We start from the raw sequence: 57005 nt of genomic DNA, 5'->3' as shown, positions 1-57005 counted from the left end.
GCTGCATGAGCTGGCCGCGCCGCTGGTGTGCGCGCATGCGGTGACGTTGGGGGTGGGGCGGGCGCCGAGGCGGGTGTGGGCCGCGTGGGGTTGTGCCGTGGCGGCCGCCGGGGTCGCCCTGCTGCCGTTACTGCTGGTGTCACGGGCACAGGCCGGGCAGGTGGGGTGGCTGCCGGTGCCGGGGTGGGGCAGTGCGGAACGGCTGCTGCGGGAGTTCGCCGCCGTGCCCACGGGTGTGGTGTTCGGGGTGTGCGTCCTGCTGATGGTGGCGGGGCTGGGGGCGGGCCGGGTCGCCGGGGTCGCGTTGCCATTGCTGGTGGTGCCGCCCGGGCTCCTCATCGCCGTGTCGCAGGTTCGGCCCCTGTACGACGACCGGTACGTGCTGTACGCGCTCGCGGGGGCGCCGTTGCTCGTGGCCGCGGGGGCGGACCGGCTGACCGACCTCGTGCACCGCGTGCGGCCTGGCGGCGAACGCCCTTCCCGCAACCCCAAGCCCGACGGCGACCCTCACCTCGACCAAGGGCCCCGCCTCGACCAAGGGCCCTACGACGGCCGGCCCGTCGCCGGCCGACCCCCGCACCGCCCCCTGGCGCCCCTCGCCGGCACCCTCGCCATCACCCTGGTCTTCCTCCACCACCTCCCCCTCCACCGCCAGGACCGCTCCCCGGCCCACCGCCCCGACAACCTCGCCCTCACCTCCGCCTACGCCGCCCGGCATCTGCGCCCCGGCGACCCGGTGCTGTTCGTGCCGTCCATCGGGCGGCGGGCGGTGCTCGCGTATCCGAAGGGGTTCCGACGGGCGTGGGACATCGCGCTGCGGCAGTCCGGGCCGCGGTCGGGGACGCTCTACGGCCGTGAGGTCGGGGCCGGCGAACTGCGGCGCAGGCTTGCCTCGGTCGACCGGGTCTGGGTCGTCGCCGAGCCGTACGCGCTGAACTCCCCCTGGTATCCGAGCAACCCCACCGAGCGCGTCAAGCTCGCCGTCGTGGGCGAGGAGTTCCGGCCGCTGTCCGAGGGGCCGCCCGACGGTCCGCTGCGGCTGTACGTCCGCCGCCCGGCCGCCGAACGCACGGCGCACCTGGCCACGGAACGCACCCCGCGGTCGCCTAACCGGTAGCCCCCTCGACCGCCGCCGCGTCCAGCGCCGAGGTGAGCTGGTCCAGCCGTGCCCGCAGCTCGCGGATCTCGTCGACGTCGAAGCCCGTCGCCGCGGCGATCCGGCGCGGCACCTGGAGGGCCTGCTCGCGCAGCGCGGCGCCCTCCTCGGTCAGCCGCACCTCCACCGAGCGCTCGTCGCGGGCGCTGCGCTCCCGGCGTACCAGGCCGGCCGCCTCCAGCCGCTTGAGCAGCGGCGACAGGGTGCCGGAGTCGAGGCGCAGGTGTTCGCCGAGCTTCTTCACGGGCAGGTCGCCCTGCTCCCACAGCACCAGCATCACCAGGTACTGGGGATAGGTGAGCCCCAGGTCCTTCAGGACCACGCGGTAGACGCCGCCGAAGGCGCGCGACGCGGCGTTCAGGGAGAAGCAGATCTGCTGGTCGAGGCGGAGCCAGTCCGCCGTGGGCGTGCTCGTCATGACTCCAGGGTAGCTCGTGCCCGTCACTGAGTTGTGCGCAATTGAATTGTGTGCTCTACTTGTCGTCGTCGGCGGCCGCCAAGAGAGCCGCCGGACGTGACTTGAGAGGGATGGTTTCCATGGACGCGCTCTACACCGCTGTCGCCACCGCCACCCACGGCCGCGAGGGTCGCGCCGTCAGCAACGACGGCAAGATCGACCTGCAGCTGGCCGCGCCGGTGGAGCTGGGCGGCAACGGCCAGGGCACGAACCCGGAGCAGCTGTTCGCCGCCGGTTACGCCGCCTGCTTCGGCAGCGCCCTCGGCCTCGTCGGCCGTCAGGCGAAGGTCGACGTCACCGACGCCGCCGTCACCGCCGAGGTCGGCATCGGCAAGCAGGGCGAGGGCTTCGGCCTGAAGGTGACGCTGCGCGTGGAGCTGCCCGACACCCTCGACGAGGCGACCGGCCGCAAGCTGGTCGAGCAGGCCCACCAGGTCTGCCCCTACTCCAACGCCACCCGCGGCAACATCGACGTCGACCTCGTCATCGAGTAACCGACCCGGCAGCGGCGGTCACCCGATCCGCGCCAACACCTCCCCCGTCTCACGGCTCCACGCCACCACCACCGCCTCCTCCGGCACCCGCTTCCACCGCGTCAGCAGCAGCCAGCGCGCGTGGTAGCGCCGGGCGACGGTCGTGCGCTCGGCGCGGGTGGACGCGGGGGAGAGGTAGGCGCGGACATCGGCGAGCCGGCGTTCGCGCTCCCGCTCGTCCAGGGCGGGGTCGGGCCAGATCGGCGCAGCCAGGTTCGGTCCGTACCCGGGGATGGAGCGAGGGGCGTAGTGCCCGTCGGAGATCACCACCTCGCCCTTCCCGACATGCCGTGCCACCCAGGCGTACGTCGGCCACAGCGAGGGCTGTTCGAGCCCGATCGGATCCAGGGCCCGCGGCATCACCGCCCCGCCCTGCACGGTCAGGAACCCGACACAGGCCCCGGCGACCGCGGCCCCGCCCAGCGCCCGGCGCGCCCTGCCCCAGGGCCGGGGCGCCGCCAGCTCCACGGCCAGGGCGAACTGCAGCGGCACCAGGGTGAGCCCGAGAATCCTGCCGTAGGTGTAGTGGCCGCTGGCCCAGCCGTACGCCACGAGCAGGCATTCGAGGGCGAAGAGCAGCACCAGCGGATCCCGCCAGGAGCCGCGCCGCCACCGCAGCCACAGCGCCGGCAGCCCCAGCAGCGCCAGCCAGAACTGCCCGCCGAGCTGCTCGTACAGCCGCTGGTGCATCCAGTCCACGCTGTCGTCCCCGGCCAGCGCGAACACGTCGAAGTACGGCCAGGACCAGGCGAGCAGCACCGCCGTGCCCGTCATCACCCCCCATCGCACGGCCAGGGCGCCCCGCTGCCCCCGAAGCCACCCCTGCTGCCACCCCGCCACGAACGCCACCGCGCCCAGCGCCGCCGCCACCGCGGTGATCGGATGGATCAGCAGGATCAGTCCGTACAGCACCCCGATCCCTGCGTACCCGGCGAGCCCCGGCAGCCCGCTCGGTCCGACGTACCGGACGAGCCCCTGCCGTCGGTCCTCCCCCTGTTCCTGTCCCTGGCCCCGTGCCCGCGTCCCCGTCAACGCCCAGGCCCAGAAGGTGAGGCCGATGGCGAAGGCCGAGGGGTAGCCGAGGTTCCCCGTCATCGACATCAGGCTCAGATAGCCGCTCCACCAGGCCCGCTCGGTCCCCCACAGCAGCGTCATCGCTCCCAGTGCGAGCACCGGCGCCCAAGGTCTCGGCGTCAGCACCCGCACCAGACGGCCGATGCCGGTCAGCAGCACGAGCAGGTTCAGCGCGCCGGCCAGCCGCAGCGTCTCCCAGCCGCCCAGCCCCGTCAGTCGGGCGAACACGCCTTGCGCGACCGCGTACGGCGAGTAGTACGGGCTGCCCGCGCCCGGCAGGTCCGCCATCGGGTGGCGCGGGTGGAGCAGGTCCGCCTTCAGGCGTTCGACGACCGCCGCGTGCTGGCCCGCGTCGCAGCACAGCGGCACGGCCCAGTACGCCAGCAGCATCACCAGGTAGAACAGGAAGCCGTAGACCTGGTACGGGGTTGGACGCCAACTGCGTCCGCCGCGCAGGGCACTCGCGCCTCGAACGGTCCTCCGGACGAGGACACCGACAGCGGCGCCCGCGGCTTTGGCCGTGGAGGTTGTGCTGGTTTGAGGCATTTGCCGTATGTTCCCGGCAAGGTCAACACCTCTACCTCACGTCACCTCATCGAGTGAGCCGCTTCAGCGGGCGTCCATGAGCGACGACCTCGCCGCCGCCGGCGCAGGCACCCGCTCGACGCCGTCCTGACGCTCCGGCATCAGCTCACCCAGCATCACCGTCCGCACCACCCGCTCCGCGGCCAGCCCGTCGTCGAACTCGCAGAACCGCTCCCGGAACCCTGCCCGCAACCGCGCCGACTCCCCGTCCTGCCAGGTCCCGGACGCGAACAGCCACGCCAACTCCCGGTACGAGCGCGACACATGGCCCGGAGCGTCGGCCGTGATGTCGAAGTAGGCGCCCCGGCTCGCCGCGTACGCCCCCCAGTCGTCGGCGTGGATCACGATCGGCCGGTCCAGGTTGGCGTAGTCGAACATCAGGGCGGAGTAGTCGGTGACCAGCACGTCGGCGGCGAGCAGCACGTCCTCGACATGCGGTTCGTCGGTCGCGTCGATCAGCACGCCCCGCCGGTGCAGATCGGCCAGGCCCATCCCACGGGCCGTGCCCTTGGCGAGCGACGGATGCAGCCGTACGACGAGGGTGTGGCCGGTGCCCAGATCCCGGGCGAACCTGGCCAGGTCGATCCGGTCCACGTGGCCGCCCCGGCGGTACTCGCGGCGGGTCGGCGCGTACAGCACGACGGTGTCGCCGGCGGGGACGCCGAGCCGTGCCCGCACCGCCTCGCCCGCCTCGGAGCCCGCGTTCACCAGCACGTCGTTGCGCGGGCTCCCCGTCCTGAGCGACGTGAAGTGGCACGGATACGCCCGCTCCCACGCCAGCTCCGAGTGCCGGTTGGCCACCAGGCTGTAGTCCCAGCGGTCGGCCCGCCACAGCATCTTCGGCACGTCGAAGCCGTGCCGGGCGCCCGGCTTGGTCAGCAGGTCGGCCGCCATGTACTTGAGCGGGGTGCCCTGGTGGGTGTGGAGGTGGACGCTGCCGGGGCGCTTGGCCAGGGTGCCGGGCCAGTTGACGTTGTTCACCCAGTACGTGGCCCGCGCCATGACCTCGTGGTAGCGCCGCGAGCCGGGCGTCACGAAGTCGATGCCGGGCGGCAGCGCGTCCACCGCGTCGTCCTGGACCACCCACACGCCCCTGATGTGCGGGGCGACCTCGCGGGCCTTGGCGTGGATCGCCGCCGGATCACCCAGCACTCCGCCATGGGAGAACGCCGAGTAGACGGCCAGGTGCGGATCGAGCGGGAGCTTCGACCGAGCGGCGTACCAGGCGCGTTGGGCCCGGTTCGACACCGCGCGTGTCACGCGCCGCTTGCCGTGGCCCGCCGCCCTGCGCACATCGCGCAGGCCCCGTGCGACGGCGTACGACGGGTAGGACGCCGTCGCCAGCAGCCGCATCTCCTGGCCGCGCCGGCCGTCGGGCGGTGTGAAGCCCTCGGGGAGGTGGCGGGCGTGGAAGGAGCGGATCTCGCGGTAGAAGTCCGGCCGGTCCGCGGGCCGCACCCGGTCCTCGCGCGCGAGCACGAACAGCATGTGATCCAGGGCCCGTTCGAACAGCGGCGGGCGCGCCCACGCCAGCTCCGGGCGCTGTGCGAGAAACGCGAACAGGCCCTCGTACTGCGGAAAGATGTCGAAGTGCCGCCGCCCCGGCGTCCTGGTGATCGCGCCCTGCCGCCGCTGCCGGTACTCGACCCCGATCCGCTCCAGACCGGCGATGCGGTCGGCCAGCACCATCGAGCGGTACGTGACGGGCGCGTCCTCGTACAGACCCGCCGCGTAGCGCAGCTCGTGCTTCAGGAAGAAGTCCCGCCGGTACGCCTTGTTCCAGGCGACCAGGAACAGATGCAGATACTCCGGGTTCTCGCGGACGTTGAAGGTGCCCGTCCCGGCCGCGGCCAGCAGGTCGGCCGCCGTGCTGCGGCCGCCGCGGCCCCACCAGTGGGTGCGGACGTGGTCGAAGACCAGGATGTCCGGCTCGTCGGCCGCCTCCAGGCGTGCGGCGACGGCCGCCAGCAGGCCCGGCGTGTACTGGTCGTCGCTGTCGAGGAAGAGGACGTAGTCGCCGCTCGCCTGCTCCAGACCGGCGTTGCGGGCCCGGCCGAGGCCGACGTTCTCCGGCAGGTGCAGCACGCGCACGCGGGCGTCGCGGTCGGCATACGCGTCGAGGATGGCGGGGCAGCCGTCGGGGGAGCGGTCGTCGACGGCGATCACCTCGAAGTCGGTGTACGACTGCCCGAGCACCGAGTCCAGGCACTCCCGCAGGAAGCCCTGCACCTTGAAGACGGGGACGATGATGCTGAAGCGGGGCACGTCGGTACCTCAGTTCCTTACGAGGGTCGTCGCGGCGGGGGCGGGGATGCGCTCGGTGAGGGGGATCACCGGCGGGATCGCCTCGGGCGGCTCGCCCAGCAGCACCCGGCGTACGACGCGCTCGGCGGCGCGCCCGTCGTCGAACTGGCAGAACCGCTCCCGGAAGGCGGCGCGCAGGGCGGTGGCCTCGTCGTCCGCCCACGAGCCGTCGCGCAGGACGGCCGCCAGCTCGCCCGGTGTCCGCGTCACCCGGCCCGGCGGGGCCTCCATCAGGTCGAAGTAGACCCCCCGCACCTCCCGGTAGACGTCCCAGTCGTCGGCGTACACGACGATCGGCCGGTCCAGGTTGGCGTAGTCGAACATGATCGACGAGTAGTCGGTGATCAGCGCGTCGGCGGCCAGGCACACGTCCTCGGAGGAGCGGTGCGCGGTGACGTCGATGATCCGGCCGGTGCCCCGCCCGGCGCCCCGGTCGTAGAAATAGTGGGCGCGCAGCAGCACGACGTACTCGTCGCCGATCTCCTCGCACAGCGCCTCCAGGTCGAGGCCCGACTCGAAGCCGGTGGCGTGGTCGCGGTGCGTGGGCGCGTACAGGAGGGCCTTCTTGCCCTCGGGGATGCCGAGTTCGCGGCGGATGCGGGTCACGTCGGCGGCGGTCGCCGTGTAGTAGGCGTCGTTGCGCGGATAGCCGTACTCGAGGGTCTCGTGCGCTGCGGGGTAGGCGCTCTCCCACATCTGGGTCGAGTGCCGGTTGGAGGTGAGGTTGTAGTCCCAGCGGTCGACGCGGGCCAGCAGCCTGGCGAAGCTGCCGGTCGCCGCGGCCACCACGGGGTACGTCGCCTGGTCGGCGCCCATCTTCTTCAGCGGGGTGCCGTGCTGGGTCGACAGATGCACGCTGCCGCTGCGCTTGACGACGGCGTCCGCGAAGTTGGCGTTGTTGATCAGGTACTTGGCCCGGGCGAGCACGTCCCAGTACCTGCGGCTGCCGATGACCGCGTACTCCACGTCCTTCGGCACGGTGTGCGCCTGCTCGGCCTCGACCAGGAACACCGAGCGCAGATGCGGGGCGAGTTCCCGCGCCTTGGCGTGGATGGCGGCCGGGTTGCAGACGTAGCCGCGGCCCCAGTACGCGCAGTACACGGCGAGGTTCCGGTCCAGACGGCGGCGCAGCTGCCACCGGTACCGCAGCCGGGTGCGCAGCCCGTGCGGCCGCGGCACCCCCGAAGCCGCCCGGGTCGCCGCCCGGTTGGCGCCGCGCAGCGCCCGGAACGCCGCGTACGCCCCCCTCGCCAGCAGCCGGTGCTGCACACCGAGGCTCCCGCCCGGCACCCGGAACCCGGCTGGCCGGTACCGCCGGTAGAGGCCGCTCGCCCGGCGGAAGAAGGCCCGGCGCCTACGCGGCAGCCGTCGCGGATGGGCGGCGGTCTTCAGTACGGCGGCGAAGAGCTGCTCGAACAACGGCCCGAGCCTGCTCTCCCCCAGCCCCTGCTCGACGGCCCGCGCCAGCACCAGCTCGGCCTGGTCGAGCAGCTCGAAGTGGTGCTCCCCGGGCAGGTTCAGCCGGTTGCCCTGCCGCCGCAGCAGATGCCGTACGACGACCTGGCGCAGCACCGCCATGCGCTCGGCGCCCAGCACGACCAGCCCACCGAAGCCGACATCCGTGAAGTGGCCCTCGGGGAAAGGCAGTTGTTGTGCAGCGAGGAAAGCCCGGCGGTAGGTCGCACTCCACGCCGGGAGCTGGACCCCCGTCAGCTGCGGAGCCTGCTCGGGCGCGAACACCGCGCCCGGCGTCCGCGCGAGCACCAGCGCGGCCGGGTTGGTCGGCTCGCCCACCCACCACGGGGTCCGCTCGTGCTCGAAGTACAGGACGTCCACGTCACCGGTCTCGCTCAGCCGGGCGTCCAGCGCCGCCAGCGCGCCCGGCATCAGCTCGTCGTCGCCGTCCAGGAACAGCAGCCAGTCGCCGATCGCGGCCCGCAGCCCCGTGTTGCGCGCTCCCGCCAGACCGGCCGTCGGCGGCGAGTTCACCGGCGCCACCCGGCAGTCGCGCTCGGCGTACCCGGCGGCGACGGCCGCCGCCGGGGAGTCGGGGGCGTCGCAGACCGGGATCAGCTCGAAGTCGCCGAAGGACTGGGAGAGGACCGAGTCCAGCGCCTGGGACAGCCGACCCGCGACCCCATGGGACGGAACGATGATGCTGAAGCGGGGCATACTGCTCTTTCTGTCGATGGTCCGGCGGCCGGGTTCCTCAATGGGCCGGGGCCGGCCTCAGCCGGCGCGAGTGCGGCCGGGCCGACCGGCCGGACGCCAGGTGGACGGCCGGGTCGGCGTGGGCCGTGACGGGCTGGAGGGCATGGGAACTCCTCTTCCGTTTCCGTGAGAACGGCGTTCAGAGGCGCTCGGTGACGGTCCGGCGCCCCGTCGGTTGCGGCACGGTCGCGAGCGGGGAGTGCGTGAGCGACGCGGCCGGCGACGGCACGGGGTGGCGCTTGCCGAGCGGCACGACGGGCGGGCGGCAGGTCTCGCCCAGCACCACATGGCGTACGACCCGCTCGGCGGCGCGTCCGTCGTCGTGGGGGCAGAAACGCTCCCGGAACGCCGACCTCAGCTGGGCGGAGCGCGAGCCCCGCCAGTGGCCGGAGGCGAAGATGTCGATCAGCTCGTCCTCGCCCCGCGCCACCGCGCCCGGCGGGAAGGAGCGCACGTCGAAGTAGGTGCCGCGGGCCGCCTCGTACGCCTCCGAGTCGTCGGTGTGGAGCACGATCGGCCGGTCCAGGTTGGCGTAGTCGAACATGATCGACGAATAGTCCGTGACCAGGGCGTCCGAGGCCAGGCACAACTCCTCGACGCCCGGATGGTCGGTGACGTCGATGACGCGGCCGGCGGTGGGCGTCAGGGGGCCGCCGTGCCGCGGGTCGGCGCGGGCCAGGACGACGAAGCGAGGGCCCAGGCGGCGCAGGACGCGGTGCAGGTCGAGGGTGGTGCGCTGGGTGCGGCGGTAGTCGCGGTGGGCGGGCGCGTAGAGGATCGCGACCGTGCCGTCGGGGATGCCGAGCTGCTCGCGGATCCGGGTCACGTCCGCCGACGTCGCCTGCTGGAAGACGTCGTTGCGGGGGCTGCCGTACTCGAGGGTCGTGTAGCCGCCCGGGTGCACCCGCTCCCAGGTCAGGGTGGAGTGCCGGTTGGCGGACAGGACGTAGTCCCACTTGTCGACGTCGTCGAGGAGTTCGTCGACGTCCGTGCCCCCCGCCGCCGCGGGGCGTTCGCCCAGGTCCAGGCCCATGTGGCCGAGCGGAGTGCCCTGTTGGGTCTGCACCAGGACCTGGCCGGGGCGCTTGACCAGGCGGCGGTCGAAGCCGTCGTTGTGGACGAGGTACTTGGAACGGGCCAGGGCCGTCCAGTAGGCGGCCGTGTCGGGGCGCAGGCGGCGCGGGCCGGACGGGGCGGTGTCCCGCTGCTCGGCGTCGGCGTCCGGGCCGGTGATCCAGGCGGTGCGGATGTGCGGGGCGTGCGTACGGAAGGCCTGCTCCAGGGCGCCCGGGCTGTCGCCGGGGCCGCGGACGCCGTGGGCCGCGAAGGCGGCGCGGTCGGCGCGCAGGGGGAGGCGTCGCTGGACGCGGTAGTGCAGGCGCAGGGCACTGCCGCGCAGGCCCTTCAGCAGGCGATCGGCGAGTTTGCGGGTGCGGCGCAGCAGCGCCGACGCCAGCTGCAGGGCACGCCATGTGCGGTGCAGGCCGAGGCGGACCAGGCCGTGGCGCAGGCGGTTGCGCGGGGGGACGGGAGCACCGGGGGAGCGGTAACGGCGGTAGTGGGTACGGGCCTTGCGCAGAAAAGCGGCGCGGCTGCGGCGCGGGAGGCGGTCCCGGCGGGCGAACACCACGACCAGGTGGTCGACCATCCTGCGGAACAACAAGGGCCGCCAGCGCGCCAGTTCGGGGTTCTGGTCGACGTAGGCGAAGACACGGTCGTACTGCTCGAAGATGTCGAAGTGCCGTGGGCTGACCGTGCCGAGGATCGCGCCCCGGCGGCGCTGTCGGTAGTGCACGCACACCCGGTCCAGGGTCGCGATCGACTCCGCCGTCATCAGGACCGGATACGTCCAGGGCGTGTCCTCGTAGTAGCCGGCCGGGAAGGCGAAGCCCTCCTGCTCGACGAACTCCCGCCGGTACGCCTTGTTCCAGGCGACCATCAGCAGCCGCAGCAGCCCCGGGCGGTCCGCCAGCCGGAACGGCGCCGGGCCCTCCTCGATGAGCTGGGCGGCGGCCTGGTTGCGGATCGTCTCGCCCGTCCAGAACGTGCGCGCGTAGTCGTAGACCAGGACGTCCGGCTCGCCGGTCTCCTTGAGCCGGTCCGCGATCTCGTGCAGGGCGTCGGGGGTGAGCGTGTCGTCGCCGTCTAGGAAGACCAGGTAGTCGCCGGTGGCCTCGGCCGTACCGGCGTTGCGTGCGGGTCCCAGGCCCTGGTTCCGCGCGAGGTGCACGGGGCGTACACGCGGATCGCGGGCCGCGAACTCGTCGATGATCGCGCCGCTCGCGTCCGGCGAGCAGTCGTCGACGGCGATCAGTTCGAGATCGGGGTACGACTGTGAGAGCACCGATTCCAGGCACTCGTGCAGGTACGCCTGAACCTTGTACGCGGGGACAATGACACTGAACCTGGGCAAGGGACATCCACTGGGTCGGCCGGGGCGGTAGGCGGCGACAGCGCCTTGCCCGGCAACGGCCAATGGAGTGACTTGGTTACGCCGCGGTACGGCATACGGGGGATCATGAATGAACGTGCGGGGGCGGACCGATGACGGTCCGCCCCCTCAAGCGTGTTGCGCTTGTGCCTACTTGACCGCGCCCGCCATCACGCCGGACACGAACTGCCGCTGGAACGCGAAGAACACGACCAGGGGGATCACCATGGAGATGAACGCGCCGGGTGCCAGGACGTCGATGTTGTTGCCGAACTGCCGTACCTGTGTCTGCAGGGCGACCGTGATCGGCTGGCTCCCGGAGTCCGTGAAGATCAGCGCGACCAGCATGTCGTTCCACACCCACAGGAACTGGAAGATGCCGAGCGCGGCGATCGCCGGACCGCCGAGCGGCATCACGACGCGGAAGAACAGGCGCAGTTCACCGGCGCCGTCCAGCCGGGCCGCCTCCAGCAGCTCTCTCGGGATCTCGGCGAAGAAGTTCCGCAGCAGGAACACCGCGAACGGCAGCCCGAAGCCGACGTGGAAGAGGATCACGCCGGTCAGGGAGCCGAAGATGCCGATCTTGCCGAACAGTTCGGCGATCGGGATCAGCGCCACCTGCACCGGCACGACCAGCAGGCCGACCACGCCCAGGAACCACCAGTCGCGGCCCGGGAACTCCATCCACGCGAACGCGTAACCCGCGAGCGAGCCAATCACGACGACCAGCACCGTCGCCGGGACCGTGATCAGCACGGTGTTCAGGATCGAGTCGGTGATGTCGCTGTTGCTCAGGAGCTTGTCGTAGCTGTCGAAGGTGAGTTGGGAGGGCTTGCTGAAGACCTCCCACCAGCCGCTCGCCGTCATCTCCTCCGGCGGGCGGAGCGACGACAGCAACAGCCCGATCGTCGGGACCAGCCAGAACAGGCCCACGAGGATCAGAAAGACCCGCACCACCCCGCCGCTGACGAACGAGGCGATCCGGCCGCCGAGGGACTGCTCGGCCTTGACGCTCGTGGACGGCGGCGCCGCCGCCTTGCTGAGCCCACCGGCATCCGTACTCATCGCCGCCCCTCCCGCCTGAGCCTGCGGACGTTACTGCTCACTTCCGGGGGACGACCCCCGGACCCCCAGCAGACATACGAGTCGGACCCGCCGGCCGGTCGGGGCGTGATGAGGCCGGCCCGAGCGCTGCTTTCATCCCCGGGTTGCATGCGATGCGTGACTCCCGCCGGGCGGCGACCGGCCCACTGGCCGACGGTCGGGTGAACCTTCATCGCCTGCCCTCCCGCCTGAGCCGACGGATGTTGAACCACATCACCGGGATCACGAGCAGCAGCAGGAACACCGCGATCGCGCTCGCGATGCCCGGCTGGTCCTCGGAGAAGCCCTTGCGGTACAGCTCCAGTGCCAGGACGTTCGCGTCGTCCTGGGAGGAACCCGGGGCGATGATGAAGACCAGGTCGAAGATCTTCAGGACGTTGATCATCAGGGTGACGGTGACGACCGCGAGGACGGGCGCCAGCAGCGGCACCGTGACGCGGCGGAACACCTGCCACTCGTTGGCGCCGTCGACGCGGGCCGCCTCCAGCAGGTCGCGGGGGATGCCCGCGAGCCCGGCCGCGATCAGCACCATCGCGAACCCGGCCCACATCCAGATGTACGACCCGATGATGGCCGGCGTGACGAGGGACGGGCCGAGCCAGTCCAGGCCGTTGTACGGCTCCTTGAAGTTGTCCGGCGGGAGCCGCAGTTGGGCCCCCTCGGCGGCGGCCGGCAGCGTGAACGTGCCGTCGTCGGCGGCCTTCGTGGAGGCCACCACCTTGCCGTCCTTGACGGCCTCGATCTTCATCCCGGCATAGCCCAGCTCGGCCGCGTCGACCCCGCCGAGGGTGCCGACGCCCTTGCCGCGCGTGAAGTCCTGCCAGGTCGTGCCGGTGATCTGGGCCGGATCGGCCTTCGCCGGGACGGCCGCCTTGGAGCCGTCCGGCATCTGGTCGGGCGCGACGCCCACCAGGGGCAGGCTGACCGGGGTGCCCGCGCTGACGGTGTCCTTGGTGATGAAGCCGCCGCCCGGTGCCGCTTCGAGCGGCGACTCCCGCCCCGGGTGGGCCTTCGGGAACGCCGACGCCTGCGCGAAGGTGTCGTGCACGCCCACCCACACCGCGTTCGCGACGCCCTTGTCCGGGTCCTGGTCGTACACGAGCCGGAAGATGATGCCCGCCGCCAGCATCGAGATCGCCATCGGCATGAAGACGACCAGCTTGAACGCCGTGCCCCAGCGCACGCGTTCGGTCAGCACCGCGAAGATCAGACCGAGCGCGGTGGCGACCGTCGGGGCGAAGACCACCCAGATCACGTTGTTCTTGAGGGCCGTACGGATGCCGTCGTCCGTGAACAGCGCCTCGTAGTTGTCGAATCCGGCCAGGCCGTCGCCGGACTGGTCGTAGAAACTGCGGACGAGCGAGTACCCGATCGGGTAGACCACGAGCGCGCCTAGCAGCACCAGAGCGGGCAGCAGGAAGAGCACCACCACGGACCTGCGCGTGCCGGTCACGCTCTTGCGCGACTTGGGTGCGGCAGGGGGCGCAGTGCCCCCTGCCGCTTCCGTCGACGCCACGGCGTCAGTTTCCGAAGGCCGCGGCCGCGTCGGCTTCCAGCTTCTGCTGCGCGCCCGCGACATCCGACGGGTTCTTCAGGAAGTCCTGGAGAGCCTTCCACTCACCCTTGCCGGGTGTGCCGCCGAAGGCCTGCGGGGCCTGGTCGGACATGTCGAAGCGGAAGTCGTCGCCCGAGTCGATCAGGGCCTTGGCGATCTTCTGCTGCACCTCGTTGGGGTACGCCGAGTTGTCGACGTTCTTGTTCGGCGAGAGGTAACCGCCCAGCTTCGCCTGGATGGTCGCCGCGTCCGGGGAGGCCAGGAACGTGGCCAGGGCCTGCGCGGCCTCGGAGTCCTGCAGGATGACGGCCGCGTCGCCACCGGAGACGACAGGTGCGGTGTCACCCACCTTCGGGAACGGGAACACCTTCGCGTCCGTGCCGACCTCCGCCTTGGCTTGCGTGATGTTGACCTGCGCGAAGTCGCCCTCGTAGACCATGGCGGCCTTCGGCTGGTCCCCACCGGTGAAGACCTGCGTGACGGAGGCCGGGAAGTCCGTCTGCAGCGCACCGTCCGCGCCGCCCGCCACATAGTCCTTCTTGCCCCACACCTGGGCGAGCGTGGTGAGCGCGTCCTTCACGGACGGGTCGGTCCACTTGATCTCGTGCCTGGCCAGCTGGTCGTACTTCTCCGGGCCTGCCTGCGAGAGGTAGACGTTTTCGAACCAGTCGGTGAGGGTCCAGCCCTCCGCGCCGCCCACCGAGAACGGCGTGACGCCGGAGTCGTAGACGGTCTGCGCGGTGGTGAGCAGTTCGTCCCACGTCTTGGGCTCGGTGGCCCCCGCGTTCTCGAAGACCTGGGCGTTGTACCAGATCAGGGACTTGTTGGCGGCCTTGTAGTAGACGCCGTACTGCTTGTTGTCGACCTTGCCGATGTCCTGCCAGCCCTGCGAGTAGTTCTCCTGGAGCTCCTTGATCGCCTCGGCGCCCAGCGGCTTGGCCCACTTCTTGTCGACGGCCTGCTTGATGGCGCCGGGCTGCGGAAGCATCGCGATGTCCGGCGGCTGGCCGCCCGCGACCTTCGAGCCGAGGAAGTTGATGATCGGGTCCTGGGCGGGCACGAAGGTGACCTTGGCGCCGGTGCGCTTCTCGAACTCCGCGAGGACCTTCTTGAAGTTCTCCTGCTCGGCGCCGGTCCACACGGCGGCGACCTCGAGGGATTCGCCGTTCAGCTTGGGAAGGGTGACGGTGTCGGCGGTCTCCTGGCCGGATCCGCCCTGTTCGTTGCCACTGTCGTTGTCGTCGCCTCCGCATGCGGTGAGCGAGAGTGCGAGGGCGCCCGCGCATACGGCCGCCGCGGCCCTGACGGCCTTGCTTGTCCGGTTCCTGCTGCTCGTGCTGGTGCGCATCACTGCCCCGTTCTTCGTGCCTCGTCGAACGTTCGAGCGCTGTCCCGTGCGATCTGGTCTACGCCTTGGGTTTGGGGGCGGCAAGACCGCGTCCGCTGTCAAGTGGGAGATCGTGACCGGCTCGTGACCAGGGGCCCTGCGCTGGGGTGAACGTCCCTGGAGGCTGCTGCCCCCAGACCCCCGCTATCGGCCTGAACGGCCTCGTCCTCAAACGCCGGACGGGCTGGATTGCGCCGACCGGCGTCACAGGAGTGAGGGCACCTCGGTCGCCGCGACCTCCCGCGCCGCCCTCTCCACCGCACTGGCCAGCAACGCCAGGTCCGTAGGTCCGTTCCCCAGCTCGCGGACCGGGCGTCGGGCCGGCGGATCGCCCATGCGGTGCCACTCCAGCGGCACGACGGTGGGCCGCAGCGTCGCCGTCCGCGGGATACGTCCCGTGACCCGCCCGCCCTGGAACGGCACCGCTCTTCCGTCCGCCCAGGTCAGTCGGCCCCGCCCCGGCGCCGGTTCGTCCGGGCCCGCCGTCACCGCGTCCAGCGTCACCCGCAGCGTCGCCAGGCGCGCCGGCTCCGACTCCGCCGTACGGCCACCGATGGCCGCCGCGGCCACCAGATGCACACCGAGCCGCTCGCCCTCGCGGGCCACCGCCTCCAGCGCGCGTATCACCGAGCCCGCCGCCGGCCTGCCCAGCGATCCCAACGCGGGTGAGACCAGCGCGTCCAGGTCGTCCACGACGACCACGAGCCGGGGCAGCGGCGGCACGGCCTCGGCCTGCCGGCGGGCCGCCCCCGGCCGCAGCCGGATCGTGGAACTGGGCGGCGCGTCCAGATCCCCCGTGAGATCACCGGCACCGGCCCCCGCCGCGCGCTGTGCCACCATCCGGCCCGACAGCGCCCGCCCGGTGTGCCACTCGGCGAAGTCGGACCGCCCGAGGAGCTCCGCGCGCCGCTTCAGCTCGGCGCTGAGCGACTGGGCGAACTCCCGCATGCGGACGGGGTCGTTGGCGGTCAGGTGGGTGGTCACATGCGGTATGTCCGTGCACGCCCGCAGCCCCTCGGCGTGCCCGCCGCCCCCGCCGACGCTGTCCCGGCCGTCGATCAGCACGACGCCCAGCCGGTCCGGCCGCTCGGCCGCGGCGAGCGACGCGACGAGGGCCCGCAGCAACTCCGTCCGCCCGCTGCCGGGCGGCCCCTCGATCAGCAGGTGCGGTCCGTCGGCGCCGAGGTCCGCGCCGACCGGCCCGCGCGGCCCGGCCCCGAGCACGGCGCACGCCCGCCCACCCAGGGCCTGAGGGTCGTCGGCCGCGTCGGCCCACCGCGCCATCAGCGACGCCGGGGTGGCCCGGGCCAGCCCCAACTCGTCGAGCAGCCGCGCCACCTGAGGCAACGGCACGGACACGCGCGCGTGCCCCTCCCCGGCGGTCCCTTCCGTCCGCAACGGCGCCAGGGCCCGTGCGAACCGCTCCGCCCAGGCGAGGGAGACGGCGTCCAGCGCGGCGACGGTGCCGTGCCCGATGGGGCCGTGCGGGGTGCCTGCGGAGGGAGTGGCGCCGGGCCCGGCCGGGCCGTCGCCGGCCGTGTCGTGCCTGCCCGGGGCGCCGCCGGCCGTGCCGTGAGCCGCGGCGGTCTCGCCTCCGACGGCGGCCTGTTCGCCCGATCCGCCCCGGGCCACCCGCAGCAGCCGCAGCGCCGTCGCCACGTCCCCGCTGAGCAGCCCGACCGCCCCGCACTCCCGGAACACCGGCGCCACCGTGCACGCCGCCTCGTAGGTCTCCGTCACCGGCGACGCGGGCGACGCCGAGGCCGTCTCGGCGAGGCACACGACGTGGATCCCGGCCCGCGGCCCCTCCAACGCCAGCCGCGCCACCGCCTCGCGCACATCGGCGCCCCCGGGATCGCCGTCCACGACGACCACGGTGTACGGCCCCGGGAACCCGTCCGCCCCGTCGCCGGGCGCGTCGTCCTGTGCCCACGAGGGCCGCCGAGCGGCACGCTGCGCCGGCACGTGTCCGTCGGGCACGGCTGCGGCGATAGCGCCCCGCGGCTGCGCCGTCAGGTCCTCCAGCCGTCGCAGCAACTCCTCGGTGCGGGCCGTCGCCTGTTCGCGGTCGTAGGCCAGCAGCAGGCGGCAGTCCTGGCCGTGTCCGGGGCGGACATGCGGGAGCCAGCCCAGCCATGCCCACTCGGCGGTGCGCTCCTCCAGCGGGCGGGAGCGGTCCGCGCTGAGCAGGACCACCTCCAGGGCGTCGGGCGAGTGCAGCGAGGCGAGTTGGGCGAGCACCGCACGGGCCAGCCCGGCGAGCCGCTCGCGCGGACCGGCCAGACCGAGCGCCCCGACCTGCCGCAGATCGGTGGTCACCGGCACCGCGGGCAGCAGCCCCGAGCCGTCGGGCGCCGCACGGTCGGCCGTGCCGAGCCGCACCGTGAGCGCCTCCGGGTGACCCGGCGAGCGCTCCCACAGCCGGGGCCCGGGCCCCAGCGCGGTCAGCAGCAGGGACGCCGGATCCGGCCAGGCCTCCGGCAGCCGGGACCGGCTCGTCGTCGAGGGGCGGCCGGTCGCCTGGGCCGGCTCGTCGACGTCGTACGGCCCGCGCCGGACCTCGTCCTGCTCGCCGCGCCCGCCGGCCAGCCGTCGCGCCCACGCCGTGAGACCGCCGCGCCTGCGCACGCCCGGCGGGATGTCGGTGCCCCGCAGCGGGGTGCCCTTGCGGGTGCTGCCGCCCGCTGTGCCGTCGGTGAGCCCGGTCCCGGCGGCCGTGGGGGACGCACCAGGGAACATGTCCGGGGCGTCCTCCTCGCCCTGACGCCCGTCGGGCGTGCCCACCCCGAAGCCCGCGCCGTGCGTGTCGCCTCCGCGCGGTCCCGGGAGCGGCGGCTGCGACCTGCCGTGCCCCTCGATCCGCGGTGCCCGGCCCTGGACGGGCACGACGGGCGGCTCGCCGGTGCCGTGTTCCTGAGCGGTCGGCCGCGCTCCCGAGGAGGCGTCCGCGCCGCTTCCGTCCGCCACGCGTGCGTGCGGCACTGCCGCGTCGTCCCGCGCGGGTGCCGCCGGGCCGTCGACCTCGCGGTCGCCTCCGCCGGGGACACGGGTGTGCCCCTCCCCGTCCGGCTCGGTCCGCACCCGTGCCCCCGGGCCGCCGGCCGGAGCCAGCCGCAGGGCCGACTCACCGATCCTCAGCAGCGCGCCCGGTACGAAGCGCACCGGGCGGGTGGTCAGCCGGGTGCCGTCCAGCGTCGTGCCGTTGGTGGAGGCCAGGTCGGCGACCGAGACACGGCCGTCGGCGGCGACCGTGACCGCGCAGTGCAGCCGGGAGACGTCCGGGTCGTCGAGCGGCACGTCGGCCTCGGCGGAGCGGCCGATGCGGATCTCGCCGCCGTGCAGAAGGTGGACCCCGCCCGCGTCGGGGCCCGCCACGACATGGAGCTGGGTCGGGGCGTCGTCCAGCTCGGGGTGGGGCTCGGGCGCCGCAGGGGCGCCGATCGAGAGTACGGCGCCGTCTATCAGAGGGGGCTCGCCGAGTGTGCTGCGCCGGTCGTCGAGGCGCTCCGTGCCCGCGTACAGCACGATCGGGCCGTCGCCTCCGGACACCGCCGAGGCGAGTGCCGAGGCCACCGCGGCCAGGGCCGTGCCCGCTGGTGCCGTGACCAGCACGTCGCAGCTTGCGGCGCGGCCACGCGCCGGGGCAGGCGGGGCCAGCGGGTCTACGACGGTCAGCCGGATCTGCATCGGCGTCAGCGGTCCCTTCTGCGCGGGCGCGGACCAGGGCCCTCCAAGACGGCCCTCCCCACCCCACACGAGCACATCGGCCAGTACTGCACGCATCCTCGCACCTGCCACTGACAACGCGCCCCCCGCCCGAAGACAAGTGATCTTGATTGGTCGGCTCTGCCCGCAAAAGTGCCTGACAGATGACCTACCGACGACCGCTTGAGATCGGTCACGTCCGCTTGCGGCAACCACGAGACAGAGCCGAGCGTCTTTCCTTCGAACATGTACGGGAAGCCGTACGTAAGACGCACAGAAAGAGGACAGGCCGGTGCCCCGGGGCACGGCACTACAGTGGGTCGGAACGTAGGCAAGCAGCAGGGAGCGCGACGTGCGGCCGGTAGGCAGCAAGTACTTCCTCGAGGAGCCGCTGGGTCGCGGCGCCACGGGGACCGTCTGGCGGGCCCGCCAGCGGGAGACCGCGGGCGCCGAGGCCGCGGTGCAGGGGCAGCCCGGCGAGACCGTCGCGATCAAGGTCCTCAAGGAGGAGCTCGCGAGCGACGCGGACATCGTCATGCGGTTCCTGCGGGAGCGGTCCGTCCTGCTCCGGCTGACCCACCCGAACATCGTCCGGGTCCGTGACCTGGTCGTCGAGGGTGAGCTGCTGGCGCTCGTCATGGACCTCATCGACGGCCCCGACCTGCACCGCTACCTGCGCGAGAACGGCCCCTTCACCCCGGTCGCCGCGTCCCTGCTCACCGCGCAGATCGCCGACGCGCTGGCCTGCAGCCACGCCGACGGTGTCGTCCACCGCGACCTCAAGCCCGCCAACGTCCTGCTCCAGCAGAACGGCGGCCAGATGCACCCGATGCTGACCGACTTCGGCATCGCCCGCCTCGCCGACTCCCCGGGCCTGACCCGCACGCACGAGTTCGTCGGCACGCCCGCGTACATCGCGCCCGAGTCCGCCGAGGGCCGCCCGCAGACGTCCGCCGTCGACATCTACGGCGCCGGGATCCTCCTCTACGAGCTGCTCACCGGCCGTCCGCCGTTCGGCGGCGGCTCCGCCCTGGAGGTCCTGCACCAGCACCTGAGCGCCGAGCCGCGCCGCCCGTCCACGGTCCCCGACCCGCTGTGGACGGTCATAGAACGGTGCCTGCGCAAGAACCCCGACGAACGGCCCAGCGCCGAGAACCTCGCCCGCGGCCTGCGCGTCGTCGCCGAGGGCATCGGCGTGCACGCGAACTCCGCGCAGATCGCGGCGGCCGAGGGCGTCGCAGCGCTGCTCGCCCCCGACCCGGCGCCGGCAGCCGTGCCGGGCTCGGCCGACCCCACCCAGGTCATGCAGCACGGCGCTGGGGCGTACGACCCGAACGGCGCGACCAGCGTCCTGCCGCACACCGGCGCCCCCGGCCCGGCGGGCGCCGCGGACCCCACGGCCGTACTGCCGAACACGGGCGGTCCGGGCGGGCGCGGTGCCGCCGACCCGACGGCCGTCATGCCGCCGGTGCCGCCGGGACAGCCCGGTCAGCCCGGCCCCGATGACCCGCACCCCTGGCAGAACCAGCTGCGCGCCGCCCGGGACCGCAACGAGCAGACGCAGGTCCAGTACCTCGACCCCAACCAGGACCCGCTGCGCCGGCGCCCCCAGCGCCAGGTCGCCCGCCCGCAGCAGCAGCCCCAGCAGCAGCGGCCGCCGCAGGGCCGGCAGCAGGGCTACGGCCATCCGCAGCAGCACCAGCCGCAGCAGTACGCCCCGCAGCGTCAGCCGCAGCAGCAGCCCCAGCGGTACGCCCCGCCGCCCACGCCGGAGCCGCAGCGGCCCCAGCGCGAGCCGCGTCAGCCGCGTCAGCGCAGCGCCAACCCGATGCGGATCCCCGGGCTCGGCTGCCTCAAGGGATGCCTCTTCACGATCGTCATCCTGTTCGTCGCGGGCTGGCTGGTCTGGGAGCTGAGCCCCTTGCAGGAGTGGATCGGCACGGGCAAGGGCTACTGGGAGCAGCTCAGCGACTGGTTCAGCACCGTGAGCGGGTGGATCGGAGACCTGGGCGGCTCGGGTGGCGGTTCGGGCGGGGGCTCGGGCACGGGCTGACCCGGGGCCGACGCGGTACGGCGTCGGCTGGTTTGGTTATTTGTCGACACCTGGCGGGTGATTTCCGCCTCGGCGGTGAAGGTTGGCTCCTCGGACGCGTAGTTTTAGCGACACACGCGTCTGTAGGAGCAGCCTTGGCACGGAAGATCGGCAGCCGGTACACCGCCAACCAGATCCTGGGGCGGGGCAGCGCCGGCACGGTGTGGCTGGGCGAGGGGCCCGAGGGGCCCGTCGCCATCAAGCTGCTGCGCGAGGACCTCGCGTCCGACCAGGAACTCGTCGGACGCTTCGTGCAGGAGCGCACGGCCCTGCTCGGCCTGGAGCATCCGAACGTGGTCTCCGTGCGCGACCTCGTGGTCGACGGCAACGACCTCGCGCTGGTCATGGACCTGGTCCGGGGCACGGACCTGCGCACCCGGCTCGACCGCGAGCGGCGACTCGCGCCCGAGGCGGCCGTGGCGATCGTCGCGGACGTCGCCGACGGGCTGGCGGCGGCACATGCGGCCGGGGTCGTGCACCGGGACGTCAAGCCCGAGAACGTCCTGCTGGACATGCAGGGGCCGCTGGGTCCCGGGGGCGCCCATCCCGCCCTGCTGACGGACTTCGGCGTGGCGAAGCTCATCGACTCACCGCGTCGCACCCGCGCCACGAAGATCATCGGGACGCCGGACTACCTGGCGCCGGAGATCGTGGAGGGGCTGCCGCCGCGGGCCGCGGTCGACATCTACGCACTGGCGACCGTCCTGTACGAGCTTCTCGCGGGCTTCACCCCCTTCGGCGGCGGCCACCCGGGCGCGGTGCTCCGCCGTCACGTCACGGAGAGCGTGGCGCCGCTGCCCGGCATCCCCGACGAGCTCTGGCAGCTGCTCGTGCAGTGCCTGGCGAAGGCACCGGCCTCGCGGCTGCGGGCGTCGGAGCTCGGGGCGCGGCTGCGGGAGCTGCTGCCGTTGGTGGCCGGGATGCCGCCGCTGGATGTGGACGAGCCGGACGCGGAGCCTGCGGAGGACGAGGCTCCGGCCGCCGAGGAGGCGGCACCGGCGGGGGAGCGGGTGCGGCGGCGGGGCGCGGTCCCGTTGGTGCCGGGCGCGAAGCCGGCGGACTCCAACCGGGACACGCATACGTCGATGAGGGTGCCGGGGCCCGACGAGCTGGCCGGGGGCGCGCGGGGCACGGCCCGGGTGCCCAGGGCCGCGGGTGCCCCGCGCCCGGGCTCCGCACGCCATCGCGCCGTGACGCGCCGGCGCCGGGTGGCGGTGGGGGCGGCCGCGGTGGCGCTGGTCGCGGCGGCGGGCGTGGGCGCGTGGCTGGCGACCTCGGAGGACGACGCCGGGGCGACACCCCAGGACACGAACAACACGGCTCCGGCGACCCCGTAGTTTCCTCGCCCCCGCCGCCCCTGCCCCACGGCGTTTCGAGTCCGGCTTCGTGGCCGACCGAGTCGGGTGGTGGGTGGACATGGGCCCGAGGGGCCCAGGGGGGGGCGGAGCCCCTGGTGCGTCAGCGGTGACGCCGGGCAGGCCGTCGGGCACGGTCACCCGGCATGGCCCGCTTGGCGGAGCCGTTACGCTGGAGGCGTGGCAGTCGTCGATGTATCCGAAGAGCTCAAGTCCCTCTCCTCGACCATGGAGTCGATCGAGGCCGTTCTGGACCTCGACAAGCTGAGGGCAGACATCGCCGTGCTCGAGGAGCAGGCGGCCGCGCCGTCCCTGTGGGACAACCCGGACGAGGCGCAGAAGATCACCAGCAAGCTCTCCCACCTCCAGGCCGAGGTGCGGAAGGCCGAAGCCCTGCGTGGCCGGATCGACGATCTCGCCGTGCTGTTCGAGATGGCCGAGGAGGAGGACGACCCGGACACCCGCGCCGAGGCCGAGTCCGAGCTCGCCGCCGTCCGCAAGGCGCTGGACGAGATGGAGGTGCGGACGCTCCTCAGCGGCGAGTACGACTCCCGGGAGGCGCTCGTCAACATCCGTGCCGAGGCGGGCGGCGTCGACGCCGCCGACTTCGCCGAGAAGCTGCAGCGGATGTACCTGCGCTGGGCGGAGCAGAAGGGCTACAAGACCGAGATCTACGAGACGTCGTACGCGGAAGAGGCCGGCATCAAGTCGACCACCTTCGCCGTGCAGGTGCCGTACGCCTACGGCACGCTCTCGGTCGAGCAGGGCACCCACCGGCTCGTGCGGATCTCGCCCTTCGACAACCAGGGGCGCCGCCAGACCTCCTTCGCGGGCGTCGAGATCCTTCCCGTGGTCGAGCAGACCGACCACATCGAGATCGACGAGTCCGAGCTGCGGGTGGACGTGTACCGGTCGTCCGGTCCCGGCGGCCAGGGCGTGAACACCACGGACTCCGCGGTGCGCCTCACCCACCTCCCCACCGGCATCGTCGTCTCCTGCCAGAACGAGCGGTCGCAGATCCAGAACAAGGCGACCGCCATGAACGTCCTCCAGGCGAAGCTGCTGGAGCGGCAGCGTCAGGAGGAGCGGGCCAAGATGGACGCCCTCAAGGACGGCGGCAGCTCCTGGGGCAACCAGATGCGGTCGTACGTGCTGCACCCGTACCAGATGGTCAAGGACCTGCGCACCGAGTTCGAAGTCGGCAACCCCGAGGCCGTGTTCAACGGTGAGATCGACGGGTTCCTGGAGGCCGGGATTCGCTGGCGCAAGCAGCAGGAGAAGTAACTTTGTCGACAAGGCAACTGCCGCCATCCCGGCGGTAGTTGCCTTTTCTGTGCCTGCATGTCTGGGTTTTACATCACACTCACAGACTCCAACCCCTGGCATAGCTCCCGTAATTGGACATGGCGCCCGCAAACGGCCTTGACGTGTCTTTGAAAAATGGGAAGGGTAAAGCGTGGCATGCGTATCTCTGGGGCGCATGTGAACCGGGGGGATTCGAGTTAAGCGACGCCCTCCGTCGATCACGGCCCCCGAGCGCCGCCTCACTGACGATTCAGCTACTGGGGGTAGCAACCACATGACGAAGAAGACGCGGATCCGTATCGCGCGCCTCGCGGCCGGTGCCGTGATCGCGGCCGGTGCCTCGCTGACCGCTGCGGGTGCCGCTTCTGCCGCGCCGTCGGACGAGCCGTGCGTCCCCGTTCTCGACTTCCTGTGCGGGAACGACGACCCGACGGACCCGCCCACGGACCCCGAGCCGACGGACCCGGGCATCCCGACGTCCCTCCCGACGGACCCGGGCATCCCGACGGACGAGCCCACGGTCGACCCGACGGAGCCCACTGACGAGCCGACCGAGCCGCAGGAGCCCACCGAGGAGCCGACCGACCCGGGCAACGGGAACGGCAACGGGAACGGCAACGGCAACGGCAACGGCAACGGCAACGGGAACGGCAACAACGGCGGCGGTAACAACACCGACCCCGACGGTGGCACGTCCCCCCAGGAAGAGGGTTCCTCCTCCCTGACGGAGACCAACACCGACAGCACGGGCACCGGCGCCAACACGTCCGCCCAGGGCAACGGTGAGGAGCTCGCCGAGACCGGTGCCGCTGAGACCACGTTCCTGCTGGTCGGCGCCGCCACGATGATCGCCGGTGGTATCGGCTTCCGCATTCTGCCGCGCCTCGTGGGCGGCCGTGGCGGTGCGGCTGCCTGACGGTAGCCGGTCGTCCACGCTGCGTGATTCACGCCGTACGGCCGAGGGGCCCGGAGCGCAAGTCGCTCCGGGCCCCTCGCCATGTCCGCACGTCAGTACATGGTGCGGGCGTCGCCCTATGCCGCCGTCTGGTGCGCCAGCAGTGCCACAGCCGCGATCAGCACCGCCAGCAGGGCGATCAGCGTCATCGGGTTCAGACCCGCAAACAGGTTCCCCTGCTGCAGCCGCTCACGGTTCGCCCGGCACACGGGGCAGCGGCCCTCACTCACGGGCGCGGCACAGTTCGCGCACACCAGCCGGTCGTACGTCATGCGCCACCCTCCTAGCCAGTTCCTCCGGGGGGTTCAACGGGTTCGACCCCGAGAACGTTCCCCCCTCCACAATGCCAGGTTCCTCGGGAAAGGGCGCGGGCGCTCTCGGAGGGCTGGTTGCCAACCCGGCACAAAATGCACAAGCCTCACGCAACCCCTCCCGGTGCCTGCGCCCCTACCCCTGGTTCGCGTATGGTCACGCTCATCTAACCCCGGCGACCCATGGTGCACCCGTGATCCGACTCGACAACGTCTCCAAGGTCTACCCCAAGCAGACCCGCCCCGCACTCAGGGATGTGTCCCTGGAAGTGGAGAGGGGCGAGTTCGTGTTCCTCGTCGGGTCCTCCGGCTCCGGAAAGTCCACCTTCCTGCGGCTGATCCTCCGCGAGGAGCGGTGCACTCACGGGCAGGTGCACGTCCTGGGCAAGGACCTCGCGCGTCTGTCCAACTGGAAGGTGCCGCAGATGCGCCGCCAGCTGGGGACCGTGTTCCAGGACTTCCGGCTGCTGCCGAACAAGACGGTCGCCGAGAACGTGGCCTTCGCACAGGAGGTCATCGGCAAGTCCCGCGGCGAGATCCGCAAGTCCGTGCCGCAGGTGCTCGACCTGGTCGGGCTGGGCGGCAAGGAGGACCGGATGCCCGGTGAGCTCTCCGGTGGTGAGCAGCAGCGGGTGGCGATCGCCCGGGCCTTCGTCAACCGGCCCAAGCTGCTGATCGCCGACGAGCCCACCGGCAACCTCGACCCGCAGACCTCCGTCGGCATCATGAAGCTGCTCGACCGGATCAACCGGACGGGCACCACCGTGGTGATGGCGACGCACGACCAGAACATCGTGGACCAGATGCGCAAGCGCGTCATCGAGCTGGAGAAGGGCCGCCTCGTCCGCGACCAGGCACGCGGCGTCTACGGCTACCAGCACTGACCCGCGACCGTCCACGGAAAGGCCTGAAGAAGACGCCATGCGCGCCCAGTTCGTACTCTCCGAGATCGGTGTCGGTCTCCGCCGCAATCTGACGATGACCTTCGCCGTCATCGTCTCCGTCGCCCTGTCGCTCGCCCTGTTCGGCGGGTCGCTCCTGATGAGCGACCAGGTCAACACCATGAAGGGCTACTGGTACGACAAGGTCAACGTCTCGGTGTTCCTCTGCAACAAGAGCGACGCCGAGTCCGACCCCAACTGCGCCAAGGGCGCGGTGACCGACGACCAGAAGAAGGAGATCCTCGCCGACCTGGACAAGATGACGGTCGTCGAGAAGGTCACCTACGAGTCGCAGGACCTGGCCTACAAGCACTACAAGGAGCAGTTCGGCGACTCCCCGCTGGCCGCCTCGCTCACGCCGGACCAGATGCAGGAGTCGTACCGGATCAAGCTGAAGGACCCGGAGAAGTACCAGGTCATCGCGACCGCCTTCGACGGGCGTGACGGTGTGCAGTCGGTGCAGGACCAGAAGGGCATTCTGGACAACCTCTTCGGGCTGCTCAACGGCATGAACTGGGCCGCGCGGGCCGTGATGGCGCTGATGCTCGTGGTCGCGCTCATGCTGATCGTCAACACCGTGCGGGTGTCCGCGTTCAGCCGGCGGCGTGAGACCGGCATCATGCGGCTGGTCGGCGCCTCCGGCTTCTACATCCAGGCGCCGTTCATCATGGAGGCCGCGGTCGCCGGGCTCATCGGCGGGTCGGTCGCCTGTGCCTTCCTGGTGATGGCGCGCTACTTCATCATCGACCACGGTCTGGCCCTGTCGGAGAAGCTGACGCTGATCAACTTCATCGGCTGGGACGCGGTGTTGACGAAGCTGCCGCTCATCCTCGCGACGAGCCTGCTGATGCCCGCGTTGGCGGCGTTCTTCGCGTTGCGCAAGTATCTGAAGGTGTGACCAACGCCAAGGGGGCCGTCCGGTCAACGGACCGTACGGCCCCTCGCGTTGTCCTAGACTCACCGGCATGTCAGGTCGTGACCTGTTCTGTCAGCCCCGCCGCTTCGGCCGCGGGGCCGCCCTGACATTGGTCTTCGCGAGCGTGCTCGTCGCCGGTGCCGCGACCGGCTCGCTGCCCGGCCCTGACCGGAAAACCCCCGCCGACGCCGCCGGTTCGGCCGCTCCGGCCGGGCGGCACGTCGACGTCGCCGAGGCGGCCGCCGCGGCCATGGCCGCGGGCAAGTCCCCCATGGAGGCCGCCGAGCGCGCGGTCAGCCGCAGCGGGGACCGCTGGGGCGCCGTCTACTCCCAGGGCGAGTACGAGGAGTTCGAGGAGGCCCTCGACGGCGAGTACACCGGCGTCGGGCTGTGGGCGCGCCGAGAGCGTGACGGCCGTATCGAGGTGACCAGGGTGCGGGCGGGGTCGCCCGCCGCCGTCGCCGGGATCCGCTCGGGCGACCTGGTGCGCAGCATCGACGGCAAGAAGGTCGACGGGCGTCCGGTCACCGAGGTCGTGTCCTTACTGCGGGGCGACGCGACCGACGCCGACGCAGGTACGGCGGTGGAGGTGGGGCTGGAGCGCGGCACGCACGCGTGGGACCTCACACTGCGCCGGGCCCGGCTGTCCACCGACTCGGTCACCGTGCGGGAACTCGCCGACGGCGTCACCGTCATCAAAATCGCCTCCTTCACCAAGGGCTCCGGCAATGCGGTTCGCGAGGCCGTACGACACGCCCCGGCCGGCCCCGGCGTCGTCCTCGACCTGCGGGGCAACTCCGGCGGCCTGGTCACCGAGGCCGTCACCGCCGCCTCCGCCTTCCTCGACGGCGGCCTCGTCGCCACCTACGACGTCGACGGCGACCAGCGCGCCCTGCACGCCGAACCCGGCGGCGACACCGCCAGACCCCTGGTCGCGCTCGTCGACGGCGGCACGATGAGCGCGGCCGAACTGCTCACCGGCGCCCTGCAGGACCGCGGCCGCGCGGTCGTCGTGGGCACCCGCACCTTCGGCAAGGGCTCGGTCCAGATGCCGAGCCGTCTCCCCGACGGCTCCGTCGCCGAGCTGACCGTCGGCCACTACCGCACCCCCTCCGGGCGAACCGTCGACGGCCGCGGCATCACCCCCGACCTGGAGGCCGACCAACAGGTCCTGGAGCGGGCCGAGACGGTCCTCAGCGGCCTCGGCGACTCGTAAATCGGCTTTCCCCGCACCCCCTCCGTAGTGCGAAAATGGACGGCACTATGAGCAAGGGAATGTACGTACCCAAGGAGTCCCAGCCCAAGCAGGGCGGCGGGGCGGCCGGCAAGGCGGGCCGAGACGGCGAGAAGGGCGGCAAGCGCAAGATCGTCGCCCAGAACAAGAAGGCCCGGCACGACTACGCGATCATCGACACCTTCGAGGCCGGCCTGGTCCTCATGGGCACCGAGGTCAAGTCGCTGCGTGAGGGTCGGACCTCGCTGGCCGACGGCTTCGTCCAGATCGACCGGGGCGAGGCGTGGCTGCACAACGCCCACATCCCCGAGTATCACCAGGGGAGCTGGACCAACCACTCCGCGCGCCGCAAGCGCAAGCTGCTGCTGCACCGCGAGGAGATCGACAAGCTGGAGGCGAAGTCCCAGGAGACGGGTCACACGATCGTGCCCCTCGCCCTGTACTTCAAGGACGGTCGCGCGAAGGCCGAGATCGCTCTGGCGCGAGGCAAGAAGGAGTACGACAAGCGCCAGACCCTGCGGGAGAAGCAGGACCGGCGGGAGTCGGACCGGGCGATCGCGGCGGCGAAGCGGCGGCAGCGCGCCCAGTAGCGGGCTGCAAGGAATACGCTGGCATGGTCGTGCGTTGGTCACGTACGATGGCACTGCACCTCACAGAGGGTGCGCGCCCCTCTCCGGCTGCCGGAGGTTTCCGGAGGGGATTGAAAAAACAACATGGGGATGATCGGTTTCGACAGCGGCTGTTCAAGCAGGGGAAGCGTGTCGAGGAAGCGGCAATGATCTCGTAAACCATATGTCGCAAAAAATAATCGCCAACACCAAGCGCGATTCCTTCGCCCTCGCTGCCTAAGTAGCGACTTGCGAAGTGTCAGCCCGGGGCTGTTCCCGACCCGGATCCTGGCATCAGCTAGGGAACTAAACCTTGATCCCGGTCACGGGGTGAAGAGGGAAACCAAACAGTGACTGGGCCCGTCGGCGACTTGTTCGCGTGATCGCCGGGGCCGAGAAAATCGCAGCGAACTGCACACGGAGAAGCCCTGATTCTGCACCGTTGGACGCGGGTTCGATTCCCGCCATCTCCACGATCGGAAGGTTTCCGAACCTTCCTAACCCATGTGGGCAAAGGCCCCGCCGCCTCCGGGCAGCGGGGCCTTTGCCATGCCCGGACTCTCATGCCCGGACTCTCGCGCCCGGACTATCGCGCCGGGCCTTGCGGGGCTGGAGTGATCTGTGACACCCCTGTGACCGGAGGTGTGGGTTCCGCCACAGACCGTGGGTGCCGCCCCTGGTGAGGTGGGCGGATGCCTACCGCCTCGCGCACCGTCCCCGCTGCCCTCGCCGGTGTTCTGCTGCTGGCCGCGTGTGGTTCCCGGAGTGCCTCCCAGGGTGCGGACACGACGAGCGCTCGCGGCGCCGGGGCCCCGGTCGGCGCCGCGTCGCTGTGCCCGTCGGACTTCGTGCAGTACGGCAGCCCGCCGCCGTCCGCCGAACCGGCCGTCACCCCCTCCGGTACGCCGACGCCGCTGCCCCTGCCCTCCTCGGTCGACGGTCCGGGCGAGGACGGGGTCAAGGTGACCGGCCTGTACGCCTGGGGGCAGGACAGCGGCTGTGACGCCGACTTCTCCGCCGCGTTCGAGGTCACCAACCGGGGAACGGAGGCGGCCACTTACATGGTGACCATCGGGTTCCTGTCGGCGTCCGGAGGCGCCGTCGACAACGTCGAGCAGACCGTCGCGTCGGTCGAGCCGGGACGGACCGTCAAGGCGGCCGTCGCCATGACGGAGCCCGCCGCTCGGGCACCCGAGGTGACGGGTGCGGAAGTGATCAAGGTGCGCAGCGTTCCCGTCGGCGAGGGGTCGTCCGCCTCGGGGCCGTGCCCGGCGTCCGGGGTGCATGTCTACGCGGACGAGGGGAACGCCGCCATGGGGCTGCGCGTCGTCGGCCTGCATCTCGTGAACTGCGGCACCCGGACCTACGAACTCAACGGCTACCCGCAGCTCGAACTCCTCGACGCGGACCACGACATCGTCGAGGGCGTGCGGATCCTCCAGGGCACCGATCAGATCAGCACCGGCACCGGTGGGACCGGCCGCCCGCACCCCGTGGTGCTGCGGCCGGGTGAGGCCGCCCAGGCGACGTTGGCCTGGCGGAACACCACCGAGGCCGGCGTCGGCGATCCGGTCGACGCGCCGTACGTCCGGGTGCGGGCCAAGCAGGGTGCCGACCCCGTGACGGTGATGCCGGAACTGGACCTCGGGACGACCGGGAAGCTCGGCGCCGGGCCGTGGAAGAAGGACGACACGTACCGGTGACCGGTCCTCTCGCCGCCCTGGCGGGTGCCCTCGCGCTGGGCCTGCTCGTCCATCCCCGCATCGCGCCCGGCGTCAAGGTCCTCGTCCTCACCGCGCCTCCGGTGGCGGCAGTGGCCTGGCTCCTGGACGAGGTGTTCGGGCGGCTCGGCGTCGCCGTCGCCGTCGTCGCCGTGTACGTCGTCGTGCTGGTCGCGCTGTACGGACTCATCGGCCATCCCCGCCTTCCGGCCTGGGCGAGGGCACTGGCGTTCGTCACGATTCCGGTCGCGGCGGCGGCCTGGCTGCTGGTCGTCACGGCGGACGACACGGTCAAGGACCCCGGCGAGGACCCGTGCTCCATGCGCTACGGCGGCGTCGGCGTCTCCAAGGCGTTTCCCCCGCAGGCGTACTGCCTCTACGAGGACGGCGGGACGCACAACCTCGCGGCGGGCGCCCAGTTCGTGTTCTGGGTCTGCTTCGTCAGCAGCCTGCTGCTGCTCGCGGCCGGGCTGTGGGAGGTCGCGCGGGATCCGCGCGGGCTCGTGCGGCAGTTCCGGACGGCACCCCCGCCCGCTCGATGAACCACCATGGGTGAGGCGTCCGTTGTGGTGTCCCACTCCATATCGACGGGTCGTTCATGCTTCTACGGTCCCTCCGCATGACACAGACCAGAGCCGCAAGCCGTCGAATCGCCGTTTGCGCGAGCCTTCTCTTCGCCCTGATCGCCGCCTTCCTCACGCCGGGCCGAGCCGAGGCCGCCTCCCTCCAGGAGGTCACCGGGTTCGGCTCCAACCCCGGTGCGCTGCGCATGTTCCGGTACGTCCCCGACGGGCTGCCCGCCGGACGGCCCGTGGTCGTCGCGCTGCACGGGTGCACACAGAACGCCTCCGGATACGGCACCGGCAGCGGATGGCTCCAGCTCGCCGACCGCTGGGGCTTCTCCGTCGTGCTGCCGCAGCAGCAGAGCGCCAACAACGCCTCGTCCTGCTTCAACTGGTTCCAGAGCGGCGACATCGCGCGCGGCCAGGGCGAGGCCGCGTCCCTCGCCCAGATGGTCGACCGGCAGCTCGCCGACACCGCCGCGGACGCCTCGCGCGTGTATGCCACCGGGCTGTCCGCCGGGGGCGGGATGACCGCGGTGATGATGGCGGCGTACCCGGAGAAGTTCGCGGCGGGCGGGATCGTCGCCGGGCTGCCGTACGGGTGTGCGCAGGCGGCCGGGTCGCCGTATGTGTGCATGTACGTAGGGGCGACGCAGACCCCGAAGCAGTGGGGGGACCGGGTGCGGGCCGCCCGGCCGGGGTACGCCGGGCCCTGGCCGGCCCTCGTCGCCTTCCAGGGCACGGCCGACTACACCGTGAAGCCCGTCAACATGACCGACCTGGTGAGGCAGTGGACCGATGTGCACGGGAGCGATCAGACCGCCGACGTGAGTGACACCGTGGCCGGGTATCCGCATCAGGTCTTCCGGGACGCGGGTGGGCGTGCGGTCGTGGAGACGTACAGCCTCACCGGGATGGGGCACGGGCAGCCCGTCGATCCGGGGAGCGGGAGCGAGCAGTGCGGGAGTGCCGGGGCGTATGTCCTCGACGTGAACCTGTGTGCCGTGTATCGGATGGGGCGGGCCTGGGGACTGGGGTGAGCCGCGGGCGCTCTGTCGCCACGGGCGGTTGTCCGGGATGCTGCTGAAGCATGAGCGGACCCGTGAGAACGTCCGGGAGATGCGTCAACTCCCGTAGCAGACTGTGGACATGGCCCGTCGCCGTGGCGCTCGTCGCCGCCGTCCTGGGGCCCGGGGCGCAGGCCGGTGCGGACTCGGACCGTACCGGCCTGCCGGAGGCCGTCGACACCATCCTGGGCGATGCGCGGATGGAGGGCGGCGTGGCGAGCGTCGTGGTGGCGGACGCCGGTACCGGTGAGCTCCTCTACCGGCATCTGCCCGCCACCCGGCTGATGCCCGCCTCCAACACCAAGCTCGCCACCTCGGCCGCGGCCATGGAGATCCTCGGGCCGCAGTACCGGTTCACCACCGATGTGCTGACCACCGGACGCCGGCACGGCTCCGTGCTGCGGGGCGACCTGTATCTGCGTGGCACCGGGGACCCGACCCTGCTCGCCGGCGACTACGACCGGCTTGCCGCGCGTCTCGCCGCGTCGGGGATCAAGCGGGTGGACGGGCGGCTGATCGCCGACGACACCCGGTTCGACAGCGTCCGGCTGGGGCGGTCCTGGGCCGCCGACGACGAGTCGTCGTACTACTCGGCCCAGATCAGCGCGCTGAGCGTGGCGCCGGACACCGACTACGACGCCGGGACCGTGATCGTCACGGTCGGGCCGGGGGAGGAGGCCGGTGCCGAACCGGTCGTCACCGTCACGCCCGACACCGACTACGTCGACATCGACGTGCGGGCCACGACGGTCGCCGCCGGCGGGGCGAACGATCTCACCGTCGAGCGCGAGCACGGCACGAACACCGTCGTCGTCAGCGGTACGACACCCGTCGGGGGCGCCGGTGCCAAGGAGTGGGTCAGCGTGTGGGGGGCCACCGGGTACGCCGCCGCGGTCTTCCGGGACGCGCTCGCGGACCATGGCGTCAAGGTCATGGGGCCGACCCGCCTGGGGCGCGGAACCCCCGCGGGAGCGACGAAGCTGGCCTCGCACGACTCCATGGCTCTCAAGGACCTGCTCATCCCGTTCATGAAGCTCTCCAACAACATGCACGCCGAGATCCTCACCAAGGCCATGGGTCACGAGGTCTCACGGCAGGGAAGCTGGGGCGCCGGGCTGGACGCGATCGCCGGCTACCTCAAGGGCGTCGGCGTCGACGCCGGGAAGGTCCGGCAGGTCGACGGCTCGGGGCTGTCGCGGATGGACAACTTCGCCGCCGGGCAACTCGTCGAACTGCTCCTCGCCGTGCGGGCGGAGCCCTGGTACGCCGACTGGCACCGGTCGCTGCCGGTGGCCTGCGACCCCGACCGCTTCGTCGGCGGCACGCTGCGGTCACGGATGTGCGGGACACCGGCCGCGCTCAACGCCCGTGCCAAGACGGGGTCGTTGACGGGTGCGTCGGCTCTTTCCGGGTACGTCACCGACTCCGGCGGTCGGGAACTCGTCTACGGCATCGTCCTCAACAACTATCTGGCCTCGTCCGTGAAGCCGTTGGAGGACGCCATCGTGGTGACACTGGCCCGGTCTACCGCCGAGACCGCGGGTTCCGCGTCGATCCGCGGGGGCGGGGCGAACACGGAGCTCGAGTGTGCTTGGCGCAAGCCCGATCTGTGCTGAGGCCGAATGGCCCGCCCCGGACCCGTACGGGGGATTCCGGATCCGGGGCGGTGCTGAGGGGACCGCGGCGGCGCGTCACTCCGCGGCGTCGGGCGTCATCGTCACTTGAAGGCGTGGACGTTGCGCCGGGCCCAGCCCGCGAAGGAGCCGGCCGGGCGGCCGAGGATCTTCTCCGTGTCGGGGCTGACCCGCTGCTCGGCGGGGAGGGGCTCGCCGAGGATGTCGAGCGTGCCGTCGATCACCGGCTCGGGCATGAACTGCGCCATGTGCTCGCGCGCCTGCTCACGGGTCAGCTCCACGAAGCCGACCTGCTCACCGATCGCCTCGGCCAGCGCCGTCGCCTGCTCGCGCGGGGTGACGGCGGCCGGGCCGGTCAGCTCGTACGTCCGGCCGTCGTGGCCCTCCTCGCGCAGGACCACGGCGGCGACCTCGGAGATGTCCGCCGGGTCCACGACCGGCAGCGCCACGTCGGCGAACGGGGCGATCACCGCGCGCTGCGTGCGGACGCTCTCGATCCAGGCGTAGGCGTTGGAGGCGAAACCGCCGGGACGCAGGATCGTCCAGTCCAGGCCCGAGGAGCGCACGGCCTCCTCGAACTCCCGCAGCCGGCCGTGCGAAAGGGCGTCCGGGCGGGTGCCGTTGATCTGCGAGGAGAGCAGCACCACGCGCCGCACGCCGACCTCCTTGGCCGCCGTCAGCACGTCGGCGGCGGGCGCGCCGCCGCCGAGCAGCTCACCGGCGAGCAGGATGAACAGGGCCTCGGCGCCCTCCAGGGCCGGGCCCAGGGTGGCGGGATCGGCGAGGTCGGCGCGGATATGCCGCGCTCCCTCCGGAAGGTCGTAGGAGAGGGGATTGCGGGACACGGCCGTCACCTTCTCGCCGGCGGCGGCGAGGGTCTCGACGAGCGGGCGGCCGACGTTTCCGGAGGCTCCGGTGATAGCGAACATGAGAACTCCCAAAGGTGTGTAAAGAGGGTGGAGTTGGGGCGGATCCACGCGATGTCTGCGACGTTAGCATCCTCCGTATAGTAGGTACCTAGAGGAAAGCGACTATGGCGTCGCCGCGTCCTGGAGCGACCCGTAGCGCGCCATCAGGTCGCGGCCGAGGCGGGCCAGGTGTTCGCGTGCCTGGGGCGGGCCCACCACCTCGACCCGGGCCCCCAGACCCGCCAGCTGCGCGGCCAGCACCTCCACCGACGGCCCGGCGGCCTCGATCTCCCGTCTGCCGTCGTCCAGTAACCGGCCGATGCTGAGCCGCCCGCCGAGCAGGCGCTGGAGCACGGGCAGGGCGTCCTGATCGGCCCGCGCCGACACGGTCGCGGCGAGGAGGCGGTCCTCCAGCTGGGTGACCAACGTCCGCCAGGCGGCAGTCAGATCGAAGTCGGCGGGACGGCGGACCGGCTCGTCGGTCGGCTCCGCCGAGGTCACCCGGCCCAGCCGGAAGGAACGCAGCCCCTCTGACGTGCCGGCCACCATGTACCAGTGGCCCGCCTTGAGGACCAGCCCGAGCGGGTCCACCGTGCGCTCGTGCGGTACGGCGCCGGGCCGGGCGTAGCCGAGGCGCACCCGTACGCCGTCCAGCACCGCGCGCTCCAGGGCCGTGTGGTGCGGGCCGCTCGCCATCACGGCGGTGCGCGACCAGTCCTGGTCGTCGACGATGCGCGCCCGGGACGCCGCCTCGGCGTGCGGCCGCAGCGGCTCCGGCACCGCCCGCAGCAACTTCCTGAGCGCCGAACGCAGTTCGGGGGAGGCCGCCGAGGAGCCCGCGGCCAGGAACAGCGCCTGCACCTCCGGCGAGGTGAGCCCGGTCAGGTCCGTGCGCGCTCCGCCGACCAGCCGCCATCCGCCGCCCCGGCCGCGCTGCGCGTACACGGGGACGCCGGAGGCGATCAGGGCCTCCAGGTCGCGCCGCGCGGTGCGTTCGGAGACCTCCAGCTCGGCGGCGAGTTCCGCGGCGGTCACCAGGCCGCGCGCCTGGAGGAAGAGCAAGGCCGCCACCAGTCGGTCAGCTCGCATCAGTGATCAGCCTTTCCTGGAAAGTGGCCGGAGGGTGGCCTGTTTGGCCGGAAGACTCGATGCCATGACGAACTCCATGAACGACCCCCGCAACGGACTGCTGAAGGCCGTCGACCTGGCCGGTGACGTGCTCGCCTCGGTGCAGCCCGAGGACTACGACCGCACCACTCCGTGTCCGGACTACTCGGTGCGCCAACTGTCCAATCACCTTGTCTCCGTGCTCCGCCGGGTTGCCGTGATCGGCGCCGGCGGACAGTTCTTCAGCGTTCCGCACTTCGCCGAGGACGTCGCCGACGGCGCCTGGGCCGAGGCCTGGGCCGCCGGGACGAAGGAGCTGCGGTCCGTCTGGACGGACCCGGCGGTTCTGGGCCGGGAGATCGGGCTGCCCTGGGGGCCCGTCCCCGGCGCCGCCGCCGCGGTCATCTACACCAACGAGTTCGTGCTGCACACCTGGGACCTGGCCAGGGCGACCGGCCAGACCCCCGTCTGGGAGGACGACGTCCTGGCCGCACCGCTCGCCGCCATGCAGCGCGCCGTGCCCCGCGAACCGCGCGGCGGCCAGGTGCCCTTCGGCCCCGTCGTGGACGTCCCGGAGGACGCCCCCGCCATCGACCGCCTGGTCGGCTGGTACGGCCGTAAGCCCTGAGCCGGTACCGCACTTCCCCCGCGAGCCGCCGGACCCCGTTGTCCGGCGGCCTTTCGCGGTGTCGGGCCGTGGCGGTCAGGCGCTGCCTATGGACTGCGGGAAGCGGAAGAACCGGTACGGGTCGTACTTGGACTTGATCCGGGTCAGCCGGGAGTAGTTCTCCGCGTAGTACGACGCCTTCCAGTCCGTCAGCGACGGGTCCATCCAGTTCTGGTAGGTCTCGCCGTTCGACAGCGGGTCGACCGTCGCGAAGCCGTTGTCGACCCAGGTGTTCGCCACTGCCTTGGCCTCGTCGGTCACCTGGGCCGGGTCGTTGATCAGGACCCGGTAGTTGACCGAGAAGAGCGAGTCACGGTGCACATAGGCGGTGGCGGTGCGCGCGACCTCGTTCGCGGCGCCCCCGAAGAAGTGGAAGTCCAGGTAACGCGCCTGCCCCGCCCTGCGGTTCGCGTCGAAGGCCGTCATCACGTCCGCCCAGCCGCTCGCCGGGTACGGGTCGCTGCCCATCCGGGTGCGCTCCAGGCCGTACGCCGGGCGGGACAGCGTGCCCTGCGGGGTCTTCTCGGAGCGCTGGCACTGGGCCTCGGTGAGGGTGGCGCAGCCGAAGATCATCATCATGAGCTGCTGGTACGTCATGACGCCGTCCTGCCGCTGCACGGGAGCGCCGGTCAGGGCGAGCAACCGGGCCGCCTCACCGGCGAGTTCGGTCGGGGTGCCGCGGGAGGCGAGGAAGACGTTGGCCTGCGGCACCGAGCCGGGCGCCGCGTCGGGCTGTACGACGTAGGCGCCGCCGCCGATGGTGTGCGGGGCGTCCACCAGCCACCGGGCCACACCGTCGAGGACGTCGGCCATCCGGTCGTAGGGGAAGATCAGGTTGCTGATGGCCATCTGGTCGCCGCTGTGCGGGGTGACCGTGAACCGGGTGACGATGCCGAAGTTGCCGCCACCGCCGCCGCGGATCGCCCAGAACAGGTCCGGGTACTGCTTCGCCGAGGTGGTCACCACACGGCCGTCGGCGAGCACCACCTGGGCGGCGGTCACCGCGTCGCTGGCCATGCCCGTCGGCCGGGTCAGGAAGCCGAAGCCGCCGCCCTGCAGGAAGCCGCCGGCGCACACGGTCGGGCAGCCGCCCTCGCTGACCACCAGGTGGTGCGGGGCCAGCGCGTTGAGGATGTTGACGTTCTGCGCGCCCGGGCCGATCTCCACCGACGAGGGGCTCTTCACCGTCACGGCGTTGAGCCTCGATACGTCGATGATCATGCCCGGCGTCGTGGACCAGCCGCCGTAGTTGTGGCCGCCGCTGCGGACCGCCGTACGGACGCCGTTGTCCTGGGCGAAGCGCACGCAGACCGAGACGTCCGCCGCGCTCGCGCAGTAGGCCACCGCCTGCGGGTTGACGGCGTCGAACTGGCCGAGCTCCAGTTGGCGGGCGACGGAGTAGTAGGGGTCGGTGGGCAGCACGAGCCGGCCCGAGAGCCTGGCCGCGAGTTGGTTCCACGGTGTCCCCGAGCCCTCGGCGGCGACGGGGATGGCGGGCACGAGGGCGATGCCGGCTGCGGCCGAGCCGGCGCCGAGCAGGGTTCTACGACTGATCACACGGTGTCCCAGTGTCGATGCGGGTGTGGTGGACGGAGGTTCGGTGCGGGGCCAGGGGCTGGGGCCGGGGGCCGGGGGCCCGCACAGGGCTGCGCGTGGGGGTGGCACCACGCCCTGTGCGGGCCGGTCTCAGGGGGTGCGGCGGTGGTCAGGAGGGTCAGGAGACCTTCTTGCCGCGTACGGCGGACTTGGCGACGCCCTTGAGCATCGAGCGGCCGAGGTCGCGCATCTCCTTGGGGCCGTTGGTGCTCGCCCACCACATGAACTTGATCATCGTGGGGGTGGTGGCCCGGTAGAAGCGGTGGTCCTCGCCGTCCTTCCAGCCGAAGGGCGTGTTGACGGACTCGCAGTCGTTGATGGCCTGGAAGACGATGTCGGCCGCCTTGTCGCCGTCGATCTCGCCGGCCTCGTAGCTGAGGCAGGTCTCGTTGGTGACGTCGAGCAGGTGCTTGAAGGCGTGGCTGTCCGGCCACCACAGGCCCGGGTAGGGCGAGTTCTCCATCTCGCGGAAGTGCCGGTCGTCGCCGTCCAGGACGAACTCCTGGCGGGCCTGGATCTGCCGCATGGTGGCGGGCGTGGTGAAGCAGGCCCAGACCCGGAACACCGCGTTCCAGAGCCGGAAGTGGGAGAAGGCGATGTAGGAGCTGTTGACGATCATGTCGTTGTACGTGAGCAGCCCCTGCTCCAGACGCTCGACGTACTCGAAGCGCTTGGCCGAGAAGTCGTCGTCGCGCAGCGCTTCCAGGACGCGGTAGCACAGCGCGTCCACCACCTCGAAGGTGTTGGACAGACCGCGCGAGTAGAGCGGGTCCACGAAGCCGGCCGCGTGCGACATCAGGCACCAGCGGTCGCCGACCGTCCGCTTCGAGGAGTACTGGATGCGGTCCGGCGTCGAGATCCACTCCCGCACCCGCCGCGCGCCGTCGAACTGGCGCTTCACGGCCGGGTACATGTCGAGGTAGTGGTTGAACTCCTCGTCCGGCGTCTTGTCCTTGGGCTGCGGGTACAGCCGCTCGTCGAAGGTCAGGCCGACGCTGCACATCGGGTTGCGCGAGTCCGTGTGGTTGTCGAACGGGATGATCCAGAACCAGCCGCGTTCGATCAGGTGGTGCAGGGTGCCGCCGTGGAACGGGGACTCGGCCGGCGGACGCAGCGCGTCGGGATAGTTGCACACGTCGTCGTAGGGCTTGATGCCGACGTAGTGCGTGAACAGGGAGCGCGCGTGGTGCTTGAGCCGGGAGGGCTGCTCGCGCAGGTCGAACTTCTGGGCGAGCGGCGAGCGGAAGCCGCTGGCGTCGATGAGGTACTTCGCGCGGAAGACCTCGCCGCTCTGGCCGGTGACGGTGACGCCGTCGTCGTCGAAGTCCAGGTCGGTGGCGCGCCAGTTCTGCCGCAGGGTGCAGCCGTACTTGGCGGCGACGTTGAAGTAGTAGGTGTCGGTGTCCTGGCGGAACATGTGCGACGCCTCGGTCAGCATCTTCGGGATGACGAACATCGTCGCCTCGCGCGGGTCCGGCTCCCGGTCCGGGACGTGCCGCACGAATCCGAAGCTCTGCTTACGGCCGTGATGGGCGCCGATGTACTTGGTGACCGCCTTGATGTCGAGCAGGTGCTTGATCTCGGGGACGTCGTAGCGCACGGCGAGGATGTGCAGCCACTCCACGAGCTGCGGGTTCTGCGACTCACCGACCGCGAACCGCGGGTGCTGCCCGGCGTCGACGAGCACCACCTTCGCGCCCTGCCGGGCCAGGATCGCGCCGGTGATCGAGCCGCCGATCCCGGCGCCCAGGATGATGACGTCGCACTCGGTCCACTCGCCGGCTTTCGACGCCGTCTTCTGTGTGTCGGCCTTGGGGGGCATCTGTGTCTCGGCCTTGCCGGTCAACTCGGGACTCCTCTTCTGACGTAGGTTCGGGGCAGCGCCCTAAGGGGCGCGGGGAACTGCGCAACCAGCCACGACGTAGCCGCAGACGCTCGACGGCCTGTCGCAGGCACTTCCCGTCGCGGCCTTCCCACGGAGCGCCTAGCTGCCCGCAGGGCCGAACCAGCGCTGCAGGGCCTCGGCCAAACCGGCGGAGCCACCCGTGCCGACCCAGGCGATGTAGCCGTCGGGCCGGACCAGCAGATCGGCGGCCGGGGCGGCGGGGTCGGGGCGGGAGGCGGCGACCACGTCGACGCGGTCGGCCCAGCCGGCGGCGGCCTCGGTGAGGGCGTCGCCGCCGCGCAGGTTCAGCAGGAGCGGGCGGCCGCGGGTGAGCAGTTCGTACGTGCTGCTCTTCTCGTCGCCGACCAGCAGCTCCTGGTCGGGCAGCCGGTGGCCGAGCAGCGGGTGGCCGCCCTCGCCCATGTCGTAGCCGATGTCCAGGCCGGTGACCAGGCCGACCAGATGGCGGCGGACCGCCTCGATGCCGACCAGCTCGCCGAAGAGCCGGCGCAGCGGCTCCATCTCGGGGCCGCCGAGGTACAGGGAGCGCTGCACGAGGGTGTTGGCGACGATGCGGGCGCCGACCGGGTGGCGCTCGGTGTGGTAGGTGTCCAGCAGGCCCTCGGGGGCGTGCCCGCCCAGCTCGGCCGCCAGCTTCCAGCCGAGGTTCACCACGTCGCCGACGCCGGCGCTGATGCCCTGGGCGCCGATGGGAAGGTGGATGTGGGCGGCGTCGCCCGCGAGGAAGACCCGGCCCTGGCGGTACTCGGCGGCCTGCCGGCTGCCGTCGGTGAAGTAGCTGGTCCACAGCGGCTTGTGGCCGGTGATGTCCTCGCCGGTGACGCGCTGAAAGGCGGCGGCGACCTCGGGGAAGGTGGGCGCCTCCTGGGTCGGGCGGACGCCGGCGCCGCGCTCGAAGACGACGACGCGGGTGGCCTGCGGGCCGAGCGGGAGCACCACGACCATGCCGGACTCGCCGACCTCGCCGGTCGGGCGGATGCGCAGCTCGTTGGTGGCGACGTCGGCCATCAGCATCTCGATGGTGGCGCTGGTGCCGGGGAAGTCGATGCCGGCCAGCTTGCGCACGGTGGAACGGGCACCGTCACAGCCGACCAGGTAGGCCGCGCGCAGTGTCTCGACGCCGTCGGCGGTGCCGACCTCGACGACGACACCCTGCTCGTCCTGGGTCATGCCGACGACCTCGTGCCCGCGGCGGATCTCGGCGCCGAGGCCGGTCGCCCACTCGAGCAGAATGGCCTCGGTCCGCGACTGCGGAACACCACGGACGCCGAAATTGCCGCCCTCAACGATGCGATAGTCAATGGGCAGTCCACCGAAATGCCCGAAGGGTATCGTCTCGAGTTGACCGAATTTCTCGAGAAGTCCGCGCTGTCCGAACTCCTCGATGGTGCGGGCGGAAAATCCGAGCGCCCGAGACTGCTGCATGGGCTCCGCGAGGCGGTCGAGTACGACCACCGACCGTCCGGCCAGGCGGAGTTCACCGGCGAGCATGAGTCCGGAGGGACCGGCCCCGGCGACAATCACGTCGGCATGAAAATTATCCATGTTTCCTCTCCCAGTGGATTTTTCTCCAGTATTCCGGGGGAGTTGGGGAAGCTGAATGGCCGTAAGTACAGGTCTCTGACAAGTTTCGTCAGAGATTCTGCAGCTGCGTCAGGCGGTGGAAATACGCGAGGGCGCCGGAAGGAAGTTCCGACGCCCTCGGCCGGTTCGGACCCGGCTCAGAGCAGGCCCAGCACCCGGTCGATCCGGATCTCGATCACGACCAGGCCCGGCGGCTCCGGCGGCGGCGTCCAGTACCGCTTGGCGTACCGCCGGATGCCCTCCTGGACCCGTAACGGGTCGTCGTGGACGGTGGCGGTGCCCTCCAGGGCGATCCAGCGGGGCCCCACCGTCTGGCAGAGGGAGGCCCGGCCGGCGGGCGTGGCCAGGACGTTCCTGGCCTTGCGCCGTGTCACCGCGGTCATGACCCGCGCCAGGCCCGCCTCCCCGTCCCAGGTGAACCGCACGGGCGTCACATGGGGCGAGCCGTCGGGGCGCAGCGTGGTGAAGGTGCACAGATGGTTCTCGGCGAGGAAGTCCTCGGCCGCGGGGGACAACCGTGGTGACGTCGGCATGGCGGCTTTCCGATCTATTGCGGGTTTCCGATCTCAGGCTTTGGCGGGAGCGTCGGCCGGCTGGTCCGATGCCTTGGTGAAGGGCAGCAGGAGCAGCGTGAGGAGCAGGCCGGCCACCGCGAAGCAGGCGCCCGCGAGGAACGCGTCGTGGAAGACCTCGGTGCGTGCCTGGGTCACCCGGGCGGGCACCCCGTCCGCCCACTCGGTCAGCTGCTCGACCTGGCGGAAGGCGTAGGTGGCGGCCACGGCGAGGCCGAGGGCGCCGCCGACCTCCTGCGCGGTGTTGATGAGCCCCGCGGACAGACCGGACTCGTCCTCCTGGGTGCCGGTGAACGCGGCGACCTGCACCGGCACGAAGGACAGGCCGAGACCGAGGCCGGAGATCAGGAAGGCGGGCAGCAGGTCCACGACGTAGGAGGCGTCGGAGGGGGCCCGCCACAGCAGGAACATGCCGACGCTGGTCAGCGTCAGGCCGGCCATCAACACCGGCTTGGCGGCGACCTTGGTCACCAGCTGGGAGGCGATACCGGCGCCGACCGCGACGATCACGGCGAGCGGGACGTAGGCCAGACCGGTCTTCAGGGCCGACCAGTTGAGGACCTGCTGCATGAACAGGCTGGCGAAGAAGAACAGCGTGACGCAGGTGCCGAGCAGCAGGACGGCGACGATGTTGGAGGCCCGCAGCGACTTGCGCTTGAAGACGCCGAGCGGGATCAGCGGTGCCTCGGCGCGGCGCTCGATCAGCAGGAACGTGATGAGCAGGACCGCGGAGAGGGCGAAGCCGCCGTAGACGCGGGCCAACGGGACGTCCGAGTCGTCGATGGTCTGACCGAGGCTGAAGATCAGCAGCACGAGACCGGCGGTCAGCGTCACGGCACCGGCGACGTCGAAGGAGCTGCGGCGCTCCGCGGCGCGGCTCTCGCCGACGATTCGCGGGGCGATCAGGGCGCAGACCAGGCCGATCGGCACGTTGATGAAGAAGATCCAGCGCCAGCCCGGACCGTCGGTGAGCAGACCGCCCAGGGTGACACCGGCGACGGCGGCGATACCGCTGAGCGCGCCCCAGGCACCGAGCGCCTTGTTGCGCTCGGCGCCCTCCGCGAAGTTGTTGGCGAGCAGGGACAGCGCGGCGGTCGCGATGAACGCGGCACCGAGGCCCTGGGCGCCGCGCGCCACGATCAGCATGGCCGCGCTCTGCCCGAACCCGGCGAGTAGCGAGGACAGGGCGAAGAGGATCAGGCCGGTCTGCAGCATCCGGCGACGGCCGAACGCGTCGGCCAGCCGGCCGGTCAGCAGCAGGAAGCCGCCGAGCAGCATGCCGTACGTGGTGACGATGTACTGCAACGACGTCTGCGAGATGTGCAGTTCGTCCTCGATGGTCGGCAGGGCCACATTGACGATGGACACATCGAGGAAGGTCATGAAGCCGGCCAGGCAGAGGAACGCCAGGATGAGTCCCGGGCGGTGCGGCGGGGCCGATGCATCGGTGTGGCGGGGAAGGCGCAGCGACTCTTGGGTCGACATGTCGCTCCTAGTGGAGGTGACGGAAGGGTTCCGTAGGGACGGACATCCGGAGGGAAAGGACATGGCGCGAGGCCGGGAGCGGGAGCCCGCTCACCGTCTTCCGGGAAGCTAGCATCCTGGGTAAAGTAGGTACCTAGAGGAAAGTGACTTCCTGGGAGGGTCCGAATGGGCAGCACCGGCGCCATGGGCAGCACCACCACGCGTGGCGGAAAGGTCGACTCGGAGCTGGCGTGCCCGGTCTCCCCGGTGGTCGACATCGTCTTCAGCCGCTGGACGACACCGATCCTGTGGACGCTGCACGAGTTCGGTAAGCAGCGCTTCGTCGAGCTCCAGCGCAACATCCGCACCATCACGCCCAAGGTCCTCACCCAGCGGCTGCGCCAGATGGAGCGCGACGGCCTGGTCGTGCGGACGTACCACCCCGAGGTGCCGCCCCGGGTCGAGTACGAGATCAGCGAGCTGGGCCGCAGCCTGGCGCCGATCTTCGCCCACCTCGCCGAGTGGTCCGCGGAGAACCTCCAGAAGGTGGAGCGGGCCAGGCGGGAGTTCGACACGGCGGACGAACCGACGTCCGTGTCGCGCTGACCCGCGCCGGGGCCGGCTGCTAACCCCGGGCCGGCGCAGGGACATCGGTGTCGAGGACGCGCATCGAGCCCTTGTAGAAGACCAGCGGGTCGGCCTCCTCGGTCGACGTGCCCAGGGCGGTGACCTCGCCGAGCAGGATCGCGTGGTCACCGCCGTCGTACTCGTCGGCAAGACGGCACTGCAGGAAGGCCAGCGCCTCGGTGAGGACCGGCAGTCCGCTCGTGGAGCGGTGATGCGGGACCTCCGCCAGACGTGCCGACTCGCGGCCCGCGAACTTCCAGGCGAGGCCTTCCTGGCTGCGGGTCAGGAAGTTGACGACGAAGCCGCCGGACTTCTGCAGGGCGGGCCGCAGCCGCGACTGCTTGTGCAGGCAGAACAGCACCAGCGGCGGCTCCAGCGAGACGGACGTGAAGGAGTTCACCGTGGTGGCGGCGCCGTCCTCGGGACCTCCGGTGGTGATGACGGTGACGCCGGTGGCGAAGTTGCCGCACACCGCGCGCAACGCACGGCCGTCGACCGGCGGTTGCGGCAGATGCCGGCCGTGCTGGGACAACGGCTGGACGGGTATCACGTGAGCCCTCTCGTCAGGTGCGCGGCGCGGTCGCGTCCGCGACGGGTGTACGTGCCTTCTCGGTCACGCCGGCCGTGAGGTGCTCGCGCCGGGACAGCAGCGGGGCCGCCATCGCCGTCGTCACGAGGGCCATGATCACCAGCATGGTGAACATCCGTCCGTCGAGCACTCCGAGGCTCACGGCGGCGTTGAGGATGATGAGTTCGGTCAGGCCACGGGTGTTCATCAGCACGCCCAGGTCCTTGGACTCACGCCAGGACAGGCCGGACAGCCGGGCCGGGACGATCGCGCCGAGCAGCTTGCCCGCGCAGGCCACGGCGATGACCAGGGCCAGTGACAGATAGTCGGTCGCGGTCAGGGAGCCGAGGTCGACGCCGAGGCCGGTGACGATGAAGAACACCGGCAGCAGCACGACGCTGACGTCGTCCAGCGGCCGGCGCAGGTTCGCCGCGAGCACCCTCCGGGGTTCGCGCGGCATGATGAAGCCGAACAGGAAGGCGCCGAAGATCTGGTGGATGCCGATCCACGAGGTCAGCCACGACGAGGCGAACACGCCCGCGCACAGCACCGCGAGCAGCGCGCTCCAGCGCTCCGTCGCCGCCCAACGCCACACCAGCCGGGCCACCAGCGGCCGGACCACCATGAACATCAGCGCCACAAAGACCACGCTCAGCGCCCCGATCCGGGCCAGATCCGCGTAGTTGCCGTCCGAGCTGACCAGCGCCGACACATACGCCAGCAGACACCAGGCGAGGACGTCGTCGATCGCGGCGCTGGCCAGTGACAGGGCGCCGACCCGGGTGTCCATCAGCTTGTTCTCGGTGAGGATCCGTGCCAGCACGGGGAACGCCGTCACGGACATCGCGGTGCCCATGAAGGTGGCGAACGCTAGGAAGGAGATGTGCTTGCCGGCCACGGTGTCGTGGTGCGGATACAGCACGACCGCGGCCGCGACGCCCAGCCCGAAGGCCAGCACGATCGACGACAGCGAGACGCCGGCCGCCAGCCGCGCGTGCGGCCGTATCAGCCGCTTCTCGAACTCCCAGCCGACCACGAACATGAACAGGACCAGGCCGACCTGGGAGACCGCGGACAGCAACGGCCGTACGTCGCCCGGAAACAGGCGCTCCGTCAGGTCGCCCGGAAACAGGCCGAGCAGACTCGGGCCGAGGAGGACGCCGGCGGTGATCTCGCCGATCACCTTCGGCTGGCCCACCTTCCGGGCGAGCGCGCCGAGGGCGGCGCCGACCAGCAGGATCACGCCGATACCGAGCAGCATCGTGGCGATCTGCTGCTCCCCGCCCCCCGCCGCCGAAGCGGTCATCGGGAGCCCCCGGGCCGCGGCGGGTTGCCCGTCGACCAGACCAGCTGGAACGACAGTTCCGTCAGACGCCAGCCCTGCTCGGTGTGCCGGGCCTCGCCGTGGACGAGGGTGCCGGAGACGAACAGCGGATCGCCGGGCGCGTCCGGATGGTGTACGTGGGTGGAGACCAGGTTGGCGCGCAGCACCGCCCGCTTCTCGCCGGTGAGGTCCACCACCGCCGGGGAGTTGAGATGCTGGGTGCGCGCGAACGCGTCGAGTGCCTGCCGGTGCCAGGCGGCGAGTCCCTCGATGCCCTCGTGCCGGGCCATCGGGAACTCGACGCGGGCGTCGTCGCTGAACAGCGTACGCGCCCAGACGTCGTCGAGTTTGTCCTCGTCGAGGCCCAATAGATATCGGTCCAGCAAGGTGCTGATTTCGGCTGTTGACGTGACGGAATTCATTGCCCGAGCATCGCGCGGTGGCCAATGGGCACCCAAGGGCACTTGTCGAAGACCTGACGTAGCTGCGGAAGATCTGACGCTGACGGAAAAGACCTGACAATCCGCGCGGAGTCCTGAACAGAGCGCTCTTCAGCAGGAGTTGATGGCTTGTCATGCTGGTCGGGAAGCACTGATCCGCTGAGCCGGAAATTCGAGTTCTGCTTCTTTCGTCAACCTTTCATCACCCGATCTACCGGAAGAGAAGAGAATGCCGAAGATCGCAGCCGATGGTAAGAACCTGACCGTCCTCAACCTGTTCTCGACCGACTCCGCCGAGAAGCAGGACAGCCTGCTCGCCGCGATGCGCGAGATCGTCGACGCCGCCGCCTACGACGGCTGGATCTCCAGCACCGTGCACAGCGGGCAGACCAAGTTCGGCACCGCCAACTTCATCCAGTGGCGCTCCACCGAGGACCTGGAGGCCCGTTACGCCGGCGAGGAGTTCAAGCACCGCACCCTGCCGCTCTTCGGTGAGATCACCACCGCGATCCGGCTCCTGCAGAACGAGGCGGTCTTCACCCAGTCGAAGCCGGGCGCCGGACCCACCGAGATCGGACCGGAGCGCGAGGACTACACGGTCATCGACCTGTACGGCGTCGCCGAGAAGCACCAGGACGACCTGGTCGACACGCTCGGGGCTGCCCAGGACTGGCTGCAGAAGGTCCCGGGGTACCGCAGCCACACGGTGCTGCGCGGTCTGCGCGGCCGTGGCATCGAGGGCAAGTGGGCCGTCGTCTACGCCCAGTGGGACAGCAAGGAGGCATACGACGCCTTCCGCGAGCAGCCCGCGGCGCAGCGGTCGGCGGAGCGGCAGAAGATCGACGCCACGGTGGACGCGCTGGCCATCTGGCGGGACTCCAACACCTACCGCGTGGTGCACACCCGGTCGGCGGGCGAGTGACGGTCCGGGCCGCCGGCCGGGAGGTGCCTGGCGCCGCCCGGACGCGGCCCGGAGTGGAGTGCACATGCGCGTACTTGTGATCGATCCGGATGACGGGACCGCCGAGCCCCTGGTCTGCCGCCTGGTGCGCAACGGCCATCAGGTCCGGCGGGCCCGCACCGGGCGGGCGGCTCTCCAGGCATGGGAGCAGGCCGAAGTCGTCCTGCTCGACCTGGAGTTGCCCGACCTCGACGGTCTGCAGGTGTGCGCCGAGATCCGGGCCCGGGGCAGCACCCCGCTGATCGCGTTCACCAGCCGGGACACCGAGCTGGACCGGGTGCTCAGTCTGCGGTCGGGTGCGGACGACTGTCTGGTGAAGCCGTACGGCTTCCGGGAGCTGATCGCCCGGATGAACGCGGTGACCAGGCGCGTCACCACCGGCGGGGGTCCGGCCGGGGTGTCCTGCGGGGCCCTGCGGCTGGACCCCGGGACGCGTGAGGCGTGGGTGGGGGAGCAGCCCCTGGAGCTGACCCGCAAGGAGTTCGACATCCTGTTGCTGCTGGCCTCGGCACCGGAGACGGTGATCTCGCGCCGGGACCTGATCGCCGGGGTCTGGGCGGACGAGTGGGCCATCTCCACCCGCACGGTCGACACCCACGTCAGCGCCCTGCGCGCCAAGCTGGGCGAGGGCTGGATCACCACGGTCCGGGGTGTCGGCTACCGGCTGGAGGAAACGTCGCCCTCCGCCCCGCTCCGGTGATGTGCGATGCCGGTTCTCCGGGGGCCGTTACGGACCGCCGATCAGGCAGCGCTGCCCTCCCCCTCCGGGGCAGCGCTCCCTTCCCGTACCCGGGTGGCGGCGGTGTCGGGCTCCCAGGCCGTGCCGGCCTCCGAGGCGGAGCCGTCCTCGGCCGCGGCGTCGTACTCCTCGTCGGCCGGCGCGTCCTCCCCCTCCAGCGCCGCATCGCGCGAGGCGAGCAGGGACACGGCTCGGTCGGGGGTCAGTTCCAGCGTCGGGAGGATCTGCGGCATCGCGATGGTCGGCAGGAGGTGGCGGAACATGGAGATCACGCGGCGGGTCAAGTCCTTGCGCTGACACAGCACTTGGGACGTCCACTGGATTCCGGTGAAGGACCCGGACAGCAACTCGGCCGTCTCCGCCGGATCCACGTGCGGCAGCAACTCGCCGCGTTCGCGCGCCTCGACGAGCAGTCCGGTGAGCCGGTCCGCCCAGGACTGGAACGGCCTGCCGTGAAAGGGATTGCCGCTCTCGGCGCTCTCGGCGCTCTCGCTCCACTGGTCCATGGCGAGCCCGACGCTGGCCCGGGTCAGCGGGTCGTGCTGCAGCTGGTGCGCGAACAACAGGCCCTGGTCGGCGAGTTCCTGCAGCTTCGTGCGCTGCGGGGGCAACGGGCCGAGCTCCAGCTGCGCCGCTATCACCCCGAGGGCCAGGTCCTCCTTGGAGGTGAAGTGGAAGTACAGCGCCCCCTTGGTGACACCGGCCCGCGCGATGATCTCCGTGATGGTGGCGGTGCTGTAGCCCCGCTCGTCGAACACCTCGGCCGCCGCCAGCAGGATCGACTTGCGGGTCTGGATGGCTCTCGCTTGACGTGCCATGCGTCCGTGCCTGTTTCTATGTCAGAGCTTGGTCAGGTTCCCCCGCAAAGAGAACCGGACTGCCAGTCTTTTGTCGAGAGGGGAACGATCCCCTCATTTATCGACTCAGGGGGCAATCCATGCCTGATGGCGCGATATCTGTAGTCGACCGATTTGTTGAGGCTCGTTTGGGTATGGCCCCGGCGCAGGAGCGACTCGACCCCGCTGACGTGGCGAGCACAGCCCTGCACAACGGTCCGCTTGCCGGACAGGTCGCACCGATCCCCTCGGAAGAGTCCGCCTCACGACCCGCATACCGGACCGACTCCCCGGTTCTGATTCCGGACGGCCGGGCCACCGCCGAGCTGTGCCACCGCCCGGACCCGGAGGACCGTTTCCCCGTCGAGTGGCTGCGCCTCACCGAGCAACGGTTCCTGGTCTCGGTGAACTGGCCCGCCGCACACCGCTTCTTCGCCCCGCTGCCCGGCGGGCGTCAGGATCCGCTGCTCGTCGCGGAGACCACCCGGCAGGCGACGATGATGCTGGCCCACGCCGAGTTCGGAGTGCCGATCGGCGACCAGTTCCTGATGCGGGAGCTCGGATACCGGGTCGAGACAACGGAGTTCACCGTGGCGGGCGCTTCGGGCGCGATCGACGTCGTGGTCGAGTGCACCGACGTCCAGCTGCGCGCCGGGCGCCTCGTCGGCATGCGGGTCGACCTGCGCTTCCAGCGCCTCGGCCGGCTGCTCGCCACGAGCATGGGCATCCTGGGCTGCACCTCGGCCCGCGTCTACCGCCGGCTGCGCGGCGAGCGGACGGCCGTCACGGGTCGCGCCATGCCGCTGCTGCCCGCCGTCGCGCCCCGCGAGACCGGCCGCGGCGACCGCAAGGACGTCGTCCTCGCCCCCTCCAGGCATCGCCCCGGCTGGCGGCTCCGCCTGGACACCATGCACCCCACACTCTTCGCCCGGCCCAACGACCACGTCCCCGGCATGGTGCTCCTCGAAGCCGCCCGGCAGGCCGCCAACGTCCTGACGCCCGGGCACGACTTCCACCCCGCCTCGATGCGGATCGCTTTCCACAAGTACTGCGAACTGACCGAGCCCTGCTGGATCCTCGCCGGTCCCGACCGGTCCGCGGAGCAGGGCACCGTGATGCGTGTGCAGGGCCTCCAACAGGACGAGCCCGTCTTCACCGTGACCCTGGGCGACGGCGCGACGAGGGACGGCGGCTGAGCCGGCACATCCTGGCGCGGGTGCTGGGAGTTCCGGCGGATTCGCCGGTCGTCCCGTCCGTCCCGGGCGGCGGACATACGGTCGCCACGGCCTGCGACGCGGGGGCGTACGGCCGTGGCCGATCCGCGCACCGCCGCCGGCAACTCCCGCGCGGCCACCCCGGACCGACGGCCCGCCGCTGACGGCACCGCCAGAACGCGAAGGCCCCGGACACCCCAACTCACGGCCGCCCCTCGGCTGATCTCACGGCCGCTCCCACGCGCCGTTCCGACGGCTGTTCCGACGGGTTGCTCCCACGGGCCGCTCCCGCGTGCCGTTCCGACGGGCTGCTCCCACGGGCCGGTCCCACGGCCGGTCGCACGTGCCGTTCCGACGGGCCGGTCTCACGGGCCGCTCCCGCGTGCCGTTCCCACGGGTTGCCCCCTTGAGCCGGTCCCACGGGCCGGTCCCACGGGCCGGTCCCGCGGCCGGTCGCACGTGCCGTCCCGACGGGTTGCTCCCACGTGCCGGTCCCATGTGCCGTTCCGACGGACCGCTCCCGCGTGCCGGTGCCACGTGCCGTTACGACGGGCCGGTCCCACGTGCCGGTCTCACGGGCCGCTCCCACGCGCCGTTCCGACGGGCCGCTCCCACAGCCGGACCCGCGACGGCCCCGACGGCCGGTCCCGGGCCCGGGACCGGGACCGGGAGCGCATCACCTCACCCCCGTGGTCGCAGCCTCCGTGTCGTCCTCTTCCTCCGTGGCGTAGGGCAGGTAACGCGAGACGGAGACCGCGTGGTCGACCACGTCCGGTGTGCCGGCGGGGTTCAGTGCGCCGAGCAGGCCCGGCGCGGCGAGCCCCGGCAGGAAGCCCTGCCAGAACCCCGTGAAGGCCAGCCGGGTGCGGTCGCCCTCACCCCCCTTTATCAGTACTCCTATGCCGGTCGTGGCGGCGACGATCGCACACGTCAGCGCCGGCAGCTGGGCCTGCGCCGCGACCCCGCCCTCCTGGCGCGCGCGGTCCAGCAGGCGCTGCACGCAGGCGTGCCACGCGTGGGCGAACTGCTCCCGCCCTCTGCGGGACCGGTCGTTGTCCAGCCGCAGCCCGGCCCGCGACACCACGTCCCAGGACAGCAACTGGCTCAGGGTGTGCGAGATGTCGGTGAGGGCCTGCAGCGGCTCGGAGTTCTTCTCGTACGCGAGGCGCGCGGCGCGCCACAGGATGCCGCGCGCCTCGCTCACGACCGCTTGGGCCAGGTCCTCCTTGTTCGCGAAGTGGAAGTGCAGCGCGCCCGTGCTCATGTTGGCCCGCGCGCTGATGTCGGAGAGCCTGGCCGAGGCATAGTCCTCGCGGTCGAAGACCTCCGCCGCCGACTTCAGCATCAGTCGGCGGGTGCGGATCGCCCTCTCCTGTTGTAGTCCCACCTGCCTGAATCCTTTCATCCCGCAGTCCAGGAAACGGACTTGAAGGTTTGTTTGTGGGGTGCGGATGCCCGAGTGCCGGGAGCGTGGGTCCGGCTGCGGCTCTCGTTTCTATCGACACACCGTCAGTACTGCCCAGAAGATCACACTTTCCCACCTCATGACCAGGGCGAGGGAGAAGTGGAAGCAGGGAATCAGTCAGCCGAGAACATCCCGGACGGTCTACCACTGCCACCCGGGATGTGCAATGCGTCGGACGGGGCCGCCCTCGGTAGTCGATCTACGGACGAGTAGGCCCGGTTGTTGAGACCCAGAACAAACCGCAGCCGCCGTCAGTGATTGCTTTCTCGTGGCCCGGGGGCGAATTTTGACCACTTTCAAGATCCAGAAAAACGATCGCGGTTACGTTTCGCGGCGGAATTGATCCTTCATGTCAGGCAACTCCGGCAAAAGTCGCATCAGTTGTCACAGACGGTGAGTTTACCGAGTTTTTTTTTGACAAACCGAGAGGTAGGTTTTTAGGCTCGACAAGCCAAGGCGCTCGAGCGGGAACTACATGTTCAGGGGGAGAGCAGTGAGCCAACGCGCAACGAGCAGCACTCTGGAGTACCGAAAGCCCATCACCTCGCAGATCCGGAAGCCGTCGACCAACTGGCGGGTCCTGGTGGTCGAGAACAACACCGGCGACATGGAGGCCCTCGCGGCCGGCCTGCGGCGACACGGCCATCAGGTCGAGGGGGTCGGCACGGGCAACGCGGCCCTGCAGGCCTACCAGGTGTCGGACATCGTTCTGCTGGACCTCGAACTACCCGACCTGGACGGTCTGGAAGTGTGCCGTTCCATCCGTTCCCTGAGCGACGTCCCGCTCATAGCGGTCACCGGGTGGGGGACGGAACTGGACCGGGTCCTCGGTCTCCAGGCGGGCGCGGACGACTACCTCGTCAAGCCCTACGGCTTCCGGGAGCTGATGGCCAGGATGGACGCCGTCATGCGTCGCTCGCGTCCGCAGGTGCAGATCGAGCAGGTCGTCTCGCGCGGGCCGTTGCGCATAGACGCCGCCTCGCGCGAGGTGAGTCTGCACGGCCAGGTCGTGGAGGTCACCCGCAAGGAGTTCGATCTGCTCTATCTGCTCGCCTCCCATCCGGAGACGGTGATCTCGCGCAAGCGCATCATGCAGCAGGTCTGGGGTGGGTCCTGGTCCCGTCGCACCGTGGACACCCATGTCAGCAGCCTCCGCGGCAAGTTGGGGGGCAGTGACTGGATCGTCACCGTACGCGGAGTGGGGTTCCGCTTCGGTAGCAGCTGATCTCGCATCCGGCGCGATGTCACCACATCGCCGCCGACTTCGAAAAGGGCGGGCTCCTGACGGGGGAGCCCGCCCTTTCGCATGCCCATGCCCTTTTGTGCGCCGGTCGACTGTTCTGCCGCCGTGCGCTGTTCGGCGGGGCTTCTGACAATTCCCTGACACTTGCCTGGCGCTGCGCCAACAAAGCCGTATCCCCGCTGAGGATCTGGTCCGAAGGCTTAATGGCCGGCTGTTGAAAGCGCCGAGGTCACGCACGGAGTATGGACAGGTATTCGGCGCCTGCCCGGGAGTGGAATTCCCCCGGCCGCGCTTGATCATCCCAGAATTCCTGCCGATTGAGGAGGGGGCCAGTCGTGCGCAAGGTGCTCATCGCCAACCGTGGCGAAATCGCTGTCCGCGTGGCCCGGGCCTGCCGGGACGCCGGGATCGCGAGCGTGGCCGTCTACGCGGATCCGGACCGCGACGCGTCGCATGTCCGCGCTGCGGATGAGGCGTTCGCCCTGGGCGGTGACACCCCGGCAAGCAGCTATCTGGACATGGACAAGGTCCTGAACGCGGCACGCGAGTCGGGCGCGGACGCCATCCATCCCGGCTACGGCTTCCTGTCGGAGAACGCCGACTTCGCCCAGGCCGTCCTGGACGCGGGCCTGATCTGGATCGGCCCGCCCCCGCAGGCCATCCGCGACCTGGGTGACAAGGTCGCCGCCCGTCACATCGCCCAGCGTGCCGGCGCCCCGCTCGTCGCGGGCACGCCCGACCCGGTCTCCGGCGCCGACGAGGTCGTCGCCTTCGCCGAACAGCACGGCCTGCCGATCGCGATCAAGGCCGCCTTCGGCGGCGGCGGACGCGGCCTGAAGGTCGCCCGCACGCTGGAGGAAGTGCCCGAGCTGTACGACTCGGCGGTCCGCGAGGCCGTCGCGGCATTCGGGCGCGGCGAGTGCTTCGTCGAGCGCTACCTCGACAAGCCCCGCCACGTCGAGACGCAGTGCCTGGCCGACACCCACGGCAACGTCGTGGTCGTCTCCACCCGTGACTGCTCGCTGCAGCGCCGCCACCAGAAACTGGTGGAGGAGGCCCCGGCCCCGTTCCTGTCCGAGAAGCAGGTCGCGCAGCTGTACCGGGCGTCGAAGGCGATCCTGCGTGAGGCGGGGTATGTAGGCGCCGGCACCGTGGAGTTCCTGGTCGGGGGCGACGGTACGATCTCGTTCCTGGAGGTCAACACGCGTTTGCAGGTCGAGCACCCGGTCACCGAGGAGGTCACCGGCATCGACCTCGTGCGCGAGATGTTCCGCATCGCCGACGGCGAGGAACTCGGCTACGACGACCCCGTCATCCGTGGCCATTCGCTGGAGTTCCGCATCAACGGCGAGGATCCCGGCAGGGGTTTCCTCCCGGCGCCGGGCACGGTCACCACGTTCGCCCCGCCGACCGGTCCGGGCGTCCGCCTGGACGCGGGCGTGGAGTCCGGCAGCGTGATCGGCCCGGCATGGGACTCCCTGCTGGCCAAGCTGATCGTCACCGGCGCCACCCGCGGGCAGGCCCTGCAGCGGGCCGCGCGTGCCCTGGCCGAGTTCCAGGTCGAGGGCATGGCCACGGCGATCCCCTTCCACCGCGCGGTCGTCAAGGACCCGGCCTTCGCGCCGGAACTGACCGGCTCCAGCGACCCGTTCACGGTCCACACCCGCTGGATCGAGACCGAGTTCGTCAACGAGATCAAGCCCTTCGCCGCCCCCACCGACACCGACACGGAGAACGAGGCCGGTCGCGACACCGTGGTGGTCGAGGTCGGCGGCCGGCGCCTGGAGGTCTCCCTGCCGGCCTCGCTCGGCATGACGCTGGCCCGCACCGGGCTGGCCGCCGGAGCCAGGCCGAAGCGGCGGGCGGCGCGCAACTCCGGCCCGGCCGCTTCCGGTGACACCCTCGCCTCGCCGATGCAGGGCACCGTCGTCAAGGTCGCCGTCGAGGAAGGCCAGGAGGTCGAGGAAGGCGACCTCATCGTCGTACTCGAAGCGATGAAGATGGAACAGCCGCTCAATGCCCACAAGTCCGGCACCGTCAAGGACCTGTCCGCCGTCCTCGGCGCCTCTCTCACCTCCGGCGCAGCCATCTGCGAGATCAAGGACTGACCAAGTCCCAGGGAGGTGTGACCAGATGTACTCCGAGACGTATGCCCCGACGTACTCCAAGACCTACTCCGGGATCTGTTCCAAGACGTGTTCCGAGTCGTACGACGGGCACGACGCGCCCGCGCCCCGGGCGCCCGCCTGGCTCCTGGCCGGCGAGGACGACGAGAACGACAGCGACCACCCGCACATCTGCCGGGGCATCGACTGACGGAAATCGATTTCCCTTTCCGCGTTCCGTGCCCCCCTTTCCCACGCACCATTTTCCAAGGAGAGAGCTCATGCACAGCACCTTGATCGTGGCTCGGATGGAACCGGGCTCCGCGGTCGATGTCGCCAAGTTGTTCGGCGCGTTCGACGAGACCGAGATGCCCCATCTGATGGGTACGCGACGCCGCCAGCTCTTCCACTACCGAGGTCTGTACTTCCACCTGCAGGACTTCGACGCGGACAACGGTGGCGAGCTGATCGAGAAGGCCAAGTCCGACGAGCGCTTCGTGCGCATCAGTGAGGACCTGAAGCCCTTCATAGAGGCGTACGACCCGGCCACCTGGCGTTCCCCGGCCGACGCGATGGCGACGCGCTTCTACAACTGGGAGGCCGCCCGATGAGCGGCCGTCGGGACAGCCCCGCGCGGGTCGTCATCACCGGGATCGAGGTCCTCGCGCCCGGCGGCGTCGGCAAGGACAGCTTCTGGAACATGCTCAGCGAGGGCCGTACCGCGACGCGCGGGATCACCTTCTTCGACCCGAGCCCCTTCCGTTCGCAGGTCGCCGCGGAGATGGACTTCGACCCGGACCGGCACGGGCTCACGCCGCAGGAGGTCCGCCGGATGGACCGGGCCGCCCAGTTCGCGGTGGTCGCGGCGCGCGGCGCGGTGGCCGACAGCGGGATCGACCTCGCCGCCCACGAACCGCACCGGGTGGGCGTCACCATCGGCAGCGCGGTCGGCGCCACGATGGGGCTGGACGAGGAGTACCGGATCGTCAGTGACGGCGGCCGGCTGCACCTGGTCGACCACGAGTACGCCGTACCGCACCTCTACAACTACTTCGTCCCGAGTTCCTTCTCGGCCGAGGTCGCCTGGACAGTCGGCGCGGAGGGCCCCAACACCGTGGTGTCCACCGGCTGCACCTCCGGCATCGACTCGGTCGGCTACGCCGTCGAGCTGATCCGTGAGGGATCGGCCGACGTGATGATCGCCGGTTCGTCCGACGCGCCGATCTCGCCGATCACCATGGCCTGCTTCGACGCCATCAAGGCGACGACCCCGCGCCGGGAGGACCCCGAGCAGGCCTCGCGGCCGTTCGACGGCACCCGAAACGGGTTCGTACTCGGCGAGGGCTGCGCGGTGTTCGTCCTGGAGGAGCTGGAGAGCGCGCGGCGGCGCGGGGCGCACATCTACGCGGAGATCGCCGGCTACGCCACCCGCAGCAACGCGTACCACATGACCGGTCTGCGGCCGGACGGCGCGGAGATGGCCGAGGCGATCACGGTGGCGCTGGACGAGGCCCGTATGAACGTGGACCGGATCGACTACATCAACGCCCACGGCTCCGGCACCAAGCAGAACGACCGGCACGAGACGGCCGCCTTCAAGAAGAGCCTCGGTGAGCACGCCTACCGCACTCCGGTGAGCTCCATCAAGTCGATGGTGGGGCACTCGCTCGGCGCGATCGGCTCGATCGAGATCGCCGCGTCCGCGCTGGCCATGGAGCACCACGTGGTGCCGCCCACGGCCAACCTGCACACCCCCGACCCGGAGTGCGACCTCGACTACGTGCCGCTCACCGCCCGTGAGCAGCTGACCGACGCGGTGCTGTCGGTGGGCAGCGGGTTCGGCGGTTTCCAGAGCGCGATGGTGCTCGCCCGTCCCGAGAGGAGCATGGCATGAACGCGGTCGTGGTGACGGGCCTTGGTGTCACGGCCCCCAACGGCCTGGGAGTTCAGGACTACTGGGCGGCGACGCTCGCCGGCAAGAGCGGCATCGGACGCATCACCCGCTTCGACCCGTCGGGGTACCCGGCGCGGCTGGCCGGTGAGATCCCCGGCTTCGCGGCCGAGGAGCACCTGCCGAGCCGGCTGCTGCCGCAGACCGACCGGATGACCCGGCTGGCACTCGTCGCCGCCGACTGGGCGCTGGCGGACGCCGGGATACGGCCGCAGGACCTGCCCGAGTTCAGCATGGGCGTGGTCACGGCGAGCTCGTCGGGTGGCTTCGAGTTCGGCCAGGGCGAGCTGCAGGCGCTGTGGAGCCGGGGCAGCCAGTACGTCAGCGCGTACCAGTCGTTCGCCTGGTTCTACGCCGTCAACAGCGGCCAGATCTCCATCCGGCACGGCATGAAGGGCCCGAGCAGCGTGGTCGTCAGCGACCAGGCCGGCGGGCTGGACGCGGTGGCGCAGGCACGCCGCCAGATCCGCAAGGGCACGCCGATCGTGGTCTCCGGCGCCGTGGACGCCTCCATCTGCCCGTGG

General features: G+C 71.2%; 47 protein-coding genes and 1 other RNA gene (2 of these 48 running past the window's edge). 26 read left to right on the top strand and 22 right to left on the bottom strand.

Translation table 11 applies throughout. From position 1 onward, the window contains the following. Positions 1 to 1117: the 3' portion of a glycosyltransferase family 39 protein gene (locus ACZ7M7_RS07770; RefSeq protein ID WP_472114001.1), read on the top strand. Its footprint begins 434 nt before the window's first position; only the last 1117 of its 1551 coding nucleotides appear in the window; its start codon lies off the left edge, out of view; it ends in the stop codon at positions 1115 to 1117. Here ACZ7M7_RS07770 and ACZ7M7_RS07765 read toward each other — a convergent pair. Further along, positions 1107 to 1574, bottom strand: coding sequence for a MarR family winged helix-turn-helix transcriptional regulator (locus ACZ7M7_RS07765; RefSeq protein WP_427844722.1), 468 nt, complete (start codon positions 1572 to 1574; stop codon positions 1107 to 1109). The genes ACZ7M7_RS07770 and ACZ7M7_RS07765 overlap by 11 nt on opposite strands. A 119-nt stretch (positions 1575 to 1693) precedes the next feature. Here ACZ7M7_RS07765 and ACZ7M7_RS07760 point away from each other — a divergent pair, with 119 nt between their 5' ends. Then, complete coding sequence (locus ACZ7M7_RS07760; RefSeq protein ID WP_383616234.1) at positions 1694 to 2107, top strand: organic hydroperoxide resistance protein; 414 nt, start codon at positions 1694 to 1696, stop codon at positions 2105 to 2107. Between the two features lie 18 nt (positions 2108 to 2125). On the opposite strand, the gene ACZ7M7_RS07755 is transcribed toward ACZ7M7_RS07760, so the two are convergent. From ACZ7M7_RS07755 to ACZ7M7_RS07720, 8 genes are all read right to left on the bottom strand, one after another. After that, a complete protein-coding gene (locus tag ACZ7M7_RS07755) occupies positions 2126 to 3766 on the bottom strand; it encodes a hypothetical protein (RefSeq protein WP_472113774.1) in 1641 nt (546 codons plus the stop codon). 63 nt (positions 3767 to 3829) lie between these two features. Beyond that, entirely contained in the window at positions 3830 to 6070 is a 2241-nt protein-coding gene (locus ACZ7M7_RS07750) for a bifunctional glycosyltransferase/CDP-glycerol:glycerophosphate glycerophosphotransferase (RefSeq protein ID WP_472113771.1), read from the bottom strand. A gap of 9 nt (positions 6071 to 6079) precedes the next feature. Next, positions 6080 to 8281 (bottom strand): CDP-glycerol glycerophosphotransferase family protein, encoded by a 2202-nt coding sequence (locus ACZ7M7_RS07745; protein ID WP_472113768.1) that lies wholly within the window; start codon positions 8279 to 8281, stop codon positions 6080 to 6082. 178 nt (positions 8282 to 8459) lie between these two features. Next, entirely contained in the window at positions 8460 to 10733 is a 2274-nt protein-coding gene (locus ACZ7M7_RS07740) for a bifunctional glycosyltransferase/CDP-glycerol:glycerophosphate glycerophosphotransferase (RefSeq protein ID WP_472113765.1), read from the bottom strand. A gap of 168 nt (positions 10734 to 10901) precedes the next feature. Beyond that, positions 10902 to 11816: a carbohydrate ABC transporter permease gene (locus ACZ7M7_RS07735; protein WP_472113763.1), complete on the bottom strand. Its 915-nt coding sequence runs from the start codon at positions 11814 to 11816 to the stop codon at positions 10902 to 10904. A gap of 208 nt (positions 11817 to 12024) precedes the next feature. Continuing rightward, positions 12025 to 13308: a carbohydrate ABC transporter permease gene (locus ACZ7M7_RS07730; RefSeq protein ID WP_472113998.1), complete on the bottom strand. Its 1284-nt coding sequence runs from the start codon at positions 13306 to 13308 to the stop codon at positions 12025 to 12027. Between the two features lie 67 nt (positions 13309 to 13375). Then, entirely contained in the window at positions 13376 to 14758 is a 1383-nt protein-coding gene (locus ACZ7M7_RS07725) for an ABC transporter substrate-binding protein (protein ID WP_472113759.1), read from the bottom strand. Positions 14759 to 15001: 243 nt separating this feature from the next. After that, positions 15002 to 18484: an FtsK/SpoIIIE domain-containing protein gene (locus tag ACZ7M7_RS07720; protein WP_472113995.1), complete on the bottom strand. Its 3483-nt coding sequence runs from the start codon at positions 18482 to 18484 to the stop codon at positions 15002 to 15004. A 370-nt stretch (positions 18485 to 18854) separates the two neighbouring features. Between ACZ7M7_RS07720 and ACZ7M7_RS07715 the strand changes: the two genes are divergently transcribed. The 4 genes from ACZ7M7_RS07715 to ACZ7M7_RS07700 all read left to right on the top strand — a co-directional run bounded on the left by ACZ7M7_RS07715 (position 18855) and on the right by ACZ7M7_RS07700 (position 24170). Continuing rightward, entirely contained in the window at positions 18855 to 20555 is a 1701-nt protein-coding gene (locus ACZ7M7_RS07715) for a serine/threonine-protein kinase (protein ID WP_472113756.1), read from the top strand. Between the two features lie 134 nt (positions 20556 to 20689). Then, on the top strand, positions 20690 to 21931 hold the full coding sequence (locus tag ACZ7M7_RS07710; protein WP_369271422.1) for a serine/threonine-protein kinase: 1242 nt from the start codon (positions 20690 to 20692) through the stop codon (positions 21929 to 21931). Positions 21932 to 22129: 198 nt separating this feature from the next. Then, the gene (gene prfB, locus ACZ7M7_RS07705; RefSeq protein ID WP_472113753.1) at positions 22130 to 23233 is read left to right on the top strand and encodes a peptide chain release factor 2; all 1104 of its coding nucleotides are present in this window, start codon (positions 22130 to 22132) and stop codon (positions 23231 to 23233) included. A 295-nt stretch (positions 23234 to 23528) separates the two neighbouring features. Beyond that, the gene (locus tag ACZ7M7_RS07700; protein ID WP_472113750.1) at positions 23529 to 24170 is read left to right on the top strand and encodes an LPXTG cell wall anchor domain-containing protein; all 642 of its coding nucleotides are present in this window, start codon (positions 23529 to 23531) and stop codon (positions 24168 to 24170) included. A gap of 116 nt (positions 24171 to 24286) precedes the next feature. Here ACZ7M7_RS07700 and ACZ7M7_RS07695 read toward each other — a convergent pair whose 3' ends face one another. Continuing rightward, a complete protein-coding gene (locus ACZ7M7_RS07695; RefSeq protein WP_383616872.1) occupies positions 24287 to 24481 on the bottom strand; it encodes a hypothetical protein in 195 nt (64 codons plus the stop codon). Positions 24482 to 24714: 233 nt separating this feature from the next. Between ACZ7M7_RS07695 and ftsE the strand changes: the two genes are divergently transcribed. The 9 genes from ftsE to dacB all read left to right on the top strand — a co-directional run bounded on the left by ftsE (position 24715) and on the right by dacB (position 33186). Beyond that, positions 24715 to 25404 carry a cell division ATP-binding protein FtsE gene (gene ftsE / locus ACZ7M7_RS07690; protein ID WP_383616869.1) on the top strand — a complete coding sequence of 230 codons (690 nt, stop codon included), beginning with the start codon at positions 24715 to 24717 and terminating at the stop codon, positions 25402 to 25404. A 37-nt stretch (positions 25405 to 25441) separates the two neighbouring features. Further along, positions 25442 to 26359 carry a permease-like cell division protein FtsX gene (gene ftsX, locus ACZ7M7_RS07685; protein ID WP_383616866.1) on the top strand — a complete coding sequence of 306 codons (918 nt, stop codon included), beginning with the start codon at positions 25442 to 25444 and terminating at the stop codon, positions 26357 to 26359. A gap of 67 nt (positions 26360 to 26426) precedes the next feature. Beyond that, positions 26427 to 27593 (top strand): S41 family peptidase, encoded by a 1167-nt coding sequence (locus ACZ7M7_RS07680; RefSeq protein ID WP_472113746.1) that lies wholly within the window; start codon positions 26427 to 26429, stop codon positions 27591 to 27593. A 59-nt stretch (positions 27594 to 27652) separates the two neighbouring features. Next, the gene (gene smpB / locus ACZ7M7_RS07675; protein WP_427844972.1) at positions 27653 to 28201 is read left to right on the top strand and encodes an SsrA-binding protein SmpB; all 549 of its coding nucleotides are present in this window, start codon (positions 27653 to 27655) and stop codon (positions 28199 to 28201) included. Between the two features lie 125 nt (positions 28202 to 28326). Further along, positions 28327 to 28695, top strand: a transfer-messenger RNA (tmRNA) gene (gene ssrA, locus ACZ7M7_RS07670). Between the two features lie 216 nt (positions 28696 to 28911). Further along, positions 28912 to 29922 (top strand): DUF4232 domain-containing protein, encoded by a 1011-nt coding sequence (locus ACZ7M7_RS07665; protein ID WP_472113742.1) that lies wholly within the window; start codon positions 28912 to 28914, stop codon positions 29920 to 29922. Next, positions 29919 to 30482: a hypothetical protein gene (locus ACZ7M7_RS07660; protein ID WP_472113738.1), complete on the top strand. Its 564-nt coding sequence runs from the start codon at positions 29919 to 29921 to the stop codon at positions 30480 to 30482. Before ACZ7M7_RS07665 ends, ACZ7M7_RS07660 begins: the two co-directional genes overlap by 4 nt. A gap of 77 nt (positions 30483 to 30559) precedes the next feature. Then, the gene (locus tag ACZ7M7_RS07655) at positions 30560 to 31543 is read left to right on the top strand and encodes an extracellular catalytic domain type 1 short-chain-length polyhydroxyalkanoate depolymerase (protein ID WP_472113735.1); all 984 of its coding nucleotides are present in this window, start codon (positions 30560 to 30562) and stop codon (positions 31541 to 31543) included. A gap of 50 nt (positions 31544 to 31593) precedes the next feature. Beyond that, positions 31594 to 33186, top strand: a complete 1593-nt coding sequence (gene dacB, locus ACZ7M7_RS07650; protein WP_472113732.1) for a D-alanyl-D-alanine carboxypeptidase/D-alanyl-D-alanine endopeptidase — start codon at positions 31594 to 31596, stop codon at positions 33184 to 33186. Between the two features lie 101 nt (positions 33187 to 33287). On the opposite strand, the gene ACZ7M7_RS07645 is transcribed toward dacB, so the two are convergent. Both ACZ7M7_RS07645 and ACZ7M7_RS07640 read right to left on the bottom strand, forming a co-directional pair. Then, entirely contained in the window at positions 33288 to 34133 is an 846-nt protein-coding gene (locus ACZ7M7_RS07645; protein WP_472113730.1) for an NAD(P)H-binding protein, read from the bottom strand. Positions 34134 to 34235: 102 nt separating this feature from the next. Continuing rightward, complete coding sequence (locus tag ACZ7M7_RS07640) at positions 34236 to 35201, bottom strand: helix-turn-helix transcriptional regulator (protein ID WP_383632884.1); 966 nt, start codon at positions 35199 to 35201, stop codon at positions 34236 to 34238. Between the two features lie 64 nt (positions 35202 to 35265). Between ACZ7M7_RS07640 and ACZ7M7_RS07635 the strand changes: the two genes are divergently transcribed. Then, entirely contained in the window at positions 35266 to 35847 is a 582-nt protein-coding gene (locus tag ACZ7M7_RS07635; RefSeq protein ID WP_472113727.1) for a TIGR03086 family metal-binding protein, read from the top strand. A gap of 75 nt (positions 35848 to 35922) precedes the next feature. On the opposite strand, the gene ACZ7M7_RS07630 is transcribed toward ACZ7M7_RS07635, so the two are convergent. From ACZ7M7_RS07630 to ACZ7M7_RS07610, 5 genes are all read right to left on the bottom strand, one after another. After that, positions 35923 to 37443 carry an FAD-binding oxidoreductase gene (locus ACZ7M7_RS07630; RefSeq protein WP_472113724.1) on the bottom strand — a complete coding sequence of 507 codons (1521 nt, stop codon included), beginning with the start codon at positions 37441 to 37443 and terminating at the stop codon, positions 35923 to 35925. 157 nt (positions 37444 to 37600) lie between these two features. Further along, positions 37601 to 39304 carry an NAD(P)/FAD-dependent oxidoreductase gene (locus ACZ7M7_RS07625; RefSeq protein WP_472113992.1) on the bottom strand — a complete coding sequence of 568 codons (1704 nt, stop codon included), beginning with the start codon at positions 39302 to 39304 and terminating at the stop codon, positions 37601 to 37603. Between the two features lie 162 nt (positions 39305 to 39466). Continuing rightward, the gene (locus ACZ7M7_RS07620; RefSeq protein ID WP_383616832.1) at positions 39467 to 40933 is read right to left on the bottom strand and encodes an FAD-dependent monooxygenase; all 1467 of its coding nucleotides are present in this window, start codon (positions 40931 to 40933) and stop codon (positions 39467 to 39469) included. A 176-nt stretch (positions 40934 to 41109) separates the two neighbouring features. Continuing rightward, positions 41110 to 41505, bottom strand: coding sequence for a pyridoxamine 5'-phosphate oxidase family protein (locus ACZ7M7_RS07615; RefSeq protein WP_472113721.1), 396 nt, complete (start codon positions 41503 to 41505; stop codon positions 41110 to 41112). A gap of 33 nt (positions 41506 to 41538) precedes the next feature. Continuing rightward, a complete protein-coding gene (locus ACZ7M7_RS07610; protein WP_383632875.1) occupies positions 41539 to 43029 on the bottom strand; it encodes an MFS transporter in 1491 nt (496 codons plus the stop codon). Positions 43030 to 43194: 165 nt separating this feature from the next. Between ACZ7M7_RS07610 and ACZ7M7_RS07605 the strand changes: the two genes are divergently transcribed. Beyond that, entirely contained in the window at positions 43195 to 43614 is a 420-nt protein-coding gene (locus tag ACZ7M7_RS07605; RefSeq protein ID WP_383616823.1) for a winged helix-turn-helix transcriptional regulator, read from the top strand. A 19-nt stretch (positions 43615 to 43633) separates the two neighbouring features. Here ACZ7M7_RS07605 and ACZ7M7_RS07600 read toward each other — a convergent pair whose 3' ends face one another. Genes ACZ7M7_RS07600 through ACZ7M7_RS07590 form a run of 3 tightly spaced genes read right to left on the bottom strand, consistent with a single transcriptional unit; the run spans position 43634 to position 45949 of the window. Beyond that, positions 43634 to 44185, bottom strand: a complete 552-nt coding sequence (locus ACZ7M7_RS07600) for a flavin reductase family protein (protein ID WP_472113717.1) — start codon at positions 44183 to 44185, stop codon at positions 43634 to 43636. Positions 44186 to 44198: 13 nt separating this feature from the next. Beyond that, complete coding sequence (locus ACZ7M7_RS07595; RefSeq protein ID WP_472113714.1) at positions 44199 to 45509, bottom strand: cation:proton antiporter; 1311 nt, start codon at positions 45507 to 45509, stop codon at positions 44199 to 44201. Then, positions 45506 to 45949 carry a nuclear transport factor 2 family protein gene (locus ACZ7M7_RS07590; RefSeq protein ID WP_472113711.1) on the bottom strand — a complete coding sequence of 148 codons (444 nt, stop codon included), beginning with the start codon at positions 45947 to 45949 and terminating at the stop codon, positions 45506 to 45508. Before ACZ7M7_RS07590 ends, ACZ7M7_RS07595 begins: the two co-directional genes overlap by 4 nt. 247 nt (positions 45950 to 46196) lie before the next feature. Between ACZ7M7_RS07590 and ACZ7M7_RS07585 the strand changes: the two genes are divergently transcribed. After that, complete coding sequence (locus tag ACZ7M7_RS07585) at positions 46197 to 46889, top strand: antibiotic biosynthesis monooxygenase family protein (protein WP_451173924.1); 693 nt, start codon at positions 46197 to 46199, stop codon at positions 46887 to 46889. A 64-nt stretch (positions 46890 to 46953) separates the two neighbouring features. Then, on the top strand, positions 46954 to 47628 hold the full coding sequence (locus ACZ7M7_RS07580; protein ID WP_383616809.1) for a response regulator transcription factor: 675 nt from the start codon (positions 46954 to 46956) through the stop codon (positions 47626 to 47628). Between the two features lie 41 nt (positions 47629 to 47669). Here ACZ7M7_RS07580 and ACZ7M7_RS07575 read toward each other — a convergent pair whose 3' ends face one another. Beyond that, complete coding sequence (locus tag ACZ7M7_RS07575; protein WP_383632863.1) at positions 47670 to 48485, bottom strand: ScbR family autoregulator-binding transcription factor; 816 nt, start codon at positions 48483 to 48485, stop codon at positions 47670 to 47672. Between the two features lie 209 nt (positions 48486 to 48694). On the opposite strand from ACZ7M7_RS07575, the gene ACZ7M7_RS07570 reads away from it, so the two are divergent. Then, positions 48695 to 49699: a ScbA/BarX family gamma-butyrolactone biosynthesis protein gene (locus tag ACZ7M7_RS07570; protein WP_472113707.1), complete on the top strand. Its 1005-nt coding sequence runs from the start codon at positions 48695 to 48697 to the stop codon at positions 49697 to 49699. 694 nt (positions 49700 to 50393) lie between these two features. On the opposite strand, the gene ACZ7M7_RS07565 is transcribed toward ACZ7M7_RS07570, so the two are convergent. Then, positions 50394 to 51104 carry a ScbR family autoregulator-binding transcription factor gene (locus ACZ7M7_RS07565; RefSeq protein WP_383616800.1) on the bottom strand — a complete coding sequence of 237 codons (711 nt, stop codon included), beginning with the start codon at positions 51102 to 51104 and terminating at the stop codon, positions 50394 to 50396. Between the two features lie 553 nt (positions 51105 to 51657). Here ACZ7M7_RS07565 and ACZ7M7_RS07560 point away from each other — a divergent pair. The 6 genes from ACZ7M7_RS07560 to ACZ7M7_RS07535 form a co-directional block, all read left to right on the top strand. Continuing rightward, entirely contained in the window at positions 51658 to 52407 is a 750-nt protein-coding gene (locus ACZ7M7_RS07560) for a response regulator transcription factor (RefSeq protein WP_383616797.1), read from the top strand. A 353-nt stretch (positions 52408 to 52760) separates the two neighbouring features. After that, on the top strand, positions 52761 to 54533 hold the full coding sequence (locus tag ACZ7M7_RS07555; protein WP_472113704.1) for an ATP-binding protein: 1773 nt from the start codon (positions 52761 to 52763) through the stop codon (positions 54531 to 54533). A 25-nt stretch (positions 54534 to 54558) separates the two neighbouring features. Beyond that, a complete protein-coding gene (locus tag ACZ7M7_RS07550; RefSeq protein ID WP_383608600.1) occupies positions 54559 to 54741 on the top strand; it encodes a hypothetical protein in 183 nt (60 codons plus the stop codon). 70 nt (positions 54742 to 54811) lie between these two features. Then, positions 54812 to 55141: a TcmI family type II polyketide cyclase gene (locus ACZ7M7_RS07545; protein WP_383608603.1), complete on the top strand. Its 330-nt coding sequence runs from the start codon at positions 54812 to 54814 to the stop codon at positions 55139 to 55141. Next, complete coding sequence (locus ACZ7M7_RS07540; RefSeq protein ID WP_328427306.1) at positions 55138 to 56424, top strand: beta-ketoacyl-[acyl-carrier-protein] synthase family protein; 1287 nt, start codon at positions 55138 to 55140, stop codon at positions 56422 to 56424. Before ACZ7M7_RS07545 ends, ACZ7M7_RS07540 begins: the two co-directional genes overlap by 4 nt. Then, on the top strand, positions 56421 to 57005 hold the 5' end (the start) of the coding sequence (locus tag ACZ7M7_RS07535) for a ketosynthase chain-length factor (protein ID WP_453822288.1). 627 nt of this gene lie beyond the right edge of the window; only the first 585 of its 1212 coding nucleotides appear in the window; it begins with the start codon at positions 56421 to 56423; its stop codon lies beyond the right edge, outside the window. Before ACZ7M7_RS07540 ends, ACZ7M7_RS07535 begins: the two co-directional genes overlap by 4 nt.

It is taken from the genome of Streptomyces sp. NPDC111606 (assembly GCF_055656945.1).
The sequence above is the reverse complement of the archived record's forward strand: the minus strand, read 5'-3'. Positions and strand labels throughout refer to the sequence as shown.

Excerpts from the sequence above, each read along its gene's own strand:
- ACZ7M7_RS07765 (WP_427844722.1), bottom strand. The coding sequence starts at position 1,574 with ATGACGAGCACGCCCACGGCGGACTGGCTCCGCCTCGACCAGCAGATC.
- ACZ7M7_RS07760 (WP_383616234.1), top strand. The coding sequence starts at position 1,694 with ATGGACGCGCTCTACACCGCTGTCGCCACCGCCACCCACGGCCGCGAG.
- ACZ7M7_RS07755 (WP_472113774.1), bottom strand. The coding sequence starts at position 3,766 with ATGCCTCAAACCAGCACAACCTCCACGGCCAAAGCCGCGGGCGCCGCT.
- ACZ7M7_RS07745 (WP_472113768.1), bottom strand. The coding sequence starts at position 8,281 with ATGCCCCGCTTCAGCATCATCGTTCCGTCCCATGGGGTCGCGGGTCGG.
- ACZ7M7_RS07735 (WP_472113763.1), bottom strand. The coding sequence starts at position 11,816 with ATGAGTACGGATGCCGGTGGGCTCAGCAAGGCGGCGGCGCCGCCGTCC.
- ACZ7M7_RS07725 (WP_472113759.1), bottom strand. The coding sequence starts at position 14,758 with ATGCGCACCAGCACGAGCAGCAGGAACCGGACAAGCAAGGCCGTCAGG.
- ACZ7M7_RS07720 (WP_472113995.1), bottom strand. The coding sequence starts at position 18,484 with ATGCAGATCCGGCTGACCGTCGTAGACCCGCTGGCCCCGCCTGCCCCG.
- ACZ7M7_RS07700 (WP_472113750.1), top strand. The coding sequence starts at position 23,529 with ATGACGAAGAAGACGCGGATCCGTATCGCGCGCCTCGCGGCCGGTGCC.
- ACZ7M7_RS07695 (WP_383616872.1), bottom strand. The coding sequence starts at position 24,481 with ATGACGTACGACCGGCTGGTGTGCGCGAACTGTGCCGCGCCCGTGAGT.
- ftsX (WP_383616866.1), top strand. The coding sequence starts at position 25,442 with ATGCGCGCCCAGTTCGTACTCTCCGAGATCGGTGTCGGTCTCCGCCGC.
- ACZ7M7_RS07680 (WP_472113746.1), top strand. The coding sequence starts at position 26,427 with ATGTCAGGTCGTGACCTGTTCTGTCAGCCCCGCCGCTTCGGCCGCGGG.
- smpB (WP_427844972.1), top strand. The coding sequence starts at position 27,653 with ATGTACGTACCCAAGGAGTCCCAGCCCAAGCAGGGCGGCGGGGCGGCC.
- ACZ7M7_RS07665 (WP_472113742.1), top strand. The coding sequence starts at position 28,912 with ATGCCTACCGCCTCGCGCACCGTCCCCGCTGCCCTCGCCGGTGTTCTG.
- ACZ7M7_RS07655 (WP_472113735.1), top strand. The coding sequence starts at position 30,560 with ATGACACAGACCAGAGCCGCAAGCCGTCGAATCGCCGTTTGCGCGAGC.
- dacB (WP_472113732.1), top strand. The coding sequence starts at position 31,594 with ATGAGCGGACCCGTGAGAACGTCCGGGAGATGCGTCAACTCCCGTAGC.
- ACZ7M7_RS07645 (WP_472113730.1), bottom strand. The coding sequence starts at position 34,133 with ATGTTCGCTATCACCGGAGCCTCCGGAAACGTCGGCCGCCCGCTCGTC.
- ACZ7M7_RS07640 (WP_383632884.1), bottom strand. The coding sequence starts at position 35,201 with ATGCGAGCTGACCGACTGGTGGCGGCCTTGCTCTTCCTCCAGGCGCGC.
- ACZ7M7_RS07635 (WP_472113727.1), top strand. The coding sequence starts at position 35,266 with ATGACGAACTCCATGAACGACCCCCGCAACGGACTGCTGAAGGCCGTC.
- ACZ7M7_RS07625 (WP_472113992.1), bottom strand. The coding sequence starts at position 39,304 with ATGCCCCCCAAGGCCGACACACAGAAGACGGCGTCGAAAGCCGGCGAG.
- ACZ7M7_RS07620 (WP_383616832.1), bottom strand. The coding sequence starts at position 40,933 with ATGGATAATTTTCATGCCGACGTGATTGTCGCCGGGGCCGGTCCCTCC.
- ACZ7M7_RS07615 (WP_472113721.1), bottom strand. The coding sequence starts at position 41,505 with ATGCCGACGTCACCACGGTTGTCCCCCGCGGCCGAGGACTTCCTCGCC.
- ACZ7M7_RS07610 (WP_383632875.1), bottom strand. The coding sequence starts at position 43,029 with ATGTCGACCCAAGAGTCGCTGCGCCTTCCCCGCCACACCGATGCATCG.
- ACZ7M7_RS07605 (WP_383616823.1), top strand. The coding sequence starts at position 43,195 with ATGGGCAGCACCGGCGCCATGGGCAGCACCACCACGCGTGGCGGAAAG.
- ACZ7M7_RS07595 (WP_472113714.1), bottom strand. The coding sequence starts at position 45,509 with ATGACCGCTTCGGCGGCGGGGGGCGGGGAGCAGCAGATCGCCACGATG.
- ACZ7M7_RS07590 (WP_472113711.1), bottom strand. The coding sequence starts at position 45,949 with ATGAATTCCGTCACGTCAACAGCCGAAATCAGCACCTTGCTGGACCGA.
- ACZ7M7_RS07585 (WP_451173924.1), top strand. The coding sequence starts at position 46,197 with ATGCCGAAGATCGCAGCCGATGGTAAGAACCTGACCGTCCTCAACCTG.
- ACZ7M7_RS07580 (WP_383616809.1), top strand. The coding sequence starts at position 46,954 with ATGCGCGTACTTGTGATCGATCCGGATGACGGGACCGCCGAGCCCCTG.
- ACZ7M7_RS07575 (WP_383632863.1), bottom strand. The coding sequence starts at position 48,485 with ATGGCACGTCAAGCGAGAGCCATCCAGACCCGCAAGTCGATCCTGCTG.
- ACZ7M7_RS07560 (WP_383616797.1), top strand. The coding sequence starts at position 51,658 with ATGTTCAGGGGGAGAGCAGTGAGCCAACGCGCAACGAGCAGCACTCTG.
- ACZ7M7_RS07550 (WP_383608600.1), top strand. The coding sequence starts at position 54,559 with ATGTACTCCGAGACGTATGCCCCGACGTACTCCAAGACCTACTCCGGG.
- ACZ7M7_RS07545 (WP_383608603.1), top strand. The coding sequence starts at position 54,812 with ATGCACAGCACCTTGATCGTGGCTCGGATGGAACCGGGCTCCGCGGTC.
- ACZ7M7_RS07540 (WP_328427306.1), top strand. The coding sequence starts at position 55,138 with ATGAGCGGCCGTCGGGACAGCCCCGCGCGGGTCGTCATCACCGGGATC.